Annotated in this window: 48 protein-coding genes and 1 pseudogene (1 of these 49 running past the window's edge); 21 read left to right on the plus strand and 28 right to left on the minus strand. The window is 44.2% G+C overall.

Translation table 11 applies throughout. From position 1 onward, the window contains the following. Positions 1 to 424: RusA family crossover junction endodeoxyribonuclease (locus tag H6F77_RS01300; protein WP_190484593.1), on the plus strand; the 424-nt coding region annotated here is incomplete at its 5' end. 205 nt (positions 425 to 629) lie between these two features. Here the strand turns inward: H6F77_RS01300 and H6F77_RS01305 are convergent. The 5 genes from H6F77_RS01305 to H6F77_RS01325 form a co-directional block, all read right to left on the minus strand. Beyond that, positions 630 to 1019, minus strand: coding sequence for an ester cyclase (locus tag H6F77_RS01305; RefSeq protein WP_199321124.1), 390 nt, complete (start codon positions 1017 to 1019; stop codon positions 630 to 632). 104 nt (positions 1020 to 1123) lie between these two features. After that, entirely contained in the window at positions 1124 to 2323 is a 1200-nt protein-coding gene (locus H6F77_RS01310) for an FAD-dependent monooxygenase (protein WP_190484595.1), read from the minus strand. Positions 2324 to 2454: 131 nt separating this feature from the next. Then, entirely contained in the window at positions 2455 to 3456 is a 1002-nt protein-coding gene (locus H6F77_RS01315) for a TolB family protein (RefSeq protein WP_206753436.1), read from the minus strand. Positions 3457 to 3832: 376 nt separating this feature from the next. Further along, a complete protein-coding gene (gene pnuC, locus H6F77_RS01320; RefSeq protein WP_190484599.1) occupies positions 3833 to 4438 on the minus strand; it encodes a nicotinamide riboside transporter PnuC in 606 nt (201 codons plus the stop codon). A 101-nt stretch (positions 4439 to 4539) separates the two neighbouring features. Further along, a complete protein-coding gene (locus tag H6F77_RS01325; protein WP_190484601.1) occupies positions 4540 to 5562 on the minus strand; it encodes an AAA family ATPase in 1023 nt (340 codons plus the stop codon). Positions 5563 to 5742: 180 nt separating this feature from the next. On the opposite strand from H6F77_RS01325, the gene H6F77_RS01330 reads away from it, so the two are divergent. Both H6F77_RS01330 and H6F77_RS01335 read left to right on the plus strand, forming a co-directional pair. Beyond that, on the plus strand, positions 5743 to 7107 hold the full coding sequence (locus H6F77_RS01330; RefSeq protein ID WP_190484603.1) for a pyridoxal phosphate-dependent decarboxylase family protein: 1365 nt from the start codon (positions 5743 to 5745) through the stop codon (positions 7105 to 7107). 1 nt (position 7108) lies between these two features. Next, positions 7109 to 7270: a hypothetical protein gene (locus tag H6F77_RS01335; protein WP_190484605.1), complete on the plus strand. Its 162-nt coding sequence runs from the start codon at positions 7109 to 7111 to the stop codon at positions 7268 to 7270. 47 nt (positions 7271 to 7317) lie between these two features. On the opposite strand, the gene H6F77_RS01340 is transcribed toward H6F77_RS01335, so the two are convergent. From H6F77_RS01340 to H6F77_RS01360, 5 genes are all read right to left on the minus strand, one after another. Next, positions 7318 to 8838 (minus strand): hypothetical protein, encoded by a 1521-nt coding sequence (locus H6F77_RS01340; protein ID WP_190484607.1) that lies wholly within the window; start codon positions 8836 to 8838, stop codon positions 7318 to 7320. Beyond that, positions 8826 to 11156 carry a protein argonaute gene (ago, locus tag H6F77_RS01345; protein ID WP_190484609.1) on the minus strand — a complete coding sequence of 777 codons (2331 nt, stop codon included), beginning with the start codon at positions 11154 to 11156 and terminating at the stop codon, positions 8826 to 8828. The genes H6F77_RS01340 and ago overlap by 13 nt, the downstream gene beginning before the upstream one ends. A 170-nt stretch (positions 11157 to 11326) precedes the next feature. After that, the gene (locus H6F77_RS01350; protein ID WP_190484611.1) at positions 11327 to 14287 is read right to left on the minus strand and encodes an ATP-dependent DNA ligase; all 2961 of its coding nucleotides are present in this window, start codon (positions 14285 to 14287) and stop codon (positions 11327 to 11329) included. Further along, complete coding sequence (locus tag H6F77_RS01355; protein ID WP_190484613.1) at positions 14284 to 15246, minus strand: DNA-formamidopyrimidine glycosylase family protein; 963 nt, start codon at positions 15244 to 15246, stop codon at positions 14284 to 14286. Before H6F77_RS01355 ends, H6F77_RS01350 begins: the two co-directional genes overlap by 4 nt. A 144-nt stretch (positions 15247 to 15390) precedes the next feature. Then, positions 15391 to 17958 carry a dsDNA nuclease domain-containing protein gene (locus tag H6F77_RS01360; RefSeq protein ID WP_190484615.1) on the minus strand — a complete coding sequence of 856 codons (2568 nt, stop codon included), beginning with the start codon at positions 17956 to 17958 and terminating at the stop codon, positions 15391 to 15393. Positions 17959 to 18098: 140 nt separating this feature from the next. On the opposite strand from H6F77_RS01360, the gene H6F77_RS01365 reads away from it, so the two are divergent. Together H6F77_RS01365 and H6F77_RS01370 are read left to right on the plus strand one after the other, a co-directional pair. Further along, the gene (locus tag H6F77_RS01365; protein WP_190484616.1) at positions 18099 to 18719 is read left to right on the plus strand and encodes a heme-binding protein; all 621 of its coding nucleotides are present in this window, start codon (positions 18099 to 18101) and stop codon (positions 18717 to 18719) included. 183 nt (positions 18720 to 18902) lie between these two features. Next, positions 18903 to 19937, plus strand: coding sequence for a tyrosine-type recombinase/integrase (locus H6F77_RS01370; protein WP_190484619.1), 1035 nt, complete (start codon positions 18903 to 18905; stop codon positions 19935 to 19937). 119 nt (positions 19938 to 20056) lie between these two features. Here H6F77_RS01370 and H6F77_RS01375 read toward each other — a convergent pair whose 3' ends face one another. From H6F77_RS01375 to H6F77_RS01390, 4 genes are all read right to left on the minus strand, one after another. Continuing rightward, positions 20057 to 21592, minus strand: coding sequence for an NACHT domain-containing protein (locus H6F77_RS01375; RefSeq protein WP_190484621.1), 1536 nt, complete (start codon positions 21590 to 21592; stop codon positions 20057 to 20059). A gap of 58 nt (positions 21593 to 21650) precedes the next feature. After that, positions 21651 to 22133, minus strand: a complete 483-nt coding sequence (locus H6F77_RS01380) for a hypothetical protein (RefSeq protein ID WP_190484623.1) — start codon at positions 22131 to 22133, stop codon at positions 21651 to 21653. A 196-nt stretch (positions 22134 to 22329) separates the two neighbouring features. Continuing rightward, positions 22330 to 23316 (minus strand): lipase family protein, encoded by a 987-nt coding sequence (locus tag H6F77_RS01385; protein WP_190484624.1) that lies wholly within the window; start codon positions 23314 to 23316, stop codon positions 22330 to 22332. 313 nt (positions 23317 to 23629) lie between these two features. Beyond that, positions 23630 to 25138, minus strand: a complete 1509-nt coding sequence (locus H6F77_RS01390; RefSeq protein WP_242021822.1) for a glycoside hydrolase family protein — start codon at positions 25136 to 25138, stop codon at positions 23630 to 23632. A gap of 367 nt (positions 25139 to 25505) precedes the next feature. On the opposite strand from H6F77_RS01390, the gene H6F77_RS01395 reads away from it, so the two are divergent. From H6F77_RS01395 to H6F77_RS01405, 3 genes are all read left to right on the plus strand, one after another. After that, a complete protein-coding gene (locus H6F77_RS01395) occupies positions 25506 to 29150 on the plus strand; it encodes a WD40 domain-containing protein (protein WP_199321125.1) in 3645 nt (1214 codons plus the stop codon). A 425-nt stretch (positions 29151 to 29575) separates the two neighbouring features. Next, positions 29576 to 30376: a ParA family protein gene (locus H6F77_RS01400; RefSeq protein WP_190484626.1), complete on the plus strand. Its 801-nt coding sequence runs from the start codon at positions 29576 to 29578 to the stop codon at positions 30374 to 30376. Then, on the plus strand, positions 30363 to 30809 hold the full coding sequence (locus tag H6F77_RS01405; protein WP_190484628.1) for a carboxysome distribution maintenance protein McdB: 447 nt from the start codon (positions 30363 to 30365) through the stop codon (positions 30807 to 30809). The genes H6F77_RS01400 and H6F77_RS01405 overlap by 14 nt, the downstream gene beginning before the upstream one ends. An 89-nt stretch (positions 30810 to 30898) precedes the next feature. Here the strand turns inward: H6F77_RS01405 and H6F77_RS01410 are convergent, their stop codons facing one another. From H6F77_RS01410 to H6F77_RS27310, 9 genes and pseudogenes are all read right to left on the minus strand, one after another. Then, a complete protein-coding gene (locus H6F77_RS01410) occupies positions 30899 to 31051 on the minus strand; it encodes a hypothetical protein (RefSeq protein ID WP_190484630.1) in 153 nt (50 codons plus the stop codon). Between the two features lie 96 nt (positions 31052 to 31147). Then, positions 31148 to 31450, minus strand: a complete 303-nt coding sequence (locus H6F77_RS01415) for a helix-turn-helix domain-containing protein (RefSeq protein WP_190484632.1) — start codon at positions 31448 to 31450, stop codon at positions 31148 to 31150. Continuing rightward, positions 31447 to 31656: a hypothetical protein gene (locus tag H6F77_RS01420; protein WP_242021823.1), complete on the minus strand. Its 210-nt coding sequence runs from the start codon at positions 31654 to 31656 to the stop codon at positions 31447 to 31449. Before H6F77_RS01420 ends, H6F77_RS01415 begins: the two co-directional genes overlap by 4 nt. Before the next feature lie 202 nt (positions 31657 to 31858). Next, on the minus strand, positions 31859 to 32146 hold the full coding sequence (locus tag H6F77_RS01425) for a hypothetical protein (protein WP_190484634.1): 288 nt from the start codon (positions 32144 to 32146) through the stop codon (positions 31859 to 31861). 232 nt (positions 32147 to 32378) lie between these two features. After that, positions 32379 to 32846, minus strand: a complete 468-nt coding sequence (locus H6F77_RS01430; protein WP_190484636.1) for a hypothetical protein — start codon at positions 32844 to 32846, stop codon at positions 32379 to 32381. An 81-nt stretch (positions 32847 to 32927) separates the two neighbouring features. Next, the gene (locus H6F77_RS01435; RefSeq protein ID WP_190484639.1) at positions 32928 to 34778 is read right to left on the minus strand and encodes a glycosyltransferase family 4 protein; all 1851 of its coding nucleotides are present in this window, start codon (positions 34776 to 34778) and stop codon (positions 32928 to 32930) included. Positions 34779 to 34792: 14 nt separating this feature from the next. Further along, on the minus strand, positions 34793 to 35530 hold the full coding sequence (locus tag H6F77_RS01440; RefSeq protein ID WP_190484641.1) for a hypothetical protein: 738 nt from the start codon (positions 35528 to 35530) through the stop codon (positions 34793 to 34795). A gap of 180 nt (positions 35531 to 35710) precedes the next feature. Next, positions 35711 to 35932: pseudogene (locus tag H6F77_RS01445) on the minus strand (M48 metallopeptidase family protein); the annotation flags it as partial. Between the two features lie 18 nt (positions 35933 to 35950). Beyond that, positions 35951 to 36127: a hypothetical protein gene (locus tag H6F77_RS27310; protein WP_199321126.1), complete on the minus strand. Its 177-nt coding sequence runs from the start codon at positions 36125 to 36127 to the stop codon at positions 35951 to 35953. Positions 36128 to 36367: 240 nt separating this feature from the next. On the opposite strand from H6F77_RS27310, the gene H6F77_RS01450 reads away from it, so the two are divergent. Genes H6F77_RS01450 through H6F77_RS28170 form a run of 3 tightly spaced genes read left to right on the plus strand, consistent with a single transcriptional unit; the run spans position 36368 to position 37138 of the window. Next, positions 36368 to 36577 (plus strand): hypothetical protein, encoded by a 210-nt coding sequence (locus H6F77_RS01450; RefSeq protein ID WP_190484643.1) that lies wholly within the window; start codon positions 36368 to 36370, stop codon positions 36575 to 36577. Next, positions 36578 to 36991: an HNH endonuclease gene (locus H6F77_RS01455; RefSeq protein WP_190484645.1), complete on the plus strand. Its 414-nt coding sequence runs from the start codon at positions 36578 to 36580 to the stop codon at positions 36989 to 36991. It abuts the gene before it with no gap. Positions 36992 to 37003: 12 nt separating this feature from the next. Further along, positions 37004 to 37138, plus strand: a complete 135-nt coding sequence (locus tag H6F77_RS28170; RefSeq protein ID WP_255515677.1) for a hypothetical protein — start codon at positions 37004 to 37006, stop codon at positions 37136 to 37138. A gap of 203 nt (positions 37139 to 37341) precedes the next feature. Here the strand turns inward: H6F77_RS28170 and H6F77_RS01460 are convergent, their stop codons facing one another. The 3 genes from H6F77_RS01460 to H6F77_RS27320 all read right to left on the minus strand — a co-directional run bounded on the left by H6F77_RS01460 (position 37342) and on the right by H6F77_RS27320 (position 40258). Next, on the minus strand, positions 37342 to 38334 hold the full coding sequence (locus H6F77_RS01460; protein WP_190484646.1) for an O-methyltransferase: 993 nt from the start codon (positions 38332 to 38334) through the stop codon (positions 37342 to 37344). Beyond that, positions 38331 to 39764: an ATP-binding protein gene (locus H6F77_RS01465; RefSeq protein WP_190484648.1), complete on the minus strand. Its 1434-nt coding sequence runs from the start codon at positions 39762 to 39764 to the stop codon at positions 38331 to 38333. Before H6F77_RS01465 ends, H6F77_RS01460 begins: the two co-directional genes overlap by 4 nt. Positions 39765 to 40117: 353 nt before the next feature. Continuing rightward, positions 40118 to 40258, minus strand: a complete 141-nt coding sequence (locus tag H6F77_RS27320; protein WP_199321127.1) for a hypothetical protein — start codon at positions 40256 to 40258, stop codon at positions 40118 to 40120. Between the two features lie 368 nt (positions 40259 to 40626). Between H6F77_RS27320 and H6F77_RS01475 the strand changes: the two genes are divergently transcribed. The 5 genes from H6F77_RS01475 to H6F77_RS01495 are packed head-to-tail and all read left to right on the plus strand — an operon-like array spanning position 40627 to position 48251. Then, a complete protein-coding gene (locus tag H6F77_RS01475) occupies positions 40627 to 43035 on the plus strand; it encodes a type I restriction-modification system subunit M (protein WP_190484650.1) in 2409 nt (802 codons plus the stop codon). Continuing rightward, positions 43035 to 44252, plus strand: coding sequence for a restriction endonuclease subunit S (locus H6F77_RS01480; RefSeq protein ID WP_190484652.1), 1218 nt, complete (start codon positions 43035 to 43037; stop codon positions 44250 to 44252). The genes H6F77_RS01475 and H6F77_RS01480 overlap by 1 nt, the downstream gene beginning before the upstream one ends. Beyond that, positions 44249 to 47299: a type I restriction endonuclease subunit R gene (locus H6F77_RS01485; RefSeq protein ID WP_190484654.1), complete on the plus strand. Its 3051-nt coding sequence runs from the start codon at positions 44249 to 44251 to the stop codon at positions 47297 to 47299. Before H6F77_RS01480 ends, H6F77_RS01485 begins: the two co-directional genes overlap by 4 nt. A 1-nt stretch (position 47300) precedes the next feature. Next, complete coding sequence (locus tag H6F77_RS01490; RefSeq protein ID WP_190484656.1) at positions 47301 to 48005, plus strand: M48 family metallopeptidase; 705 nt, start codon at positions 47301 to 47303, stop codon at positions 48003 to 48005. 48 nt (positions 48006 to 48053) lie between these two features. Then, entirely contained in the window at positions 48054 to 48251 is a 198-nt protein-coding gene (locus H6F77_RS01495) for a hypothetical protein (RefSeq protein ID WP_190484658.1), read from the plus strand. On the opposite strand, the gene H6F77_RS01500 is transcribed toward H6F77_RS01495, so the two are convergent. Then, a complete protein-coding gene (locus H6F77_RS01500; RefSeq protein ID WP_190484660.1) occupies positions 48244 to 48393 on the minus strand; it encodes a hypothetical protein in 150 nt (49 codons plus the stop codon). The genes H6F77_RS01495 and H6F77_RS01500 overlap by 8 nt on opposite strands. Positions 48394 to 48675: 282 nt before the next feature. Here H6F77_RS01500 and H6F77_RS01505 point away from each other — a divergent pair, with 282 nt between their 5' ends. From H6F77_RS01505 to H6F77_RS01520, 4 genes are all read left to right on the plus strand, one after another. Beyond that, positions 48676 to 49386, plus strand: coding sequence for a hypothetical protein (locus H6F77_RS01505; RefSeq protein ID WP_206753438.1), 711 nt, complete (start codon positions 48676 to 48678; stop codon positions 49384 to 49386). A 534-nt stretch (positions 49387 to 49920) separates the two neighbouring features. After that, positions 49921 to 51459: a fdxN element excision recombinase XisF gene (gene xisF / locus H6F77_RS01510; protein WP_190484663.1), complete on the plus strand. Its 1539-nt coding sequence runs from the start codon at positions 49921 to 49923 to the stop codon at positions 51457 to 51459. Positions 51460 to 51499: 40 nt separating this feature from the next. Further along, on the plus strand, positions 51500 to 52384 hold the full coding sequence (locus H6F77_RS01515; protein WP_190484665.1) for a COG3415 family protein: 885 nt from the start codon (positions 51500 to 51502) through the stop codon (positions 52382 to 52384). Between the two features lie 303 nt (positions 52385 to 52687). Next, the gene (locus H6F77_RS01520) at positions 52688 to 54547 is read left to right on the plus strand and encodes a helix-turn-helix domain-containing protein (protein WP_199321128.1); all 1860 of its coding nucleotides are present in this window, start codon (positions 52688 to 52690) and stop codon (positions 54545 to 54547) included. 1014 nt (positions 54548 to 55561) lie between these two features. Here H6F77_RS01520 and H6F77_RS28175 read toward each other — a convergent pair. Next, the gene (locus tag H6F77_RS28175; RefSeq protein WP_255515678.1) at positions 55562 to 55687 is read right to left on the minus strand and encodes a hypothetical protein; all 126 of its coding nucleotides are present in this window, start codon (positions 55685 to 55687) and stop codon (positions 55562 to 55564) included. On the opposite strand from H6F77_RS28175, the gene H6F77_RS01525 reads away from it, so the two are divergent. Then, positions 55681 to 57671, plus strand: the 5' portion of a protein-coding gene (locus H6F77_RS01525; protein WP_190484667.1) for a hypothetical protein. It continues 1504 nt past the right edge of the window; the window shows 1991 of its 3495 coding nt (coding positions 1-1991); it begins with the start codon at positions 55681 to 55683; its stop codon lies beyond the right edge, outside the window. The two genes, H6F77_RS28175 and H6F77_RS01525, sit on opposite strands and share 7 nt — an antisense overlap.

Below are 57671 nucleotides of genomic sequence, written 5' to 3' on the forward strand. Positions count from 1 at the left end.
AGGCGGTTGGCAAGCTTCGGCTAAAGAAAAGCGGGAGTGGACAGAACTAATTGCCTCTTACTGTAAAGGAGCGTATCAGTTTCAAGGAAAAATTTGGCTGGAGTATGTATGGCGAGTGAAGAATTTAGCTCGCGACAATAACAACATTGCTGCCGCAACGAAGTACATTGATGATGGCTTAGTTGAAGCTGGAGTGATGGCGGATGATTCACTCAAATACATCCAATCTCCAGTCTGCCATTGGTACGTTCAAAGTAATGAAGATATGGTTACTGTCAGGATAGCCAACGTGCCGATTTACAATGGAGAGCCATTAACAACACTTGGTGGTTCAAGCGAGTTCCTCACTGCTGTTTCAACCCAAGTACAATTGTCGAAAGCACCGTGGAATGTCCCACCAGCAAGGCTATCTACCCCAAGTTAAACAGTGGAGAATCCTTAAGAGCTGCTTTAATCAAAGTCGAACTCTATGTCCTATGCGCCATAAAACTAGATGACCAATCAGGATATGATGAGTGCGCTCAAAGCGCAAGGAATGGATACGTTCTAGTAACCTATGGCAACTGCAACGTTCAGCAGGTCTGTCCGGGTCAGAGTTAGAACAATCCGACTCATATTTGCTCTTTTCCTTACTTTGTTGATTTCCTAAAGAGCTTAGATGGAAGGCTTTTTAAGATGTGGGGAATAAGTGCAGGACCAGGCAGAAAAACAATACCCAACTGTTGCATTAATCCTAGTGCATCGCCCTGTCCACAATGCTCCGTAATTTTTCCATTTTCGACGCGATCAAGGTGCATAATTGACAACTGAATTGGCTTGCCTGTTGGAGGAATACCTTGGAACTCACCAAGATGCGTAGCTGTAAATGTTCCACAAGTGACAACTTTATCATCTGCAACAATCACTTCATCAAATGAATGCTGACTATTGGCAAAGGCTAAATAGAAGGTCATGCCAAACTGCTTAAAGCTTTCCCGGTTGAGCGGTTCAGGAATCCCAGTTAGGTGAGCAACTTTCATTGGGAGCGAGAAGTGCTAAGGCTTGGTCAATATTTCGATTATCAAAAGCTTTGTACAACTCGAGAACAGTAGCTTTATTTTGTTCGATTGACATCAGTGATACTTTACACATTTAACTGTATCTGCGTTACCCCTTGGCGTAACTGGCGTTGTCTAGCGAGCCAAGAGTGCCTCACGCGCTTGCCCAGCAGGGGTGCTAACTGACTTGCCCCCCAACGCAACAGTGCGCTTTTACGTAGTAGCTCAGCCTGAGCCGCTTCCTGACTTTGAAGCTGCTGTGCTCGAACAATCTCCGGCTCCCGCTCGGCTTGAATCTGTGGCAACACCGCATCAATTGCCGTATCTGTTGCCCCTTCACGCAACAGGGGAACTAGATGATTTGCCGCAACAATCACATCCCGCAAAGCCATATTGATGCCTTGGGCGCGAATCGGTGACATCGGGTGAACAGCATCGCCCAGCAGCAGTAATCCTGGTGCATACCAACGCGGACAACGCCCAACGACAACAGATAACAGCACAGGCCGTTCAATAGTTTCTGCATGAGTCCGGATATGCTCGGCTAACCACGGGGGTGATGCTTCTGCCAAAATTTTAGACCAATCGGCTTGCTTCCAGTCTATAGGGGCATCCTCATGGAGTGCCCAGCCTACCTGAAGATTCCCCTCAGAAGAGCGAAACAGCCCAAAGGCATAGCGATCGCGAACAATCGAATAAAATATATTCTCGGATTCAAAGCGCGAGCTATCCGCCAATTTAAACCAAAGAATATCAAAGCTTCCGGACTGTTGCTCTAGAGGTAAGTTGGATCGCTGCCGAACAACAGAATTGCGACCATCCGCCCCAATGACTAGATTGGCACAGATGGAGCGATCGTCACTCAGCTTCACACCCGAAACCCGGTGCTCGCTCCACAGCAAATCCTGCACGGGACTGCCGGGGATAAACTCAAAATTGGGATAAGTGTTTGCCTGGTCGATTAACGCTTCCAGGAAAGCTGGCTGTGAGACAAGGGTGCAGGGCTTACCACCCGGTTCGATTGGTTCATCAACTCGAAACAGAAACCTGTTCTCGATTAGGACTTCCCAGGCATCTAAAGAGCGATGGGGAATGCTCTCTAGCACAGACGACAATCCCATCTGTTCTAGAGCATCCAGCCCACTGGGCATCAGTCCCTCACCACGAAAAACTCTCCGGAAGTTACGGGAGGATTCAATCAGTTTGACGGCGATGCCACGTTTGACGAGAAGCAGTGCAAGCGTTGCACCAGCAGGTCCTGCCCCGACAATTACAACCTGAGTCATCACGTTAAAACTGCATTGATGACTTTAGAATACCAAACTTCTCTGTGCAGGTAATTGATGTTCACTGTCGCTAACTACGGTTGCAGCAGCAATTTACCTCTGAAGCACTCTGTTGGGACGGATAGTAATATTTATTGACGCTTCTGTTTCAGCCAAAGCAGCCTTGTAGCTGTGCCTTGTGGAATCTTCGTTACTTTGGTTGGCTTACTCCCATTAACATCAACCAGGTAAAGAAAATTAGTACACTCAGGATAACCTATTAGTAACAAAGGTCGATAACATTTACCGTCGTACCCAGCTGCAAATACAATCTTTTGCCCATCAGGTGACCAAGCGAAGTCTTGAATACCGCCAGCTGGACTTTTAGGAGGTGTAGGAAACAGTTCTCGCAACTTTTTAGTCTTTAGATCCAATACCCAGATTGTTTCACTGTTGAAGTTGAAGTTGTTATTAGTTTTGGCCCTAATGAGCAAAGCGAGATAGCGACCATCCGGCGACCACTTCATGGCTTCATCATTAGAAGATAGAGATGGGAATATCCGAATTGGTAAATCATTTTTGGCATCAAGAAGTACTTGCAGGTTACTTCCGTCAAAGTTGATTTGGTACAGCGTCTTCAAGGTTTTCTTCGTATCCCTGTGCCAGAAGACAAGAGCTTTGCTGTCTGGTGACCAAATCAGTTGGTAAACACTACCAGGGGCGAGTTTAGTAATACGCCGCGAACGCTGACTGGCAATATCGAACAGGTAAACATCTTCGACAATGCCAAAGGTTTTGTCAGTAAAACCGTCTGTATAAGCGACAGTTTTCCCATCTGGGGACAAGGTGTACTGATTACTACTGCCAAGACTTTTGTCCTTGATTTTTAAGACTTCTATAGAACCGTTAGGACTAATGGATTTTTTCGCGTATAGAAGTCGTTGAGTCTCAGGAGACCATGACACATACGATCTCCTCGTTTCCTCATTGAGAGCACTTGGGAGACTGTTGGGAAACTCCCACTTAGACATCTTCCAATCTGTTGGGTTTACTACATACCAACCCTGTTGCTTGTTAATCTCCGTGAGGTTGAGGATGACGTCGTGATCGCTTGGTAAGCTGGTAATGCTCTTGACAGGAGCAAGTATTGACACGCCACACCCACCCAAAAGCATACAGATTAGAAAGAAAAATCTTAGCGGTTTGAAAGAGGCTTTCATTTTTGAACAGCGGCGCTTAAGCCTTACAGGGATAGAGAGCATTGAATTTCTGCCCCTCCAGCCTAAGCGTGGAGGTGTGGCAGTTATGCAACCTCACATTCTGCTTTTCTAACTGTCACAGTCAGTCTCACCCAATATCGCCATTGGATAGATGTTGCTCCACTTCTGAAGTTCTACCCCTCGAATGACTACAAAAAGTTATGTTTCCAGCAATAGCAATAGACTCATACTTGAGTTAGCTGGTGATAGCCTGCCTTACTTCCTTATTGATCCAATCTCGAACTCCACAAGACTGGCGAGCGCACAGCACTTAACAAGCCAAATCTTCTGATGTTTTAGAAGTCTTATTCCACGAGATTAAGCCGTTTATTGCCATACCCAAAAGAACTACATAAAGCAGAGCAATAAATCGGACTCCTTTCACGTAATACAACCCAATTCCTATCACATCAACAGCAATCCAGTAGTACCAGCTTTCGATTCGCTTTTGAGCTAGTAGCCACATCGCTGTAAAACTTGCAATTGTTGTCAGGGCATCCAAATAGGGGAAAGAAGCTTTCTCAGGAAACAGGGTAGGAAACAGTATATGGACGCGGCTCATAAAAGCCCCGATAACAAAAGAAACGGCAATTGTAACAGCCAAAACCCTGATTAGACTGCGCTGCGAACTGTACCTGAAATCTCCGGCTTTGTCTGTACCTCGACGGGATGTACTCCACCGCCACCAACCATACACGCTTGCTCCCAAATAGTAGACCTGTTCGAGGGTATCTGAGTACAAGCGTATCTGGTAAAAAAGCGCCATATACAGCAGTACACTCACAATACCGACTGGCCAGGTCAGCATTTGCTTTCTGGCGATGAGCCACACCGACCACAAATAGAGTATCGTTCCTATGAATTCTATATAGCTCATAGGATATCCCAGGATTGTAAAGGCAATGTTGTTGACACTGAACAATTCAAGCATTGTGATGAATTACGCCATTTCTCTCTTCATCTTCTGTTTGCTCAATCTTATTGGCGCTGGACGAACAAGTCCAGCAAATTCTCATACTTTCGGTACTTATCCAAGACACCCTTCACGTACTTCACTCGTGTTTCCAGCTCACCTTGCACGAGGAAGAAGGGAATCTTGCGAACAATTAAATCGTTAACAATTTGCTTTTGAAAGATGCGTCGATTCACATCTCCAGAACGGTCCCAAGTGTCGTCATAAGGGATATCTACATCACAAACAAACACAAGGTCATAGCGTGAAGCTGCCCGATTCGCTAATTCGGCAAGTTGCCTCTCTGCCGTGTTGTGATAGTACAGTGAAAACATATAAGTGGTAATCGCATTAGTATCCGTAAATAAGTACCGATTTGCCTGGTATAGCAGTTCTTCTTCACGGTTCAAGTGTTCAGAAGCAATCTCAACCAATTGTTCGAGAGACAGCCGACGATTCACTTGATGCTTCTCCCAATATTCCCGCCCATATTCCGGCATCCAAACGGTATCGTATTCCTGTGCCAGTCGGGATGCAAGCGTTGTCTTGCCCGTAGATGGAGCGCCCAAGAAAACTACATTCGTTATCAAGTCGCGATAAACCCAAGGATGCAAATATTCGCGATAGGCAAAAGTATCTTTTCTGATTTGTGTGCCAGAGATGGGTACTGTTTGGCGATTATAATCCACGATTCGATTGACAGCTCCCAGGGCTAAACTCATATGTTCTCCATAAAATTCACTGGAATAAAAGTGCGTTATTCCCTGTAGCTTTAATCGATTTAAAATATAGTCTTCATGTTTTTTCTTGATTTCGGGTGTATCTCCGACTTCAGTCGGGCCATCCCAAGCTTCGATGACTTGTACATCCGGATATAGTTTCCTTATCCAGCCTGCTCGAATATTAAGAGGGACGGACGTTGTTTCTCTCGCCTCGTAAATGATTACAATTACCTCATCCATTTGAGATAATGCCGTCTCAATTAAAAACTGGTGTCCTTTGTGAAACGGCGCAAATTTTCCAACAGTAAGTCCACGTTGGCTATCCATGATTCATAATGCGACTGTGCGACAAGGGAAAAGAGTTGACTGCTACTCTTTATAAAGAAACCCGAACAGGTTTTATTCATAAGGTAATGCGAGACGCTCGCGGACTCGAAGAGAGCTGCGCTCCCATCGCACGGTAGCTTATGTGGGATAGTTTAGCCCTGTGCAGGGAAGGAAGAGGATATGCGAAAACTCTTGCAAACAACGGCCCAATACGCCATTCGCTATCTTGAAGGCTTAGACGCTCGTAATGTTGCACCAACTGAGGAAGCGATCGCTAATCTCATCCAGTTTGGTCAACCCCTCCCCAATGAGCCTGTCGATCCCGAACTTGTCTTGCAACAGCTTGATGAAATTGGCTCACCCGCATCAATGGCACAGGCAGGCTCCCGCTTCTTTGGATTTGTCACGGGTGGTTCCCTGCCTGCCGCCTTGGCAGCCAACTGGCTAGCCGCCGCGTGGGATCAAAATTGCGGACTCTATCGCATCACCCCAGCCACAGCCTTACTGGAGCAGGTAGCTCTGCGCTGGCTCCTCGACGTACTCCATCTCCCTGCCGACTGCGGTGGTGCTTTCGTTACGGGAGCAACCGTTGCTAACTTTACCGCATTAGCCGCCGCCCGCCACGCCGTACTCGAACGGGAAGGTTGGAATGTAGAAGCAGACGGGTTGTTTGGTGCGCCACCGATTACGGTTGCAGTTAGCGAGGAAGCGCACCCAAGCTTGTTGAAAGCGTTGGGATTGCTGGGATTAGGTCGAAGCCGAGTCGTGAAAGTCCCCGTCGATGGACAGGGGCGAATGCGTCCGGATGCCATTCCCACCCTGACTCGTCCTGCGATTATCTGTACCCAAGTGGGAAATGTGAACACAGGCGCGTGCGATCCAGTTGAAGAGATTTGCGATCGCGCAAAAGTTGTGGGAGCCTGGGTGCACGTAGACGGCGCATTCGGACTCTGGGCAGCCGCTGCTCCATCGTTGGCGCACCTCACGACTGGTATGGAAGAGGCAGACTCTTGGGCGACAGATGCTCACAAGTGGTTGAACGTGCCGTATGATAGCGGATTGGCGTTTGTTCGCGATGCCAAGGCGTTGCAAGCGGCAATGGCGATTACTGCGGAGTATTTACCCACCGTCAGCGACCAGCGCAACCCGTCAGACTATACTCCTGAATTATCGAGGCGTGCGCGTGGAGTTGAAGTGTGGGCAGCTATGCGATCGCTGGGTCGTTCTGGTTTGGTAGATTTAATTGAGCGTACCTGTCGCCATGCCAGACACTTTGCCAAGGAGTTGAAAGCGGCTGGTTACCCGATTCTTAATGATGTGGTGTTGAATCAAGCCTTAGTGTCCTTTGGGGATGCAGAAACGACTCATCGGGTGATTGCCGATATTCAAGCCGAGGGGACTTGTTGGTGTGGTAGTACGGTTTGGCAAGGGCAGACGGCGATGCGAATTAGCGTTTCGTCTTGGGCAACAACGGATGCTGACGTAGAGAAAAGTTTGGCAGCTATGCTGCGAGTAGCTGGGAAATATTGTTCTGGTGCATTTTAGGATGAGCGATCGCTTGACGATTGCAGATTGCGATCGCACGATAAAGCCTTCACCGTTTGCATCGGATACTGGCAAGATACCGGCTGTAGCCATGTCCTTATCTGAGAGCCTCTTGCTCACCAATTATAGTTGGCTCAACTTTGGAGAGGAATTGTGGGGCTAGGCGATCACCTTATCGCCTAATCAATGCGATCACCACTGGAGATACAGCTAGGGATTAGAGCGTTCGCTCGGCTGATTGGGCACTGATGGAGGTAATTGCTGGATTGATTGTGGCTGACTTAACTCGATTGGAACTCCTAATTTTTCACTAAGTTCCAAGACATTATTGCTAAAGTCAGCAGCTGCAACAAAAACACCTGCAATTGTGCCAACAATTACTACCAATCTCCGTAGACGAATTTTGAGCCTCTCTGGCTTTTGCTTCTCAGGCGTACTAATATCCTCTTGTAGGTTATCTAGCTCCATCAGAACTTCTTCTCGCTGAGCTTCTGGAAATTCCTGAGCCATCTCGCGTAGAGAACGGATTAGTCTGCTAATCTCATCATTATTCTGACCGATATTTTGGGAAAAGTTTGAAACAGTACCACTGCCGCTTTGAAGAAAGCCAATACTAGAATTCGGAGCGTTGATTTTCGTTTGGTTAGTGATAGATTTATCTTGATTTTGAGTCATATTGACATAGCCTCCTGTTATTAGAGTACCTTCGTTATTAACTATGTATAGCCTAGAGTGCATCCTGACTTGTTTAGAAATTTCGGCTTCTATGATGTTAGTATCAGAACGCAATCTAGGCAAAGCTTGTAAAAGCATCTGCATATCATGTATGTTGAGCGTTTCAATGTCAGATTGCCTACTCAGTTGAGATTGCAGGTACTGAGTGACAACGTTCATGTTGTCACAGATATTCTTCAGCCATTCAATAGATTTCTGAGGATTCTGATGAATTTGTTCGTATTCATCCCAGCTTGACTGAAAAGTTTGATTTACTGTTCTTTTTAGAGCAAAGTAGACAAGAGCTGCACGGGCGCTATCGTGTGCAGAAATTGATGATTCAATACAGTGTTCAAGTAAGGCTTTATCAATTGATGATTCTACTTGGATTAATCCGAATGTATGGGCAAAAGTTGGTTTGACGATGCAAAGCCATTTTGCTAATGCTAGTTCATCAACAGTCATTTCATAAACTAAGCGCAGACTTCTTGATCTCCAAGTTACTGAGAGGATGTGTGCAGCATAGGCACTCAACAGGAATGTCCAAAGATCGCTATGAGTTGATCGTTGTTCTCCTTCAACTAGGATATCCTGCAACCATTTTGATTGTTCGGGTTGACTCTTGTAGTGGTAACTAACGCCTAAAGCAATGCCCAGCAATTCTGTAGGACGATAGAAGAATGATGCACGGTGTGCAGGAAAAGCCTCCCTACCAGACAATCTAACTAATCCATTTGCCCAAGTTTCCAGAAAACCTTCACTAAATTGTCTACCGCAAGCAAGACCATAGCCTACTGCTGCAAGAGCAGGTGCTTCACTCAAGCGGTTTGGTTCTAGAGTAGCAATTTCTATATCATTGGCTACGTCAAAGGGGAGCTGGCTGTTTGTCTGCTGAAAAACATGGTGGGCAAAACCACTTTCTGGTGATTCTCTATGATAGTTCGCCTTTAAATACTCTGAAACGCTATCCAACTGATAACTGAAGCTTTTTTTAAAAGCATTTATCATAGGAACCATTTACTTGCACGAAGTTTTATATTGAGCATGGCAGGGGACCATCCGCGAACATTCTTGAGACGGGCAAGTAGCCCCGCAATTAGTTCGGAGTAATAGATAGTTACGGGATCAGATGCGGGAAATACCGATTTCCAGGACAGAGAGGTAAATTTTAGTACTTGTTCGCTGAGGTAAGTTAGGTCGTAGTAAGTTGATTGAGGATGGAGATGAATGAGTAACGGTGTTGGCAAGGGTGTACTGGGTCGCTTAATTAGCCTTGGGCTATTTGTACTGAGTAGGCGAGTATAACGTCCGAGTTGCAGAATCGTACCTCGTTCTGGAGCGTAGATTCCCTTGCGAACGCCATTTTTTACAACAATGCCCTGTTGAGATTTATCCAATACCGTAAATGGATGGTCATGCGAGACAGTTAAAAAAGCAAACTCAATATTTTGTTCGCTACCAACCTTAGCAACACACTGAGCAATAATTTCTGCAATATCGACATTTTTTAGTGGTCTTGCTGCATGGAACACCAAGCGTATGGTGTCACCTGGTCGCCAATTATTCTGATTTTTAATATCCTGCAAAATTGAGAGAGTAGAGTTCTTCAGTACATTTGGATACTCAGCGTAACTACACTCTTTGGAAAGATTTCCTAGTAGATAATTACCATCGGCTCGAAATACTGTAGTAATGCCCACAAACCTCTGCCGTTCTGTAAAACGGCTTCCTGATAACTCACATGTTCCAACACCAATAACGAGTTCGTCAGTGATAGTCTGATCGTGATCGACAGTCCAAGGTGTTCCATTCATTTTGGCATAGAGCGCAACTGTAAGGTTTTGCAAAATATATTGCAGATCCTTATGTGGTTGGTTGAGCTTCGATAATCGAATGTTTTGGGCTGGAATACCTGCCATTAAGAGAAGTGCTTTAGAGTTAAGATAGGGATTTGCGGATTCTGGTAGTTGTGCCTGATTATCAAGAATTACCACAATTGCAGCATCAGGCATAACCTCTCGGCTAGCTAAAGTCTGCTCAATTGCTTCCCTATAGATATCGGCTGGTGGCTTGTGTTTATTCTTAAACCAAGGAACGGATTGTAAGGTAAATTTAGGATTAACAAGACCGAATATTTTTGCAAATCCGCCAGTATACTTGGATGTTTCATTCCACTCTAAATTGTTATATTCATCCATCTCTTTCTTCTTAATGCTGATACCGTCACGTAATGCCCGGAGAAAGTTTTCCACCGCACCTTGTTCCGTATCCGGAAAGAAGACGATTACTTCTGGAGTCTTTTTAGAAAAATTTTCACGGCTGAAAGGCCCATATTTATCGATACCAAGCCAAGCGTAAGGCGACCTTTTAGTCCGTGCAGCATCAAAACAGTATTCAATTCGAGAAGCAGTGACTACAGACTGATATTCATTAGTATTAATAGCTTCAATGCGATCACCAATCATCCCCTGTAAATCTGGTGCGATCTGGAGGGGAAATTTCTTGACCAGAAACGTCTGCATCTCAGTGAGTGTGGTATCGAGAGCAGGCCCAATCAATAACTGGCTTTCTTGGTCAGTACGTGCGGCCTCAAAATCTTCGTACTGCTCGCCAAGTATTGCTTTTAAGCAACGACTAAATGAAGCTTTGGAACCTTCTAGCCAGACTTCTTCCTCAGCAATAGAATCTACTCGGTCAAAAGATTCAGAAAGATAAACGATTTGTTGTGAAAGACGATCAACGCGACCAACTAAGCGTCGTTGCCTAGGAGCAGGACAACGACGAACAACATACAAATCTTGAAGATCAACGCCCTCATTTTGAAGTGTGCTTAAGGATGTCTGAATTTGCCAATTAGTTTTGAGGCGAAGAAACAGTCCTATCCCAGATTTATCGTCCTGTAGTTCAACGATCTTAGGTTCGAGAATGTATTTGGGGAAGATTTTGAAGCTGGAAATAATGTCGGGTAAATTTTTGATAGTGCTAATAACTGCACTGATGAGTTCTTTTCTTTGAGCAAGGAAAGTGAAGGGTCTCCGCTTTAGCGGGTCATAGCTTGAAAAGATACCTGGCAACAAGTCACTAATACGACTGGTTAAAAGTTGTAAATGCTCATGCTCATTACAGTTTAGATCCTCCGGTTGACCGAAGGGCTTCTGGGGCGTGATGACCCTAGGAATTCCGTAAAGTTTGCCCTGTCGCCAGTGAAGAAACCACTCATCTCCCAGTGCTTGTCGGAGCGGTTCTACCTCCTGGTTATTCGGGATAGCTTGTACATGGGCTTTGAGGCTTTGAGCAGAGAGATCGACCTTGAAGCCGTTGAGGAAAATAGACATGGGGCGTCTTCTGGGGTAAGGCAAAAATCTGACCCTGAGTACCTATAACTAGTAGGCGCTGAGATAAGTACATAAGTACTGGTAACTCAATAATTAGATTAGCGCGATCGCACTGATAAATGTAGAGGATGAACAGTAGGAGCGATCGCTCTCTCTACTGAGTCATTCTTTTAAGTTTCAAACCCAAGGGAACTTAGCAACTCATTCCATCGCTCAACAGGCAAGCTGCCCCCAGATGCACTATCATGTCCGTGACCGTAGCTTCCCTCTCCTGGCGACAAATCCACGCTTTTTAGGAAATCCAGCACATTTATTCCCGACGCGGTTCTCACGCTGAAGTTAACGCGCCCAGAAATATATCCCTCATTGGCAACGATGACAATATACTTGGGCAACCTTGTACGCCAACTTTGGGCAATCAGTGGATGGATTTGACAAGGTGAGTTAACCCGCACCAAAGCAACATTTCCAGAAAAGACGGGTGCGGCTTTCTTGGCTTGTTCCATCGCTGCCTGTACTTCTTTGCGCGCCAGTCGTAGTTGTTCAACGTCTTCTGTGTTGGAATTGACGAGCGATCGCGGACTATCATGAGTCAGCAATGCTCTTACAGCTACTTCTGGATTGTACTGGGAAGCCCGCCGTGCTGCGTTAATTAGAGCAGATGCCTCTTTCAAATACTTGGCAGTGTACCGACTCTTTGCAACTGCCAGCATCTCAAACGGCGCTTTTTCACCTAAATCGCTAACTGTACCAATTGCGGCAATCCAGTCTAAATCTGATACATCTGTTAGGGACGAACACAACTCCCAAACGAGTAGTGATGTATTGGGGATGGGTTCCCAGGTGTAAGCACTAATCAAAGTATCACCGGACGGAACCCCTTCTGGACGATGGTGATCGATAAAGCAGGTGGGAACGCCAGCAATCACGGGTTCCGATTGACTGCCTAAATCGAGAACGAATAAACTATCGGGTGCAGATGCGATCGCTCGTTCTCGGTTGGCAGGTGTCCAAGCATTGCGTTGGCGATCGGGTGCAACAATCTTCACGTTCTCAAACCCAGCGCGTGACAACGCCAACTGCAACACAACTCCCGCCGTCACCCCATCGGCATCCGAGTCGTGCAGCACGACGACAGACTTATCGCGTTCGATACCATCCACAAACGCCCTAAATGCTTCACACGCCGCTTCAAGCGTTAGTGTCTGATGGATATCGTTTTCTAATTGAACAACATCAGATACCTCATTGCCCCTCTTGTTAAGGGAGGTTGAGACGTTCTCCAATGGTGCGGCAGAATCAACAAATGCTTCCGCCACCTTCGTTACTGATTCAGAAGACAGCGTTTCAGCCAAACGGCGTACCGTCTCCAGCGTATCAATCTCTTCTGGAGGTTTATCATTTCGCACGCGCACAATGCGAGGAAACCGCAGTGCATAACCACTATTGTGTCGCGAAGATGGTTGCACGCGATCGAACGTCACTTCCAGGACAATGCGCGGTTCCACGATACACACCTTACCATGCGCCAATTCTTGCAATGTATGGGCGCGAAACCACTCGGAAAGTTCAGCTACTTCCGCATCCGTTAATCCTGAATATGCCTTACCGATATTTAACAGCGTTGGCTCGGTTTCGCTCTGGCGGACGGCAAAGGTATAGTCTGAGAGGAAACGATGCCGTTTGCCATTTCCCACCTCGGCGGCTGTGACAACAACATCCAGGGTTGCCATTGCACGTTTAATTTTCAACCAATCGCGTCCCCTTCTACCGGGTTTGTAGGTTGAATTCAAATCTTTTACCATCAAGCCTTCATTTCCTCTTGCTCTCGCCGCGGTAAATTCTGCATCTAAGCCAGAAATATCGCTAACTTGTTGGGAAAGTCCGCAGCGTACTCTTTGAGTATCGAGGTGAATTGATTCAAGAAGACTTCGCCTTTTGGCAAAGGGTTCGTTAATCAGTATGCGTCCGAAAGCATACAAGACATCGTAAGCGATGAAGGCGACAGGAACAGCGGCAAGTAATTCGTATGAAACTTTCTTGCGTCCCAAGCGCTTTTGCAGTTCTTGAAAGGGGAGGATGCGTTCTCCTTGAATGGGGACAATCTCTCCATCTAAGATTAAATCGACTGCTTCATCGCTATCTTTTGAGGCTAGGTTGATAGCAGCAAGCGGTTCGATTAAATCGGGAAAAGTGGCGGTAATTTCATCGAGTGTTCGGGAGAAAATAGCAACACGCTTACCGTTGCAAACCGTGCCGTGGAGAATTGAGTTATCTTCGTTTAAGTAAGAGGCAATATGAATTTGGGCGCGAATTCCATCATATTTGTCTTCAACAGCGAATCCATCAGGCATTTGTTTGGCAACTTCCGTTAAATCATCGGCGGGGGTTGCCAACATAAATTTAATCGGGTGAAATAGCCGCATTTGGGCTTCGTCAAGTTTTCTGGTCCTTGCTAGTAAGGCAGTTTCGCCAATATCCCCAATTAGCATATTGACCCACTGTACCTTAGAGACATTTGTTTGAAAAAGACGGGCGATCGCATCTTCAACGGCACCTTCTTTCAGTCCAATACGCAAATCGCCTGCCAACAGCTTGACCATATACTTGGCTTCTAGAGGTGTTGCCATTTTCAACAACTCTATAACCAGTTCGGTTTTGCGTTTGGTTCCTGTTGTCGCTGCTAAGAGTTCGAGTTGGTTTGATAAGGAAGAAAGGGTGAGAATGGGTTGATGCTGTGAACGTTGGGGATTATTGGTAAATGCTTCCTCCGTTACGTCACCGGGGTCGCCAAGTTTTACTAATCGTTCTTGAAGGGCTGATTTTTCTTGTTCGCTTACGGCTGCGATCGCTGTTAGCAAAGCCGCTCCACCTATATTAATAGTACGCTGGTCTCGTAAGGGAAATATATAACCGGAAAAGTAGCGTGCAGCCAGCACTAAGTCGTTATCCGATAGTGAGGTGAAATAGCTACCCAGTAACGATGCTTTTGTCAAGCGCTTTGTTGTAGCTCCAACGTTCTCGGCTACGGAAGCAAAATCAATGAACGCTCCAGGATTTAACTCTGGATTTTGATTAAAACTGGTTTCAGATTCGACGTTTTGGCGTGTAAATTGGGGGTTTTTCGTCATGCCTGAACCTCAATAATGTTCTCCCCTGTGGCAACAACTTTTCGCTTGCTTTTTGATTTTTTCAGCTCTACGTTTGTTCCCTGGCAGGTAGGGCAAAAGTAAATAATTCGGGTTTTCTCTCCTTCTTCATCGGATTGGGTAACTTGACGAAGTTGGCGGATTGTGCTGCCACATTCTAAACAAGGCAGGTTGGTGCGGCGAAAAACGTAGTGCCTTGTGCCGTACTCGCTTCCAGGCGTGTAGACGAGGGAGGGGTCATTTTGCAGACGTGTACGCGCTTCATCTGACACGGTGAAGCCGCTTGTAGTGTAAGCGCGTTGAGCCATTAAGGGAATTGAATGAATTAGGCGTTCTAGTTCCGATGCTGTCAAATCGGCAACTTTTCGCCACGGATCGAGGCGACAATCAAATAGAATTTCTGCTCTCAGGTAGTTACCAATCCCGGCGAGAATCTGTTGATCGAGTAGGACTGCACCAATGGTGCGATCGCTATTTTCAGATGTCAGCAGCTTTTGTAGGAACACAGGCGCATTGAAGGGCTTTTCGTCTGGATAGGGTAGGATATTTGTACCGAGACTGCGTAAGTTTTCGACGATTTCAAAGGGATTGCCCGTGCCTAAATCGAAAATTGGGGCGGAGTAGAGAATGGCACAGGCATCGGGTACGACAATACGCGATCGCTCGCGGCGATCTATTTCTTGGGGTGGATTATCTAAAACTGCCCAGCTTCCCCACATCATCAGGTGAGAGTGGAAGTAGTAACCACCTTCAATTAAGCCAACTAGGTGCTTGCCGTGCGAGAGGACTCGTTCGATACGCTTGTTGAGTAAAACACCTGGATGCTCTTTTTCCCAAGATGAAGCGGCTTTTGTCCGTGCCTTGAGTGACACGATGGGTTTGCCCCCAAGTGCCTGATTTAAGGCATCGGCAAACTGTCTGACTTCTGGTCCTTCTGGCATGACTGGTGAGCGTGTGTTACTTTTTTTACTTTAAGGATGTGACTCCTGAGTCCACATCCTTCCTCATATAGAGGCTAGTAGATGACAGCGCGTTTGATTGAGTATGCTAGTCCGGGTTTATACAGAGAGATAGCGATCACCCTATCACCCCAATATACCCTCACGCTTCCTCCTCTCAATCTCCGCTACTGGGAGCAATAACGTCTCCTCAATTGCCTCTCTTACTTCTGGATTGACTTTGCAATCATCATTTAAACAATTCACCAGCAGCTTATTAGTATCGTAGTAATGTTTTAGTTTTTCCTTCTGTTCTTCTCTGAACTGCCGATCATGCCCAACGTTGCGATGCTCAATCATTACCTTTCTCAACTGCTCAGTCCAAGTTTGACCATTTGATTGCCACCAGTTCTCAAAATTATCCTGCCCTCTATCTATAGTAGGCAATTGTTCTTTTAGTTTTTTCAGTGATTCACGAAACTTCAGTTCAAAGATATGACTATAGGCGAACTCAAGGTTACTATCAAGAGCAGAATCAATAGCAAGATCATCAGCACCCACAATTCCAAGATCGGTAGCAAAGTGAAGGTAAGGTGCAAGACCAGGCTCGATAGCGCAAGAAAGCTCAAATTCACTGGTAAGGCGATGATCAGAAAGTCCACGAAGACCGAAGTTGTTAGAAAATTCAGCTTTGACTTTGTGATAGAGAGGAAGAGCAAGACCGCTATTGTGAACCAAAGCAAGGTCAAAATAGAAAGCACGAATAGCTGCTAGTTTGCATAAGATGTCAGGATAGAGAGAGCTAAAACGAATTCGTTTTAGTCTTCCATCTGGGTTGTAACTATTTTTGACTGAACCAGATTTTTGATTTACCCAGGTAAGGAAATGTTGCAATTCTGTGTCTGAACCTATGACTTCATCAACTCTCTGTTTAATTGATTGCAACAACTTATCTGTGCTACCGAGCTTGTCTTGAAAAAACTCTCGAATTAACGAGTGCAGTTGATACAAATCTTTGTCCTGAACCTGGAGTAAGTGTAAACTCTCTAATTCAACTCTGGCATCTTCCAGTTCTTCAAGCTCGGACTCGTTTGTTACACTTTTAATGAGTGACCAAGCTGTGTGGGTTGATGCACATAGGCTCAACGAATACCCTAATCGTTGTGCCGATTCACTCAATTCTTCCCAACTTAGTTCAAAGGCAGCTGCGACACCTCGCTCAATTCTAATGGTTTGAGTGCGATCATTTTGATCAACCTGCAAAGCTGGATGCCTCAGTCCCTTCCCCTCTAAGCGTTGCAACATTTCCATCAGCGTTACTCTGCGCTTCTTTATATATCGCCCGACTAAGTGTAGTGCCAGCGGTAAGTGCCCTAGCCTCGCACATAGTTCTGATGGCACATCCTCTTTAGTTGTGACATTACAAAAAATTTGTTCCGTCTTAACCCACTGCGCTAGCAATTCCAATGCCGCAACTTCTTTCAATTCATGCAGAGTCAGTGAAAACGGCAAATCATCAAATTTCCAGTGGGTAGTGATTAGTACTCTGAACCGCTCGTTCTGAGGCGGTAGGAAGGGTTCAATTTCTGTAAAATTATTGACATCATCCAGCAGCACTAGCACTCTTCCGGGTCGATTCCAGTATGTCCAACAGAAACCAACTTGAGCAGACAAATCTTGCTGATATGGAACATCCAGCTGGAGGCGTGATTTCGCAAACTGAATAATTTTAAGACGTATATCCTCTTTTGCATGTAACCAGCAGATACCGCCGGGATAGCTTCCTTTGTATTTCAGAGCATATTGCCGTGCTAGTTCTGTTTTACCCACACCTCGCATACCGATGATCGCAGACATTGCTCCATCCTCTTGAAGCTGCCGATGTAAGGTTTCTAATTCTTCCTCTCGACTCACAAACTGTCTTATTGCACTATGAGGTAAGTTTTCAGGAACGTCTGCAAGCTTTATGAGGGGTATTATCCAATCCAGAAATTTATTTCGCTTAAATTTCTTGGCGTCTAAATTAATTTCCCAGTTTGCTTCACCTGCCTCCTTAACCTTATAAAGTATCTTTTCATAAATTTCAGTCCATTGTTTAGCGGATAGAAAAACGCCAATACATTCACCAAAAGCCCTGATATTTGATAAATTTTTCTCCCTGATAGCCTCCTCTGAGTACCGAACATCCCATTCAGTTCGTGATAGCCCCGATGATGTATCACTTCCAATAGGTGATTTGTAGTTAGGTAATTTCTCAGAAACTTGCTGACACAAATGGGTAAATTTATTGTTAGGAGCAGTTCTGACAGGCGAATTGAGGGGAAGAGTTAGAACTTTTAGCTCGTTGTTAACATCACGGCAAGTCACTATTCGGAATCGACAAGGTTCTGCTCCTCGCTCATTGGCAAATAACTTTTCTAGGATTGAGGTTCCGGGATTTTTCTGATCTCGCTCACATAGCTTTGCAACTGACCAGAGTTGATCGAGTTTATTGCTCTTGACTTGAACAAACTCAAATTCTTCCTGACCTGCCTGATTACGAACTATAGTGATGTCATCCAAGAGTTCACACCAAACTTCTAGGATGCCTGCATTTAGGAGCATATCAATGCAGTACCCTGCTGCTACATGATCCTGAAAGGTAAAACCTTGGCGTGCCCTTTCACCTCCACTTTCGACTGGCGATATGTTCCGATAAGAGGGTCGGGGTAGCATTGGGGACAGTTTGTGCTGTGAACAAAGTTCTATTCAGAGATCAGTTTAGCGTTCTACAGGAATTCAGGAGAGTATGGATGAACGCTTGCCCCCGTGAAAAACTGCCAGACTTAGAATAGGATGAATTTCTGAGGTTCCCTGTGAAGCTAGAGAACATACTATTACCCGTAGGAATCCTGGCAGTAGTTGCGATCGCATTTTTCGCCTACAGTGCTACTGCTGCTCCCTTGCCAGAAGGATTTCCCTCTCCAACACCAGAAGGGCAAATTGAAGTCAAACAATATCCGGCATACCGTTCTGCCACAGTTCGCTATTCAGGAGAACTCTCAATGGCAGCCAATAGAGCGTTTGACCCTCTCTATCGCCACATCAGCTCTAACAATATCTCCATGACAGCTCCGGTAGAAACCCGTTATCCAGTTAGCACCCTGGAAGCCAGTGAGATAGGCGCACCCAATGAACGAGGTGAAGCGCTTGTTTCATTCCTCTATCGCAGCACTGACATCTACCCCTCTGAGATTGCACAAAACATTCAGGTAGAAGATATCGCACCCATGACAGTCGTCAGCCTTGGGCTAAAAGGCAGTTACGATTACGTAAGCTACCAAAAGAACATAGAGCGATTACGGGAGTGGTTAGCACAGCACCCGGACTGGGCTGTCGTCGGTTCACCTCGCCGCTTCTTCTACGATGCTCCCTATGTCCCCGAATCTGCCAAGCGCAGTGAAATTCAAATTCCGATTCGTCGGGTAGATGGCTAGCGAAAAGCAACGCCCTCATAGTGTTCCACTGTTCGATCGCGTAATTCATCGACACAAAAAGCCGCAGCCGCACTTTGATTCCATCAGAAAGATGGAGCAGCTTTCTCAGTTTACTTTTTTTGAGACTTAAGCATGTGGTAGAGTGAATGCAACCAAAGACCTTGTTTATTTGCATAGGAAGGAATGAGAGCCAAACAGAAGGCTCCCGATTGCTCTGCGCCGGATGGAGGCGTAGAAGACCAAGAGCTGTTGTGGATGTGGTTGCACGCCAAAAGCGATCGCACTCGCGCTGTCTATAGAGAGGAAGCGCAGAAGTTCCTAGTTTGGATAAATAAGCCTTTAAAAGCAGCCACTTTAGTAGACCTCTACAGGTATGTTGACAGTCGCGGGGACTTAGCACCCGCCACTAAAGCTCGGATTGTCAATACGTTGAAGTCTTTGTTTCGCTTTGCTCACGAAGCGGGCTATTGCCCCGTTAATGTGGCTTTGAAACTGAAGCCTCCTAAAGTTCGCAATCGCTTAGCCGAACGGTTACTTACCCAGCAGGACGTTGTGCGGTTAATCGAGAATGCTACAAGCTCTCGCAACAGAGTTTTGCTGCTGTTGGCTTATACAACGGGGTTAAGAGTTTCTGAGATTTGTGGCTTGAAATGGCGCGATCTGGTTGCCAAAGAGGGCGGGGGACAACTGGTGGTGCGGGGAAAAGGCGGGAAAACTCGCTACATTATGCTCCCGACTCCGGTATGGATGGCTGTGGAACGTTTAAGAGGAACGGCGAGTGCTAGTGACCCCGTGTTTACCTCGCGCAAAAAAGGGGGACATTTAAGTCGCTCGATGGTGATGCGGATTGTCCGAGCGGCGGCTCTAAAAGCCGGGATTGACGCGCCAGTTAGTCCGCATTGGTTGAGACACGCCCACGCAAGTCATGCTCTAGAGCGAGGAGCGCCACTACATTTGGTGCAGCACACCTTAGGACACTCGCAAATTCAATCTGTCGCTGTTTATCTCCACGTTCAGCCGATGGATAGTTCGGTGAGATTTTTGATAGGAGTTGTTTCTGATGAACAAATCAATCAGGTAGAGGGTAACGAGGTGACAGAAGCGATCGCTCCGATAACAGTGGAAGTTCTACCCTCAAGTCCGATTCCAAAGCTTCTCGAATCGAGGAGTGATCAGGACATAGAGTTCCTCAATCAAGGAATGTCGTTCTCCCTTTGACCAACTTAGTTGTTCAATCTGCTTATATTTTTCCACTCCTCTTATTGGATGAGTTAACGGCGCTGCGCCATCAGTGAGAAATATTAACCAAGTTGCTATTTGCTATAAAAACTAACATCCTAACAACTCATTCTGGAAAAATAATCTTCTAGTAACTTGTGAATAAACCTGTACCGTCTTCCAGCCCGTTGCAGAAAGAGACGCTCAGTGCAGTAGTCAAGGAAGCGGTTATAGTTCCAATGAATGTGCCTATCTGGGATGAAAATAAGGCGGGGAATGAAGTGGTGAACTTGCTTTCCAAGGGGTTTCAACCAATCATCTAACCAAGCACCAATCTGAAGATAACACCAGGCAATACACGAACTAATAACTATTCCAGTCTTTAAGAATTTTTCAACTAAATTACCTTCTAATAAAAGTATAAAATAAAGAATTATTCCAACTATCAACCAAAGAATTAGCTGAGGACTCATTTGAAAGATTAACCAAGAGATTATCCCAAAAGAAATAAAAGAAATTAGCCAAGTAATTAATAATACAAAAAAACTATATTCATAGGAATTTTTACCAGTTGGCACCCAATAAATTGGTGTTTTTCCTACTAAGAATTCTGTTCGGCATTCTTTCTGTAGTTGTTGCGCTAGGTATACTAGCCATCGTCTTGTTTGCTCAACACTAGGAGTCTTGTGTTTCCCGTACCACCTGTTCTGTATCTCTCGGTGCAGCATGTATTGCACATAGGCATCTAGCAAGTATTCTACGCGCTGCGCTCTTGAGGACAAGTGTTGCCATTGTGCTAGGGAAAGCAATTCGTAAGACATAGCTGTGATGTTCAACAGAAACGGAGTTCTTACTAATTCAAGCAGATTTGTATCCGGCTCTAACATCTGGCACAACTCCGTACAATCCACACTTATTAGATATTGTTGAATCTGTTCTTGAGTTAGAGGTTTTAGTTGAACAACTGCATTCAGAGATAGTTGCCAAATATCCGGCTGCGGACTATCCTGTATATCCCCCCACAGACTGCACACTATTAGATATAACGGTTGGGTTGTTCCTTGCAACCATGCGTTAAGTTCGCGTACACAAGATTCATGTAGGCTCGGCTCTACTTCATCCAAGCCATCTAGTAATGGTAGTAGTTGCTTGTTGTCAAGCAATTGCTTTCCAAGATTCTTTCTTACTCCATACTTCAACTTCAGTTCATCTACCAACCAATCTGTCATTGGTTGATGTGAGTTTTTCCAAGAGCAAAGGTCAAACAATACTGGAATAGGATAGTTTATATCTGCTTCCGCCCGTCGGATCATTTCCTTCGCCAAATTGAGCATTGTGGTAGTCTTACCAGAGCCTGTCTTTCCACGAATTAGCAGCTTACCTGCAACATCCATCCGCTCAAAAATCTCCAGAATACTCGTCTTTGATGTCACTAACTCAAACTGGGAACCACCTGTTTTGATCTCCACATCCCATAGACGCTCAATCCGCTCTAACTGCACCGGCTTACCCAGATTAATCAAAGCAACGTTGTGCAGTGAACTTTGTATGCGTACTTCCACTTCGTCCTTTACGGCTTGTAATAACACTTGCTCTCTACATGGACGATTTAAGTACCCTTTAAAATCGATAGATGTAGTTTTAGACTTATTCATGACATATTGGTTATGCTCTTGATTTGGGCTTTCATATTTTGGCACTTAACTCCATCCTTTATTGTTTTGAATTATCGCGATCAAGTTCTGCTTCGATTTCTCCCACTTTCTTGATTATGTTGTAATATTCTTCTCTTAATTTTTTTAATTCTGTTTCATCTGTATCCTTTCCCAAACTTGAGATACTAGACTCAATGATCATCAAATCCATTTCAGCCTGCTTATATTTTCCAGCCTTTCCTCTAACACGGAATTCTCTATGTGCCGATTGAGTAGCAACTGCTGCTGAGCCAGTTAGTGCTATTCCGAATTTGAGCCAATTTTTTAAAGATTCACTGTCAATCACCCCTAAAATTGTAGTAATTGCAGTAAGAGTGACACCAGTTACAGTTAAACCAATATTCCACCAATGATTGACATTTCGTAGCCTACACACCACAAGAGTCCGGAAATTACTTACTTCTGTCAAAAGAGCTTCTCTTCTTTTAGAAAAGTTCTCATTAGAATTGCTTTCAAACTCTAAAATATTTTTTTCCATCATTTGTTGATTTTAACTAAAAACTGTAAAGCTATATCTTTACTCAACTGATTTTGGTTGAGCGATAACTCCTGTTTACTCTTAGGAAACTATGAGCAATCGTTCTGTTCTATCGATTGCAACAGCAAGCCCAAAATTATCTTTTCATTAGAAGAAACTATCTTGCTAAATTACAGAATGAATAATCTAATTTTGCTACTTATCCATTTAATGCTTCTTGATAAACTGGAATTGTATGATTATCAGAAACACTTCCTTTTTGAGTCGTAAAGTAGAGGGGTTCACCAATATGTTGATAGTCCATTTTTGAAAGATGATTTTTCCAAAGCCCGGTAATGCCTGCTAGAGATGCTCTAAGAGTTAGAAGTTTAGTTGCTAAAGGAATGGTAGGAACAAGATCCTCACTATTAGCAATTCGATAGCATTCTAAGTTTTCAAATTGTTGAGCAAATCTTTGATCTCCTACTCTCGGACTAGCAAAAGTATAAAGAATGGGAGGATTAAAAGAATTCATTTTGCTGATATGCAGTGCAGCTATAGTTGCTAAAGCTCCACCTAAACTATGACCTGTTACGAATATTTGGGAATCTTGTGCAAGATTATTGAGAGTTGTTTCAACACTCTCTTTCATTGAGGGGCGATCATTAGCAGGAGTACCATCCAACAAACCTCCTCGATCCAAACGAGTATATGTTCTGTAAAATCCTCGATGAACTTCGCCTATATCTTGCGCTAAAATACCTAAATTAAATTTGTCATGCTCTTTCATTATTGAATCTGTATCCTCTAAAAATGGATCGTCATCATCATCCAAAGCTATCTGACGATTTAGAGGAAGTGATAGATCAAGAAATGGTTCCTGACAAGCTTTAAAATTAGAGATCCACTCAGCAGAATTCATTGTCCCACGAAACACTACAAAAATATTATTTTCTTGCTGGGCAATGAAACCAAATGGAACTCTCCTTCTAATTGCTAAAAAATACTGTGCAAAACCTAGATATTTGAGGACATTATATCTTTTACCATTAAGAATGATGGGTCTTCTATAATCTGTATCCCAATTCCATTCCGGTTCAGCTTTCGCTTGAGCGTAACGCTTATGAGCTTCTTCCACTAAATCTAGTAACTCGACTGCGCGTTCTAACTCGAATCTAGAGTTTTGGGAAACTTTAATTTTAGACATTGAACATTTCCTCTATTGATATTTAGCAAAAAACATTTAAATTGACCTTAATCAACCTTCAATTTGTTTTTGATAAAACTTGAACCAAGTCTGAAAAATTTTCATTGTCTGATGTTTTATTGAGCTTTATTAATTAGAGAAACAAAAACTTCCAAAGAAGGAGCAATAGGTTGAAGAATTGAGTTGTGGATGATTTCTCAGTGGAAGCGATCGCCCTACGCTTGTACTAAGGGAAGATGCGATCGCCGTAGCTGGTAAGGTGCGATAGGTTTATTGATAAGGCACCCTACTCAAATGGCTTTTGCAAAAGAGCTTATGAAGGCTCGGGACAAGTCCCAAGTCCCCAATCTACATAGAGGTCACGCGGATCTGTTTCCCTTAGCCAAGTGACCAGTCGCTTATAGTCAGTAACATTGCTCACTCCAATACAACCTACTGTTCCAGGACTCCCTTTTGTTTTATTCCAGTCAATGTGAATTTCAATAGCACTACGCCCTGTGGTACCAGGTTCTTTGTAAGATAATGGAACTGTGACTGGTCCTAGCCCCTTAACAGCAAAAAGTTTACCATGATAATTATCTTTGCCATCAGCCCATAGAATGTTGTGGATAAACCATTTACCCTCCGGAAGTGGTTCCATAGAACCTGATTTGCTGTTTTTTCCGGTACGAAAAACTTGTTTGTTGGGTTGCCCTGAACAAACTTCTAAACGATCATTGAGCTTTCCATCTTTGATATATTCAAGCTGTAAGATAAAACAACCATGTCCGTCTTTTCTCTTAGTTTTAGTTAAACGCAGATAGGTTTTTCCTTTGCGTGTTTCTGGTGTAATTTTTTGAGGTTTTCCCCATAAGTTACTCCATGTTATTTCACCTACTTTTCCATCTGCTTCTATAACACCAAAATAATCGGATTGAAAGGCTCTGACTGCCTCATCAGTTGTTATATCAAAAAGTCCATGAACTGTTTCAAGATAATAACTAAGTTCCCTCAAGCGTTCTTGAAGTATCTTGACATCTTCACCTTCAGCACCTCGAACTAATAGGCGACCAGGAAATGGTATTGGTGTGCTGGGGCTGATAATTGGTTGTGCTTTTCCAGAAAATGAAATACGTTCTCCTTTAGGAATATCATTTTCTTTAGGCGCAAGACGAAAATCGATTGCATTGGGATATTGCTGTAAGACAGCTATTAAATCTTCTTTATTGGGTCGCTCCAAAGTTACGATCTCAATAACTTCACTAGTAGTACCACCCTTCCACGCAACAATTACATTTTTGTCGCCATCTCGATAACCCTCAAGCCAAGTGACCTGTTCCTGTGGAGAAGGCGTTGTATCAACCTCAATGGGAGTTCCACCAATTTCAGTAGATTCAAAAAGTGCTTTTTCCTCAGCCCTGCGCTTAACTAAACCATTAAGAACTTGTAATTTCCCCTTAACAGTTGCTTTATTCCATCTGGGAAACTCATTCGCAGCCCCTAAATAATTGGCTTTATTCAGCTCTTTTAAGAGGGTACTCTGTCCTAATGCTCCATCCCCTAAGTTGTAACAGAATGAAACCAGCGCATCAAATTGGTTTTGGTTTAAAGAAGCTGTAACTAATTTTTCTACTTTTTGAGCAAACTTACTACACTCATCGAGCAAATAAGCTTCTGCTTGCTGTTCTGTAATTTCATTTCCTAGCTTAACTTTCTGTCCATTGGGATAGCGAATTGTTCCATAGCCAATTGTTGGTATCCCCGCAGGATCTAAATAAGCTGTGAGGTATAATCCCTCAAATTTTTTAATTAAATCCAAACCTTTTTGTGAAATCTGCATCATACTCTCTACTATTCTCCCTTTTTGACTTTAGAAGAAGGAATTATCTTCCTGAATTCCCCTATCAAAACCCACACCCGATCGCACTGTCGGTGAGAAAAGGTGAGTTCTTCCCATAGAGGGATGTAAAGTTTATGCAAGCTTGCTGACAGAATCCGGAAGACGAGCAAATTTAATCTTTAGGTCAAAATCACTAAGGATCGCGGGAGAGAACACTGGACGCTACCGAAAACACACTGCCGATCGCGAAACACAGCTCATTTAGTAAGTGAGAAAAAGCAATTTCATTCCGGAGAGAGAATTAAATTTCCTGTAGCTTGGCTCATTAGCAGCCGAAAACTCAGTAAATTTAACCCATACATCAAGGTTGATGGCGATGACAGGACAAGAAGCGCTTACCCTGGTTGATACGCTGCTACACTCTGCCAATCAACATCAAGGACTCAATGATGTTCAATCGGAAGTCTTTCTGCAAACTTGGGCGGGACGTTCCTACAAGGAGATTGCCGATCAGTTAGGTTATCAACTCGACTACATCAAACAAGTTGGTTCGCAGTTGTGGCGAAGTCTCTCCCAAATCCTCGGCGAACCTGTCTCAAAGCGCAATCTTCAAGCCGTTTTGCGTCGCTACCAACAGTCGCAACAAGCTGCAAACGCATTACCTGTTATTCAAGGCAAGCAAGATTGGGGTGAAGCGCCTGACGTTTCCCGATTTTATGGGCGGCAAGGGGAACTGCAAACCTTAGAAACTTGGATTCTTGAGGACTGCTGCCGTGCAATTGGAATCTTTGGACTCGGTGGGATGGGCAAAACTGCCCTCTCGGTGAAACTCGCTCAACAAGTACAATCCCAATTTGACTGTGTGGTTTGGCGCAGTTTGCAGCAAGCACCGCCCTTAGAACTCATCCTCAGCGAAATTTTGCCCATTTTTGCGGGTACAGAAGTCGTCAGTGACTGCTCAATTAATACCTTAATGAAACAGCTGCACACCAAACACTGTTTGTTAGTACTCGATAACGTCGAGTCCATCTTGCAAGACGGAAATCGCAGCGGACAATATCAACCGGGTTACGAACCTTACCGCCAGCTATTCGATCGCATCTGTGACGAACCCCACCAAAGTTGCCTGATTTTAACCGGACGAGACAAACCCAGCGGATTTACTATACGGGAAGGAAAAAACCTCCCGGTGCGATCGCTACAACTGCAAGGACTCCCAGGAGAAGATGGTCAGCAAATCCTCATCGCCAAAGGCTTAGACGCAACTGATTCACAACGAGTAGCCCTTGTCAAGTACTTCGGTGGAAATCCCCTAGCTCTCAAAATTGCAGCAACAACCATTCAAACCCTGTTTGGCGGCAATAGTCAGGCATTTTTAGCCCAAGGTCGAGCTGTTTTTAGTGATTTGTGGGACTTACTCGAACAACAGTTTGAGCGCTTATCTCCCCTACAACAACAAATTATGTACTGGCTGGCGATTAACCGAGAAGGGGTAATAGTAGCAAAGTTACAGGAAGAAATCCTGTACAAAGTACCTTGGCGAGAGTTACTAGAAGCGCTAGAGGCACTTCAGGCGCGATCGCTCATCCAAGAAGCGCATATTGAAACAGGAAACGGGAACCTAACGCAACAACCCGTGATTATGGAGTATGTCACGGAACGATTCATCCAAACCATTGAGCAAGAAATTACGACGGGCAACCTGAATCTATTTAGAACCCATGCCTTAATAGAAGCCCAGACTCAAGACTACTTGCGCGATGCCCAAATTCAACTGATTTTACACCCCTTAACCGAGCGACTTTTAACCCACTTTGCAACACCAGCTCAACTTGAGAAGCACCTCTGCCAGATTTTAGCCTCATTGCAACATCAAGCAGTGACACAGACAGGTTATGCAGGGGGCAATCTGCTCAATTTATTCTGTTACCTGAAGACAGAACTCAAAGGCTTTGATTTTTCTCATCTGGTGATTCGTCAAGCTTACTTAGCCAATGCCGTACTGCACGACGTTGATTTTACCAATACTCAAATTAGCCAAACAGTCTTTGCTGAAACCTTTGGCGGCATAGTCGGTGTAACATTTAGCCCAGATGGCAAGCATTTAGCCACCAGCGACACCAAAGGCGAAATTCAAATTTGGGATACTTGCACCGGAGAGCAACTCATTCGCTGTCGAGGACACCAACATTGGACGTGGGCAGTTGCCTTTAGTCCAGACGGACGGTATCTTGCTAGTGCCAGTGATGATTATCTGGTCAAATTATGGGAGGTTGAAACTGGGCTATGTCTGCAAACATACAAAGGGCATACCTACTCAGTTAATGCCGTTGCCTTTAGTCCAGATGGGCAAATCATCGCCAGTTGTGGGCAAGATGCAACCATTCGTCTGTGGTCAGTTGCCCATGTAGAGGCGAGTTTAGCCGATAAATTTGAGAACAACCCATCAATTACGAATCAAAACCCGCCTTTGCCAGAAATTCAGACCTTAATGGGTCATCAAGGTCGAGTTTGGTCAATTGCTTTTAGTCCAGATGGTCAAACCCTAGCCAGCGGCGGAGAAGATTGTACGATTCGACTGTGGGATGTCGCTACAGGAATTTGCCACAGCGTTTGGCAAGCGCACAGTCGCTGGGTGCGGTCAGTAGCATTTAGTACCGACGGTCAAACCCTTGCCAGTAGCAGCTATGACCAGACGATTAAACTGTGGGATGTCAAAACCCAAAACTGCCTCAAAATCTTGCGCGGACATCGACAGGCAGTAAGTGCGATCGCATTTAGTCCTGACAGTCAGCAATTGGCAAGTAGCAGTTTTGACCGCACCGTGAAATTGTGGGACGTGCAGACTGGAGAATGCCTGAAAACCTTTCTAGGACACACTAACAGAGTTTGGACAGTTGCGTATCATCCCAACGGGCAACAACTTGCTAGTGGCGGCGACGACCATGCGACCAAATTCTGGAACCTTAAAACAGGACGTTGTACGAAAACCTTTAAAGGACATACCAATGCCGTGCTATCCCTTGCCTTGAGTCCCGATCGTAGCTATCTAGCCAGTGGTCACGAAGACCAGACCGTAAGATTGTGGAACATTAAAAGCGGTACTCTGGTAGAAACATTACGGGAGCATACCAACCGAGTTTGGTCGGTGGCGTTTCAACCTGCCAGTCAACACCCAATACTTGCTAGTGGCAGCGCTGACTATACCATCAAATTATGGGACTGGGAGTTAGGTAACTGCTTGCAAACCTTATACGGTCATACCAGTTGGGTGTGGAGCATTGCCTTTAATCCTAATGGAACCCAACTGGCAAGTGGCAGCTATGACCAAACTGTTAAACTATGGAACATTAGCACGGGTGAATGTCTCAAAACCCTCCAAGAACATACCAGTCCAGTTGTTTGTGTTGCCTATAGTCCTGACGGAAAACTGCTAGTAAGCAGCGAGTTTGATGGAATTATCAAGCTGTGGGACACTCATACTGGGGAATGCTGCCAAACCCTCAGAGGACACGCCAACAGTGTGTGGTCAGTGACGTTTAGTCCTAATGGAGAGTGGTTACTTAGTGCTAGCTTTGACCAAACCGTTAAACTGTGGTCAGTCTCGACAGGAGAATGTCTTCAGACTTTTACTGGACATGAGATGGCTGTTATGGCTGCTCAATTTACCCCAGACGGTCAGTTCATTGTGAGTGGAGGTTTAGATCGCTCCCTTAAACTTTGGGATATCCGCACAGGACAATGCTATCGAACGTTGGCGGGTCACTCTGATCTGATCTATACATTGCTCGTTGCCTCTGTTCAACTTGGAGATGAAGCTTCTGCAAGATTCACAGCTATTAGTGGCAGCTTAGATGAAAGTATCAAATTCTGGGATTTGCAAGCTCACAAGTGCTGGCAAACCTTAAGAACACCTCGCCGCTATGAAGGTATGAAGATCGGAGGCATTCAGGGGCTAACAGACGCTCAGTGGGAAACATTGAAGGTGTTAGGTGCTGCGTCCCTAGTCAGCTAAAGTACATCGAGACAAGACCTTTATCCGAACACTTCACTTCACCCAATGAGTTGCTGCCTGAGCTGGCAACAACAATCAAATCCATTCATTGTTTAGTAGACCGACCTCATAGGGGGAAAAGTAACGAAGACACTGTCGGCGAATTCGGAAAACGCCTAGGCAAGGTCAGTAGACCGAAAAGTTTGGCGATAGCGAAGCGCTGCTGCTTACAGCAGATGTCAGCTCCATCATTCTCCATTGCCGTACCAAGAGCTAACCGTCTGCGTGATCGGTCTGCAAAACTGCATTTGTTCAAAAGTGCAGTTTTATATTTAGTCATTTTAAAGGTTTTGTACTTTTTCAGTTCTGAATATTTGCAAAAATTCAACTCTTCAATATACACTTACTGAATATCTGCCTAATCTCACCGCGTTACTTGTTCAACGATGCAGACAGTCAGCTCCATATCCTTGGCTGGAGGTCAGGGGAAGACGACAATGGTTTTGTTCGTGGCTCGTCTGTTAGCCGTGAAAGGACATACAGTTTTGGCAATCGATGCCGACCCTCAGAGCAGCTTGACGACTTTCCTGGGTTTCACTGTGGAACCCGATAGCCCCACTCTGCTCGAAGTTCTCAAAAAGCAGGTCGATACTAAGGATGGAATTTACGAGACGAGGTACGACAATCTGTTTTTGATTCCCTCTGATGATGCTCTAGACACGGTGCAAGATTATCTGGCAGGTAGCGGCACGGGTGCTTTGACACTGGGGCGACGGCTCAAAAGTGTTGCCAAGCTCTTTGATTATTGCCTGATCGATGCACCGCCACAGCGATCGCAAATTTCCCTAACGGTAATTGGTGCGTCTGATGGGTTGATGATTCCGGTTGAAGCTTCGGTAAAAGGCTTACAGTCATTGATTCGCACCCTGGAGTTGATTAACGAACTCAACGAAGAGGATGAAACGTTTGGGGGGAGGGTTTTGGGTGTAGTTCCGTTTCGCGATCGCTGGGTAGGCTTGCGCCGCACGACGGAAAGTGAGAGCAACATTGAGTCGATGAAGCAAATTACTATGCAATGGTTTGAACAGGATTTGGTGCTGCCGTCGATTCGGGAGTCGGAGAAGTTCAAGCAAGCGATTAACCAAGGATTAACGCTGCACGAAATGGGCCAGGGGGATTTGGCTTATCCAATTGAGGTTCTAGTAGACAAGATTTATTCGTTGGAGAGTAGGCATGACAAATCCTGACATTCGTTCGTTGATTACATCCAAGTCGCGCCCTAAGGTAACTCCCCGCGATGCCTCACTCTCACTTAATCGCTCTAAAGAGGTGGAGGAAGCTTCTGCACTTACTGAAATTAGTGATGCCGACGATTCTGCCCAAACTAATGTTGAGCCTCAAGAGTTACAGCGGCTACAGGCGGAGTTAGAAAACCTGCCACAGGTGGGGAAGCGGTTGGCTGTTCATTTAGAGCAAGGAATCAGAGCTGATTTACTGCGAGTGTGTGAGTCACAGGAGATTACGCCAGAAACGTTTATTGAAGCAGCAATAGCCTTGTTGCAGTCCAAACCAGAACTGAAAGAGGAAGTAGTAGCGGATGCCAAAGTGCGGTTGCGTGAACGTAAACGAGCTGGATTAGTAAAGAGGACAATGGCACTGGTTCAAAAGTACAGCGGTTAAGCTTTAATAAGAAACTTCAGTTGCTCATTGAGGTTTGACTTTACTAAGCTTACGTAGGACTGCAATCTGCTCCCGGCTCAGCATAGAGGTCAATCCTCATCGTCGGTTATCGGCAACGCTGGAGCGTATTGCAAGCCGCGTCGTTTGAGTGCAGCGCGGATAACTGCAATTTCTTGGGCGATACGCCGTCCTAAAGCCCTGCGGTTGTTGGCTTTGCTCTGGTTCGCTTTGATTGTTCTCAAGCTTTGTAGATCGCTCTAAACAACTAAAGCCACCCTATTAGTAGGATGGCTAGCGAGATAATTTCAAATGGGTATTTACATGGGGTGATGGGATTGTTAAGGGTTGTGCTTAGGACAGCACACCGCGTTTAAGAGTTGTTCGGGAATGTCCTGATAATGCTCCAATAGGAAATCCATCAAAGCGAGATGGCGTAAATCGGCAGGTTGCGGACGGCGGTAGTTTTTACCCCTTCTAAACCAGCGTCGAACGGTAGACATGGAACGAGAGCAGATGAAGGCGATCGCTTCGTGATTCACTTGCCATTTGGCGTAGAATTGCTGCGGTGTCATTCCGAGTTGGCAGTATCCGTAGAGGTCGATTAGGGTTTGCTCTTCTTTGGTGAGAGGAAGGGGTTTCATGCAGCGTCCTCCAGGGGTTCGAGGTCGTTTTCCCAGGCGATATCGGCAACTGTCCAAAGGGAACTAGGGGAGAGTTTATCGAACCAGATCAGGTAGCACCACGTCCAAGCGCAGTGGTGGGGAGCAAAGCTGTAGAATCTTCCAATTGCAACACCCCAGTCTGTCTTATCCCTGTCAGGAACCCAGTGCAGTTTGTCGCCGTACAAGTAGCGAGGGGTCTGAACATTGGGGAAGTTGGCAGGCAGGTCAATGGATGGGGGCGTGAATACTCGGTGAACTAACCCTCTTTTGTCACTCTGGGTGATTGCAAACGCTGAAACCCTGATATGGCAAGAGTTCTCGCAATAGGTCTACATTTTTGAGTTTCTGATAGAAACTCACGCCTCGAATCCTTACGTCTGGAAGCTTTCAGAGTTTAGCTTCGAGCGTGATTTTCCGAGAGTGACAAAAGAGGGTTAAGCTGGGGGATATATCAGTGCTACCGTGACGCAAGGCCTTCAAGTAGCCAGCGATCGCTTTTCCTTTCAGGTTGGCGGTAAAGTCTTGGATGAGGATGGCGGTTAGGCTTTCGAGTTCGAGTTGGGTTAGGTTCATCCACGCTGCATCGAAGTCAGGGTCGGAGTAGGTTTTTAGGCGGGTGAGAAAAGGCGCGATCGCAAAATCCTCTAAGGCTTGCTGATAGCCTCTCTGATACATACAGGGGCTGTCACTTCGATAACTTGGTTTGACTATTGTTAGAGTCTCCTTGTATTAGGGAGCCAAGAGCCAGCGTCGGCTGTAGGAAGGTTAGGCGCTGGCTTTGACTTTTTGGGAGTTTTATTTAAATACGGCTATTCATAATCCTTTGAGTTTGTTGTCAACGTGCCTTAGGTATAGAGCAAAATTTTAGCATTTGTCACGGACATTCAATTTTAATTATTAATTTAATTTACTGAGCTTGTTCTAAGTTTGGGTAGCATCTATTCTCTAGGGCTTCCTCCAATCGTTCAGCAAAATCACGAATATATTCCCTAAGTTCTAGACGCAAACTATCCAATTCCACCTCTTCTTCTATGTCTCCAATCTTTGTTTCCCACTTACGTAAACGACGAACGAAAACCGAGTATTTTGCTACTACATCTTCTTCTTTAAACTCGCCTTCAATCTCAATAATTGTGTTATGCAATTGTTGACAATTCTCACCATCTGTATTAAGTTTTTGTCTCAGCTTTTTAAGGTTTTTAACAAATCCGGTAAGGGGTTCACTCATTGCATTCATAAACATCTTTGAGTCTGGCAAATCCTCTCCTGCACCTTTGAGTTGTTTAGTATAATTCTGTAGATCTTCAATGCGTTGGCGCAGTTCCTTAATAGAAAGGCTTTCATCTCCATTAGGAACAATTGCAACCTGCCCCATTGGCTATACTCATATCAGTAAAATACTTAAACTAATCATAAATTTGAGTTTCTAAAAACTGTTATTTAAAAAATAAAATCTCTAGTAAATATCTTGAAAGACAGCTTCTTCAAGATGAGAAACTAAAGTTGATAGCTGTTGCTCAATTTGGTCAAATAGCTGCTTAACATTATCTATTTTTTTCGTATATAAACTAGATTTCCTTGACGAGGCTTTCTTCAAAATTAGAATTTCTTGAAAGCATATATCAAGTAGTCTGTTAGCTCGATTTGCTAGATCATAAGCTTCACTTAGTAGAACAGATTGGCTGCTGTTGCTATACTGCTCACTGAGTTCTCTAATGGTAGTTAAGGTATCTCTAATGAAAGTGGGTTTAATTATTCCGTCAAACATTGCAGGATATGGCAAATCTCGCTCTAGTATTCTTTTTAGCTCGGATTTGTCTAAAGATTTTAAGTGATATTTTATATGTTGTATTAAGTTGATTATTTCCTTCTTAAATTTTGGAACTTCTGGTTTTGGACGCACTGGATGGTTAGCAACTATTTTAAGATTAGGCATATCCTGTTTTAATGTGTCAGGTAGTTGATTCTCCCCTTCACTATTTTTTTGTTCTGCCAGAACTATCTCAGAATTAGTTTGAGTAGATTCACTTCTAGTTTCAATCGTAGATTTATTCTGTAGTAATGTATCAGAATCGGAAATATCTGCTGAGTTATTTCCCTCATAACCGAGTCCCTTAAGAAGTTTGCGAGCTGTGTTTTCCCATGTCCATAATTCAGATAATTGTTTTTTCAGCGATTTAGCATTTTCTTTTTCTTCTGCTTTGTGCTTGGCTATTTTAAGAAGAACTTTTGCAACGTCCTCAACACTTTTATCGTTATATTCTTGTCCTTGAGGAGGGCGACGAACCTCAACTGGATGTAAACATCCAATTCCCGCTCCTCCAAGAGTATTTTTTACGGCAACGTATAAGCCAGTATTCATTGAAAGAATGAGCGGAACTTCAGCGCTTATTGCCTCCAGACCAGTTAGACCAAAGCCGTCATGAATAGAGAGCATCATGCAAACAGTCTGACGGCGAAGATGCTCAAACAGTTTTGCTCGATTTTGGTTGTACTGCCAAGGGTGAAGTGGTATGTGTATATCTGTGTATTTTTCCACAATTGAGTTGAGTAATTGATACTCCTCGTCTTCTTCACCTTTAAATCCAATCACGGTAAGTTCAGCATCGGCATTAAGCGAGTTTCCAGGGGTTCCTACTGCTTGTGCAAAACTAGCTACAGCTAGGCTTGTCTGCTTAAGTAAATTGTTCTCTTGTTCAAGCCGTCCAAAAGTGATTGCTGAGAAGCGGGACGGCGTTATCCACGCTTCTATATCTGCCAGACCAGGCAGAACTTCTATGACTGAGATTTTCTCCCCAACTATGTCACGGGCAAGCTCTTTCAATTTAGGGCCAACAGCGAACACAGTATGAGCCGCTGATAAGATTTCTCTTTGAGACACAACGTAATGCTCATCGTTTTTAACTTGGAGGGATTTATATGATGCATAATCCATATGATGAAACACGGCGACTGAAACCTGATAATATTTCGATAACTCAATAGCTCTCAGTCCAGTCTTCACGTCATGCCCTATCACCCACTTAGGTTTCATTTCGGACATTAAAAGTCGGCCACGAATATTATCTATATGTGAGTCAAGATCATCTGATGGAGAAACAATGAGAAGTTCTACACCTGATTCCTGAGCATCTTGACCCTCATTGGCTTTTTTTCCTTCATCAACAATGCAAACGACTTTTAAGTCAGAATGGCCTAATTTAGCCAATAGTTTAGCCAAAGCTTTACAGAGATCGTAGTTGAAAGAATTGATTCCTCCGTGGCGCGTTCCCCAAGCTGTTGCGAGAAATACGAGGCATTCACTCATAGCCTTGAAATTTATTAGTAAAATGGAATAAATGCTGTGTCTGTCAGATCTTTCTCTAGTCTTGCAGATTTGTATCCATATGTTGAAGGTGACTGTAAGGTAACAATTAGACAAAACTGTTTTTTATTTCCAAATTTCTTTCTCAAAAAATTATCATAATTTTGAATTAAATAGTGAATAGCTCCCTGATTACTTCTTGCTGTCTGTCCACAAATTAAAATCACAGGATGAGAAGTAGAACTAGGATAAAGTCTTGCCAAAACAGCGTGTTCGGTATTGTTTTTCTCATATCTAAATTTCTCGTCTTTGGTAACAATCGCAATATTATCGGAGTCACCTGGTGCGTAAGGTTTCAGATGAATCCCCTTGAGAAAATTTTCTAAATGTACTTTGGTTCTCTGATTGGAGTCCGGACCACCTATACAAAATTCAGTCGTACCTCCAGCAGGTTCCAGTATTTCGTCGAAGGGAGCAATAAATAATTGGGAGCCAATTTCATCTACAAGCCTAACAACTTGAATCAACGTCTGTACGTCTGAATGAGACATTGTATTCGGGCTTTTAGGATTATGATTCATCACGGCAAGGCATCTTTCTTTTGGTAAAAGGCCAAAAAAGGCAGCCCTCCGATTTAGAATTCTGGATTTGCGTAGCTTTTCCCATAGCCAAACAGCAAGGGCTGTTATAATGCTTGTTAAAATACCAACTACAAAGTTTTCAATAACTGATGGAGACATTGAACCTGAAGCCAATAGGGTTGTAGTGGAATTCAGTGCAGTCGTCTGACGATTTCGCTCACTCGTACAGCATTAATGCCAACAACATCATAATCTAGTAGATGAATTGTCAGACTGACTCATCTACCACTTAAAGGTTCTGAGGTTCTCTCGCAAGCGTTGATGAATGCGAGAGAACCCACGTCTCACCCATCCCTAAAGGTTATAACTCACTCCATTCTGAGCTAGCCACTGCTTACGTTGGCGAAGCCCGCCGTAGGCATCGCACCAATCACTCACAACCCGCTCCACCCTAGCCCAGAATGCAGTAGTATGATGCGGTTCAATCAAATGCACCAACTCATGAACCACCACATACTCAATCATGGTTCGCGGCAGCATTGCCACTCGCCAATGAAAATATAAGTCTCCCTTGTGTCCGCAGGAACCCCGGCGCTAGCCTAACTCGCGTACCTGAACCGACCGAGGAGAAGCTTCAACACGATTGACAAAAGCAGCAATCTGCATATCTAAAATCTGACGAAGGCGATCGCATCCAGCAGTTACAGCAGCAGGTTGAGGCGTGGCAAGTGTTGTTGGAAAAGTTGGGAGGGAATGAATAAGTGATCGCACTTCCCCTCATCCAAAACGTGATCGCATTCAGCAATTACAGCAGCAGATTGAGGCGTGGCAAGCGTTGCTGGAAACGTTGGGAGGGAATGAATGAGTGATAAGCTTTCTTCGGCATACTTTGCTATCGCACTATCCCTTCCGTTCGCACCAAGGCAGTGTTTGATTGCGACACATAGGCCCTTGGGATGCTTTCGCCTACAATGAGGCTACAGCAAAGTGGCTAATTAAACTAACTGCTCTATGTCAGAAATCGTAGAGATTCCTATCGAACTAACCCGATTCCAGCTTCCCCAAGCGGTTCACGCACGCTTACAATTTTTGTTGGATCGTCAGGACGAGGGCTATACACTGTCTCAGGCAGAACGACAGGAAGCAGAAGGACTGGTTGAACTGGTGGAATTTTTATCTCTACTGCGTTTGCGATCAACACGGGTGATGAAGCAAGTATAGATGGTAACGATTCCAGCTTCCCTCCGTCGATTAGTCATTCAAAGAGCAGATAACCGTTGTGAATATTGCGGGATATCACAAATTGGTCAAGTAGCAACTTTCCATATCGACCACATTCTTCCTGTCGTAGCAGGTGGCGAGACGATTGCTGAAAACTTGGCTCTTGCTTGTGTCTCCTGCTCACTTCGCAAGGGTGCACGGCAAAATCTGGAGGATTCGGAGACGGGTGAAGTTGTCTCCATTTTTAATCCTCGCCAACAGGTATGGAAAGAACACTTTGATTGGAACGGTGTGCAAGTTGTCGGGTTGACAGCTACAGGTCGAGCAACGATGCAAGCACTTGATTTGAATCGAGCAACAATGTTAGCGATTAGGGCAGAAGAGGAATTGCTAGGTCGTCATCCACCACCCTAAACTTGTCTACAGTTGGCAGGCAATGAAAGAGTGATCGCTTCTCCTCATCCTGCCAAACGCGATCGCATTGGGCAATTACAGCAGCAGATTCAGGCGTGGCAGGCGTTGCTGGAAAAGTTGGGGGGATTGATGGTGAATGAGCGCTAATTTGGTAAAAAGTGTTGAATTTGAAGCGAATGTCTGAGCGGAGGAAGGTGTTATCACCACCAGTTACGCTAATGAGCAGAATGCTCAGATTGACGAGCAAGATATCTGGTTTTAGTTATTAGCTCAAGAGAGCTTGTTAGTGATATTTTACAAGCTTTATAGAGCTAGTAGAATTTAGACGTTTGTTTAATTTATTTGCTTTACTAAACAAGTATCCTTGAAAAGTATGGTGATTGGCGATAAAACATAGTATAAGTTTCCAACATTTCAATCGATACACTTTCCTTGGAATCAAATAAAAATCCTAACTCATCTTGAATTGCCTTTGCTTGAGAGTTTGGCAAACGCGAATCAATGTACAATCGCTCCTTAATTGTTAAATCCGGCACGTTAATTCGTCGCGGATCTTTCCAGTTTATATTACTAAGTTCCCATTTATCTATATTTGTTTGATTGAAAAATTCTTGATTTTTAGTGTTCTCAAGTAGGATGCCTGTCACTGTAAGCATTTGTTGACCATCTGCATATGAAAAAGCAGTTAGAGATTGAAAGTAAATATCAGATTGTCCTACCATTGCTAAATTAGCAGCATATTTTAAAACCAGACAAAGCGCTTCTGGAAATCTCTTCTCGGTCATCATATCTACTGTCACGTCAGCAGAAGGAAAAATATCTCCTAGCATCGTGTTCAATTTTTCAATTCTGGCATTTTTAAGCGTAAAAGAATCCATTCCTGTGCCAGATGGTACATAAGATGCTGGATGAGAATTGACAGTAATTTTAACAATATCGAGTGGCTCTAGCTTGCTGATAGTAGCCTGGAATTCCTCAATCTGCTTTCTAAGGTCAGACGGTTTAACGTAATCTAACCAAATTATAGTTGGGTCTGTCCTTTGAAATTCGTTGATAAAATTATCGCTAGATTGGTGAAGACAATCAATACAATTATGAGGCTGGTTAAATTTTTGTCTATTATAGACTTCTGCATCCTCTTCAATAGAAATCATATTGCATATTCCAAATCGAGAATGAATATATTTAAAGTCCTCCAATGAATGACCACCAAAACCCACATATTTATACTGAGAAATATCGCAATCTCTATATCTATCCACTTTTGATAGTAACTCTATAAATGCATATCTATCAATTGCTTTGTTAGGTCTTAAATGATAAGGAATTGATGCTCCACTCATTGCCTAGCCTCTCTCAAAACTTTTTCAAAGCATTCATTACCAACTTCTGAAGGTTCACGATCAGAGTCTTCAAATAAATACTCAGCAACTATTTTAATCTCTTGATCAGGTCTAGAGAATTTTATATTTTTTTTACGGTATTGACCATTTTGGGTCTCTGGCATAGGTAGAGAAGGAATATACTTTCTTTCATTGTTTTTATTTCTGACTTTTATCCAATTTTGAGATGGAATCTCTTGAAAAAGTTTATTTGGATCAACAAGCTGGGCTTTCTCTACTCTCCTCTTTTCCTCAACAATATTTGTTTTCCATTTGTTAGTGTATGACGTAAATATTTTCAGCCCTTCTCTCATGAAATCTTTAATATACAAGTAGATATCAGAAGATGCATCTATACCCCTTTTGGTTGTCGTGATGGGTAATTTTCTTGCATCTTTACTGCGAAAGTATACAACTCCTGAAATTGCAATAAATTGAGGATGATAGCTAGGAACTCTCTCCTCTCCCCAGCCAGTCAAACGGGTTTTATCGCAATACAGCACTACACGATCATTGCAGACAATAGTCCAACCTGCGGCTTCGCTACTCCTCCTATTACCTGCCATCTCATCATCCACCTCCTCCTCACTAGCGGTAGGTCTATAAAAACCAATTGCCAGTTTAATATCAACTCCATTTTTCTCTGATTCATAAAGGTATGGAGCAATAATACTTGGCTTGTCCATTTGCTCAACACCATCCCAGAGAAGATTCAAAGGCTTTGGAGCAATTTTTTTTTCATTAATCCAGACGGTAAAACCTTTGTAAAGGATATAGCTGTAATGATGAGAAATTTTATTTACAAGAGAGTTAACTAGGATGGATTGCTGTGACGAAAATGCATTGATAATACCAGAATATAAGTCAGCTATTTTAATCAATGTTCCATTTTCCTTCAAAGCAGGCTCAATAATTTCAAATGGTAAGTTCCAATTCTTATCATCGGTTAGCCACTCAGGATGAATAGTAACTTTAAAAGAATCAGTTTCTGTTTGTGATATTACTTCGCTTGATCGACCCATTTTGAAGATGGATCTTTTCATTCCAATACCATAAGTCCCAATTGTATAAACATCATTATCGACGTTATTATTAGGCCTTCCCATTCTAAAAGCATAGCTTTGAGCTACATCTATTGGTATCCCACCGCAATTATCCTTAATTGTGAAATTTTCATTCGAGAAAGTTAATTTCGCCCAAAAAGCTTCATAAGGCTTCTCGTCGGAAGTATAATTATCTTTATCTTTGATAATTCGTTGTATTCCATCAATACAATTATCTAAAAGATCAAGAATTGCATCTTCAAGTTCAATATCGCGAGTAAGCATTTCTACAAAAAAGCTTTTTGTAGGTGATGCGTTTAGTTCACTCGGTAGCTTTTGTTCGCTCATAACTTGCTCCATTTTTAGGTAACAACTACCTGTAATTGCTCTCATCTCTCCCTATAAAGTGAGCGCTATTGCTAACTGTCCTCAATTAAGGTGATAACACTGATCTGCCTTTATGAGCCACTTTTTGCTGAATCGTCAAACAGACTCATCTACCGCTCAAAGCTTCTGAGGTTCTCTCGCAAGCGTTGATGAATGCGATCGCTCCACCTCTCCATAAAAAGTGAGCGCTCCCACTTCTCATTCATCCCTAAAAGTTATAACTCACTCCATTCCCCGCTAGCCACTGTTTGCGATCGCACCAATCACTCAAAATCCGCTCTACCCTATGCCAAAACGCATGAGTATGGTGCGGTTCAATTCAGATGCACCAACTCGTCAACCACCACATACTCATCATCGTTCGCGGTAGCATAGCCACACGGAGCGTGATAAATATAAATCTCTTTGTGTCGGCAGGAACCCCGACAGTCGCCTAACTCGCGTACCTGAACCAACCGAGGATAAGCTCCAACACGATTGACAAAAGCAGTAATTTGTAAATCTAAAATCGGGCGAAGGCAATCGCGCTTTTAGAAAAGTTTGGGTTCCAGCGATTTCGGAGTGCGATCGCTATCAGTTACGCTTACTGTCCGGAGGACTCTGGCATTGAGGTCACTAGGTAGAATCGGTGAGTTGATAGTTGCAGTCTCTAGCTTTGGCCGCCCACACCCGCCTCAGTAAGCTGAGATGTTTGTAGATTTGGATGTTGTGAAATATTACTGGCTCTTTGCTGGCTGCTTGTGGTTCGAGCTAGAATCATTGACTGCGTTCTAGGGCTGTCTAGCAGAGAGAACCTAGCACGCGCTATTGTAGGCAGCACAAAATGGCATTAAAAAAAAGCGAACTCTACAGTTCAATATGGAAAAGCTGTGATGAGTTGCGGGGTGGTATGGATGCCTCGCAATACAAAGACTATGTACTGGCGTTATTGTTCATTAAATATGTTTCTGACCGCTACGCAGGGGTAAAGGATGCCCTGATTGAAGTCCCGGATGGGGGAAGCTTTCAGGATATTGTGACGCTCAAAGGCGACAAAGAAATTGGGGACAAAATCAATAAAATTATTGCCAAACTTGCGGAAGCCAATGACCTGAAGGGCATTATTGATGTTGCGGATTTTAATGATGCTGACAAGTTGGGCAAAGGTAAGGAGATGCAGGATCGCCTTTCCAACCTCGTAGCCATCTTTAATGACCCGAACCTGAATTTTAGTAAAAATCGGGCCGATGGGGACGATCTGTTAGGGGATGCCTACGAGTACCTGATGCGGAACTTTGCTACCCAGTCGGGGAAAAGCAAAGGGCAGTTCTACACTCCAGCGGAAGTGTCTCGGATTATTTCTAAGGTAATTGGGGTCAATACTGCCGAAAGCCAGGAGCAATCTATCTATGACCCGACTTGTGGCAGCGGTTCGTTGTTGCTGAAGGCGGCGGATGAAGCAGAACGGGGGTTAAGCATCTATGGTCAAGAGATGGATAACGCTACCCACGCTTTAGCACACATGAACATGATTCTGCACGGGCATCCTACGCGAGTCATTCAGCAAGGGAACACCTTGGCAAACCCACTGTTTAGAGAAGCAGATGGGAGCCTGAAACAATTTGATTTTGCTGTTGCTAATCCGCCTTTTTCTTCAAAAGCTTGGAGCAATGGGTTTAATCCGGTTGAAGACGAATTTAAGCGCTTTGAGGATGGCATCCCTCCGGCGAAAAATGGCGACTATGCCTTTTTGTTGCATCTGCTCAGATCACTCAAAAGTAAGGGTAAAGGCGCGATTATTCTGCCTCACGGAGTTCTATTTCGGGGCAATGCCGAAGCCGAGATCCGCAAGAACCTGATTTGCAAGGGTGTGATTAAGGGCATTATTGGCTTGCCGCCTAACCTGTTTTTTGGAACGGGGATTCCTGCTTGCATCATCGTGCTGGATAAGGAAAATGCTGAGGAGCGCCAAGGCATTTTTATGATTGATGCCAGCAAGGGCTTTGTCAAAGATGGCAATAAGAACCGATTGCGGGATCAGGATATTCACAAAATTGTTGATGTGTTTAATCGGCAGCTAGAGATTCCGAAGTATTCCCGCTTCGTGCCATTTGAAGAACTTGCAGATCCCAAAAACGGTTACAACCTGAATATTCCTCGCTACATCGACAGCCAGGAAGAGGAAGATATTCAGGATATTGAGGCGCATCTGTTGGGGGGAATCCCGAAGGGAGATATTGAGGCGTTGAGTGAGTATTGGCAGGTGTATCCGACGTTAAAGCAGAAGCTATTTGAAGTTGCAAATCGACCTGGATATTTAAAACTAAAAATCTCCATAGAGGAGGTCAAAGCCTGCATTTTTGACTATCCCGAATTTATTAGCTATGGGCAAGAAATTCAGGCGGTTTTTGCAGCATGGCAAGCAAAAAATACACCTTTGCTGAAAGCCATCCAACCGGGAAATCATCCTAAAGATATTATTTACAGTCTTTCAGAAGATTTGTTGCAAGCTTTTACTGGGAAAAGGCTGATAGATAAATACGATGTCTATCAGCACCTAATGACTTATTGGGTGGAGAGTATGAAGGATGATGTCTATATTCTGGTTGAGGATGGGTGGAAAGCAGAACTGAAAGAGGTGATAAATAAAAAAGGTGCAGTTACAGATTTGATCTGCGAACTAATTCCCAAGGAATTGATGATTAACCGCTATTTTAAAGCTGAACAGGCGGAGATTGAAAAACTGGAAGCGAAAAGAGATGAAATTGTTCGCCAGGAGGAGGAACTGGAAGAAGAACACGGTGGCGAGGAGGGTTTGCTGGAGGAAGCCACCAATGATAATGGCAAAATTACGAAAGCAAATGTGAACGAGCGCATTAAGATAATCAAAAATAATGCAACATTTGCCGATGAGTTAAAGGTGTTAAAGGCTTATTTAAAACTGATTGAGCAAGAGGCAGAAGTTACTAAAGAAATTAAAGTATTGGCTCAATTTTTAGATAAATATGTGTTAACGAAATACGGTGATTTAACCCAGGATGAGATTAAAACACTGGTAGTAGATGATAAGTGGATGGTGACGCTGCAACAAGCAATAAATTCAGAGATGGAGCGGATTTCGCAACGGTTGACGCAACGGATTAAGGAGTTGGCAGAACGTTATGAGACACCTTTGCCAGAGTTGACAAGTCGGGTGGACGAGTTGACGAGTCGGGTAGAGGCTCATTTGAAGAAGATGGGGATGGTGTGGTGATGGAGATAGAAATACCAGAAGGATATAAAAAAACTCAAGTAGGAGTAATTCCTGTTGATTGGGAAATTCAATCAGTTAGTCAAGCTTTTGAAATTTTCAACAACTTGCGCTATCCAATTAGCGAAGAAGTTAGGAAAAAGCAGGCTGGGGATTATCCGTATTACGGCCCTACAAAGGTACAAGGATATATCAATGAATATAGGGTCGAGGGTGAGTATGCCTTAATTGGAGAAGATGGAGACCACTTTCTTAAATGGCGTGAATCACCAATGACATTATTGGTAAAAGGAAAATTCAATGTTAATAATCACGCTCATATAGTTAAAGGAACTAAAAACCTAACTCAGTGGTTCTATTATTATTTCTATCATAGAGACATCACGCCACACTTAACACGCCAAGGAGCTGGAAGATATAAGTTAACAAAAAATTCCTTGCTCCAAATTTTGTGCGCTATTCCTCCAACGACGAAAGAACAAGAAGCGATCGCGCAAGCTCTCAGTGATGTCGATGCCGCGATCGCAGAACTCGATCGCCTCATCACCAAAAAGCGCAACATCAAGCAAGGCGCAACACAGCAACTCCTCACAGGTAAAAAACGCCTACCCAGTTTTAGTGGCGAGTGGGGGGTTCAAAAGTTAGGGAGTTGCTTAATTAAAAACCCAGAATATGGCATTAATGCTCCGGCTGTTCCATATTCTGATAACTTACCTGTTTATATCAGAATTACGGACATTTCAGAGGATGGAAGATTTTTACCTGAAAAAAAAGTATCTGTAAATCATCCTCTATCTGCTAATTACGTTTTGGAAGCTAATGATTTGGTACTAGCAAGAACTGGGGCAAGTACGGGAAAAAGTTATTTGTCTAATTCCAAAGATGGAGAATTAGTTTTTGCTGGCTTCTTGATTAGAGTCAAGGTAAACCCTGAAAAGTTAGATGCTCAGTACCTCAAAGGTTTTTTACAGACTAAAGCTTATTGGAACTGGGTAGGTGCAATGTCTATGAGAAGTGGACAACCAGGTATTAATGGAAATGAGTATGCTCAGTTGCCTATTCCGCTTCCTCCTACACTAGAAGAACAAAAAGCGATCGCACAAGTTCTCAGTGACATGGACGCAGAAATCGAAGCCTTAGAGCAAAAGCGCAATAAATACAAAGCCATCAAACAGGGAATGATGCAGGAACTCCTCACCGGGAGAACTCGACTGGTATGAGTCAAGTCGGGCAACGGGAACGCTTAACCCAAAATCGTGTTGTGCAACTGTTTCAGCAGCAATTGGGCTATGGCTATTTGGGCAACTGGCAAGACCGACCCAATAATAGCCATATCGAAACCGACCTCCTCACCAACTTTTTGCGCCGCAAACAACACTACAGCGACAGCCTGATTAACAAAGCTTTGTATGAACTCAAAAAAGTCGCAGACGACCAGAGTAAAAGCCTTTACGACATCAACAAAGCCGTCTACAGCCTGTTACGCTATGGGGTCAAAGTCCGGGAAGAAGTGGGCGAAAACACCCAAACCGTTTGGCTAATTAATTGGGAAAACCCCTTAGAAAACGACTTTGCGATTGCCGAAGAGGTCACAGTCAAAGGCGAAAATACTAAACGCCCGGATGTGGTGCTGTATGTCAACGGTATCGCCTTGGGTGTATTAGAACTCAAACGCAGCACCGTCTCCGTTTCCGAAGGCATCCGCCAAAACCTCGATAACCAAACCTCAAGATTTATCAGATCCTTCTTTGCCACTATGCAATTCGTCATGGCAGGCAATGACACCGAAGGACTCCGCTATGGCACGATTGAAACCCCGGAAAAGAATTATCTAGCTTGGAAAGAAGACAGTTCCGTTGAGAACCGTTTAGACCGACACCTGCTGCCACTCTGTCAAAGAGAGCGATTCCTCGAACTGATCCACGACTTCATTGTCTTTGATCGCGGCATCAAAAAAGTCTGCCGCCATAACCAGTATTTCGGCGTAAAAGCAGCTCAAACCTCTCTGCAACAACGTAGAGGCGGCATCATCTGGCACACCCAAGGCAGTGGTAAGAGCCTGACAATGGTGTGGCTGACCAAATGGATGCGGGAAAATCTCACCGATGCCCGCGTCCTAATCGTGACCGACCGGGACGAACTTGACAAACAGATTGAGAATGTTTTCAAAGGCGTCAATGAAGACATCTACCGCACCAAAAACGGCAACGACCTGCTCGACAAACTCGATCGCACTACCCCCTGGCTACTCTGCTCCCTGATCCACAAATTTGGCAAGAAAGACAAAGATGAGGTTAGCGACGCGGACTACAACAGCTACATCGAAGACCTCAAGCGCAGCCTCCCAAAAGACTTCACTGCCAAAGGCAACCTCTATGTGTTTGTGGATGAGTGCCACCGTACCCAATCAGGCAAACTGCACGATGCCATGAAAGAAATTCTGCCCAATACCCTGTTCGTCGGCTTCACGGGTACCCCTCTACTCAAGAAGGACAAGCACAATAGTATTGAGGTCTTTGGCGATTACATTCACACCTACAAATTCAACGAGGCTGTAGCCGATAAAGTCGTCCTCGATCTACGCTACGAAGCCCGCAACGTCGATCAGTTCATCACCTCCCAGACCAAAATCGACCAGTGGTTTGAAGCTAAGACCAAAGGCTTAACTGATCGCGCCAAAACCCAACTGAAACAACGCTGGGGTACCCTACAAAAGGTCTTAAGTTCAGCATCCAGGCTAGAGAAGATTGTCGGCGATATCCTACTAGACTTTGAAACCAAAGACCGTCTACAAAGCGGTCGGGGCAATGCCCTGCTGGTGGCAGGCAGCATCTACGAAGCCTGTAAGTATTACGAGTTGTTCCAGAATCAAGGATTCAAACGATGTGCGATCGTCACGTCTTACGATGGCTCCCTCCAAAGCATCAAAGGCGAAAGCACTGGCGAAGACGAATACACCGAAAAGCTGCGACAGTATGAGATTTACCAAAAAATGCTGAATGGTAAAACCCCCGAAGCCTTTGAGGAAGAAGTCAAAAAGAAATTTGTTGATGAACCCGCCCAGATGAAGCTACTGATTGTGGTGGACAAGCTGCTGACTGGTTTCGATGCGCCCCCCACCACCTATCTCTACATAGATAAAACCATGCGAGATCATGGTTTGTTTCAGGCGATTTGCCGCGTTAATCGACTGGATGGCGACGATAAAGAATATGGCTACATCATCGATTACAAGGACCTGTTCAAGAGCCTAGAAAAATCCGTTCACCACTATACGGTTGAAGCCTTTGATGGCTACGACCCAGGCGATGTAAATGGGTTACTGAGCGATCGCCTGGAAAAAGGAGTAGAGCGTCTAGAAACTGCCAGGGAGAGTATCAAAGCCCTGTGCGAACCTGTAGAACCGCCGAAAGATAGCCTTGCCTACATCCGCTATTTCTGTGGCCCCAATACGGAAGACCTAGACCTAGTAAAAGAACACGAACAAAAGCGAGTTACCCTCTACAAGCTTACCGCTTCTCTGGTTCGAGCTTACGCTAACCTTGCAAACGATATGCCAGAAGCTGGCTATCCTTCCACCGGAATTGAAACCATCAAGCAGGAGGTCAAATATTACGAACAAATTCGCGCCGAAGTAAAACTTGCCAGCGGAGATGCCATTGATTTGAAAGCCTACGAACCGGCTATGCGCCACCTGATCGATACTTACATCGGCGCAGAAGAGAGCAAAGTGCTTTCCAGTTTTGATGACATGACGCTGATTCAGTTGATTGTGGAACGCGGTAAGGATGCAGTGGACACCCTACCCAAGAGTATTAGACAAAACAAAGAAGCTGTTGCCGAAACCATTGAGAACAACTTACGCAAAGTTATCATTGACCAGCGCCCCACCAACCCTAAATATTTCGGCAAAATGTCCGCACTCCTGGATGAACTGATTCAAGAGCGAAAAACAGCCGCTCAGGAATATGAGGACTACCTGAACAAAATTGTGACTTTGAGCCGACAAGTTACCCAGCCTGCAACCTCAACCCAGTACCCCCCATCCCTGGATTCCTCTGCCAAACGAGCGTTGTACGATAACCTAGACCAAAATGAGGCACTGGCACTGGCGATCGACAATGAAATTCGCCAAACCAAAAAAGATGCTTGGCGCGGCAATAAAATTAAGGAGCGTGAAGTAAAAAATGCAATAAAAAAATACCTTGACTCATCTGAAAAAGTAGATATCATTTTTGACATCGTGAAGAATCAAAGCGACTATTAGGATGCATCAGATAAGGGTTAGTGATTTAGTCATTGATGTTGATAGAAAAGATATTAAAAACATCCATTTAGGGGTTTATCCACCCGATGGACGAGTGCGTATTGCCGCCCCTCTCAGAGTAGATGATGAGGCAGTGCGGCTATTTGCTATCTCAAAAATCTCTTGGATTAAAAAGCACCAAGCCAATTTTGAGGCACAAGAACGCCAATCAAAAAGAGAATATGTATCTGGTGAAAGCCATTATTTCCAAGGAAAACGCTATTTACTGAATGTTATTTACCACAAAGGTAGCCCTAAAGTAAAAGTCAGAAACAATACCTATATCGACCTCTACGTCAGGGAAGGAAGCGACGAAGCCCAACGCCAAAAAGTCATGATGAATTGGTATCGGCAACAATTAAAACAAGAAATTCCACTATTAATCGAAAAGTGGGCAGGAGTTCTAGGCGTTCGGGTAAACGATTGGGGAATTAAGCTGATGAAAACGAAATGGGGCACCTGCAACATTGAAGCGAAACGCATCTGGCTGAACCTTGAACTAGCTAAGAAAGATCCTCACTGTCTGGAATACGTTGTCGTTCATGAAATGACGCATCTTTTAGAACGGCATCACAACGAGCAATTCACAACCTTAATGAACCGATTCCTTCCTAATTGGCGTTTCTATAAAGATGAGTTGAACCGCGCTCCACTTGAAAGCTATTGAGATTAAGCTGACACCAGCGACTTCTTTTTGTCTTCCCAGCAACCGCCAATGAATTTATTTCCAGATCAAGCAACGATAAGGCTGATTGAATGCAACAATGCTGCGATCGCTCTATCCTACCAAGCTCTCGGCTACCTGCTGATAAATTTTATCAACCACACGGGAATTACAGGCTCACCTGCTTGTAAAGATGCGATCGCTATCTCCAGCTCGAACTCCATCAGTTCGAGCGATCGCTCTACTTAGCTAACCTCTTCGCTACCCGCTGATGAATCCGATCTAGCCACACAGGAATCACAAGCTCACCTTCTTTGATTAATGCGATCGCAACATAAAGCTCGAACTCCACCAGTTCCAGCGATCGCTCATTAGCATTCCACCACAACATAAACCTGCTTTACCTTTCCGGGTTCGTAAAGGTGAAAAATAGCCGCTCCCGATAAGTTGATTACAATTTTTGGCTTAAGTTTTTTTTGCAGACATGGGCTAAATCCTCATGTCTTGGCTATTATCTCTAGGATACTTTGCCTAAGTTCCAATAAGTATTAGTATCGAAACTTTTTTACAGGAAGAGTAGTGGCGTTTAAGGCTAAAAAGGACTTAAACCAGGGAAAATTAGGTAAGGTGTCAACTCCAGAAACCTAAACTCAATCGGAGTAAGAGTTAAATAGTGCTGAAAATAATGCCGCGACTACCGACAGATGGAATTCCTCATCCTTGGGATTTGACAATGCATTGGCTCGATGAGCCTTTGCCTATCTCACCGCTCTTACAACCAGCCATACAACAACACATGGATTTGGCTGCGGGCGACTGGCGGATTACTCTTTATTGGGTTGTGAAAAAGAAGTGGAATCACAAACTCAAAATTCCTGTCAACCGCAAGTACGCCATGTTACTTAAACCCAGAGGAGAGCTATTTTTCAGGGCGCTTGAACTGTGCATCGCAGGTTACAACTCTTCACACCCCGACAGTAAAGACTACCACAATGCATCCGACTGGTATCTTCAACTGATGCAGGAAACCAGAAATCTAGACAATCAAGAAATTCAGGCGAACGAAGCAAGTGGGAAAAAGCCCTTCGTTCAAGACTTGTACCAAATTATCAAAACTCTCAAAAATCAGAAAAACCCGGCTACTCCATCTACATCACTTCATTTTTATAGATTGATGGAAGTAGCACTGTCACTGGAGAAGCAAGATCAATTCAATAATGATTACTGGAAGCCTTTTTTAAGTGCTTTAAGTGGATGGATTCAAGCGATAGATAGTCCGGATTGTCACGAATGCTACGTTGACGGCGACAGAATTGTCTGCCAAATGGGACGGGGGAAAGGGAAAATGACGCTCCTGAGACTCCCTTCCAAAAATATTTTTTGAAACCTTTACTGTGTAAGGCTTAGAAGCTTTAATGCGAAATCGCCGAATTGAAGGCTATCCGTGGCAATCTAGGTAGAAGTAAGCCAGTGATTAGCCAAAAAGTTTTGGCTCTATATGGATTCCAGGGAGTTTTCCGGAAGGAAAGCGATGAAACCATTGCCGCTATAGCGTTGAGAGAGGAAGGTCTCAGAATGTCCAAAACACTTGTAGCCAGAGTCTTCTAGCCTCCTTCTTGGCTCGCTCTCCCTAAAACGCCTATTGAGCCAAAGTTTTTTGGCTTAAATTCTCATCACTAGGAAAACTTACTGCCTCTAACTTTCTCAAATTAGTCAAGCATCATGTTCAGAAAAATTGGAATTTTTCCGTTTGTCTCAGTTGAGATTTTCCACAATTTTTCCATAGAGATACGCTATAAATTTTTTCTAAAAAACCTAGTCCTTATTAATTTTTCGAGGCTTAATTTGTGCATGTGTCAGCTGAATTACACATGCACAAAAATCAGCTATTATATCTCTATCTTCAGGAGGATGATTTATGGGACAAATTGTTGGGTATGAACGAGTATCAAGCAACGAACAAGCTATCAACCAAAATGCTTTAAAGCAACAAGATCACCGAATTCAGGAGTATGGAGTAGATATGGTTATACAAGATATTGAATCAGGAGCCGATCCAGATAGAGAGGGTTTTAATCATCTCTTAGATTTAGTTAGTCAGGGAAAGGTGGATGAGATTGTTAGCACTCGATGGGACAGATTAACTAGAAACGAATTAGTGTATTTGCAGTTCAAAGCGATACTGAAAGCCTCTAATGTAAAATTGACACTACTGGACCAAGGAGAAGTTGACCTCAGCACAGCTTTTGGAGAGCTGAGTGCGGATATGCAGGCTATGTTTGCCGTCCACGAGCGGCGTATGCTCAAGGAAAGAGTCCAGCGTGGATGTGAATACCGTAGATTTAATAAGGTGGCTTGGACAAGAGCGCCTTGGGGTTATGGCATAAAAAATGATAAATACGTGCTTGACACTGAACCTATTATTTGCATACTGGAAGATAGACCACAAAATTTTCTAGAGCTGTACGATGAACCTGATACCTCGCCCCTCCTTCTTAGTATTAGCAAATCTCAAATAGCTAGGGAGGCAGTAGATGTTTTTCTTCAAACCAGGAGAACCCGAAAAGTCCTGAGGTACCTTTACCTCAAATATGGTGTTGAACGAAAAAAAGGTACAGGGGAGACAGGAAATGGTCAAGAAGGTGATAAAAAGCGAACTAAGGGAACCAACCTAGTTCTTAGTAAAGAATTGCTGTTCTGGTCGGCGGGAGGAAACTTAAAAGAGTGGCTAGAGAATCCTGTGCTGCGAGGTCACACGGCTTACAAGAAGTATAAAAAAAGAGGCTCCAAGAAAGACCCAAAAGACTGGGAGATGCACTATGACACACACCCGGATCAGCGATTAATTAGTGATGAAGAATTTCAGGAAATTCAGGAAATTCTCAAGTCGAATGCTAGACAGATTGGAACCCCTGGAAAGACTTTCTATCTTACAGGACTTGTTATTTGCGAACGATGTGGTCACAAGTGTGTCCTCAAGCGTAATGCTGATTATCAGTACTACGGCTGTAGGAACTCGACAATTGGCTGTAGCAATCGCAAATGTATCAGAATTGAGAAAATTGACGAGGCTATCATCAACCAGTTATTTAATCGAGCTAATGAAATTGCATTAGCCCCAGATGGTCTTCAGGAAGAGGCGTTGGAAACTTCAGAGCTGTCAATCCTTAAACAACAGCTTCAGGAGCTAGAAAAAATCTTAGAAATGAATCCTACGCACATTCTAAAAAAGACTCAATACGATCTTCAAAAGGAGATTGAGTCACAAAGTAATCAAGCAAACAATGACAATTTTGTTCAAGCCACAGCTATGCAGCTTATCCGTCGTCCTGAGGCGAGAAAAAAAACCTTCTGGTACACGTTGACTCTGGAGGAACGAGACATCATCTATGACAAGCTCGTTAGGAAAATAGCAATTTTAGATGGAGAAGTTGTTTCGGTTGATTTAACGATTTGAGTTCAGGATCTCATTTCCCGTAAAATCAGAGAGGATTTCAATGAAATCAAAACTAACAATTAATATTTTTGAGCAAGCAGTAGAGCGATTTACGGCGGCTGAAACGGAAGTTCTTAAGGATTGGTGTTTACCCTGTAATTGTCCGGCTCCTGGAGAGAGGTCTAATTGCCAGAACTGCCCATACTTTAGGGAACTGGTACAACGCATTCAAGAAAACCTGCATTCAGATCCCGCTGAAGTTTTTCCGGTGATGCTGCCACCAGAGATTAACCCTCCCTATCCAGATGAAGTAAGGAAACAGTGCTTAGAGCTATATCGACAGAAATATTCCTTTGAAAAGATTCAAGAGCTGACTGGTGTAACTAATTGCAAAACTCTTAGGCAGTGGATTCGTCAGGCAGGACAGTTAAAAGAAGGATCTGACTACTCCCAGGTAGAGAGACAGCACTACGTGAATCTATATGTTGAGGGCATGAGTGCTAGCCAAATTGAGTCGTTGACTGGAGTACCTGTTAATTTTATCTATAAATGGGCAAAGGCAGCAGGTGTGTCCAGGCCACGGAAATTCTATTCCGATGAGCAAAAGGAGCAAGCTCTTGCATTGTACAAAGAGGGTCGAGATGTTAAGGAAATCGAGGTACTGACAGGGATCTATGCTACATCCGTTCAGTCAATGGCAAAGAAAGCTAATTTATATAGACCTAGGAAATATAGAGGCGGTCGGCCTCCAGTACATTCACTAGAAGTCAAACAATCTTGCCAAAAACTTCTTCAGGAGGGCAAAAGCTCATCTCAAATTGAAGAATTACTTTGCGTGAGTGCTGATACAGTTCGCAGGTGGAAAAAGGAGTGGGAACAGACAACCAATGTAGTTTCTCCTATCGATAAACCCAATACCCTGGATGAAGCTAGCAAACCGGGTTGAGTTCCTCATGGAGAAGATGTAGCCGTTAGTATGGCTCTATTTACCCCTGCCAATATATAGGGGCCTGAATTTACCGGCATAGAGCCATTAGTCAGTGTTGTCAGCAATTTTTCCGAAAAATTATTTTCCCTATCTGCTAGGGCAATAGATATTTCTACTTCACTTTCTGATGGAAATAATTTTTTAGAGGAAAACCACTACTTTCACTACTCAGTTGAGTTCAAAGTATTCGATGGTTAAATACCAAGATGGCGCTTTTGACGTATCTGTTAGCTGAACTTTCCTCCCACAATACACACAGTTATGACTCCCGATGAATACGCTTCACGCATCCAGAAGTACGCAAAACAGCTACGCGAAGAGAAAGATTTTAAAACCCAAACAGCTCAGTATATCGCCACCAATATCCATCGCCATCTAACGCGACTTAAGCCAGAGTTAGCAAACAAATCTTTTAACCTCACTAAGGCTGTTATCCATCTCAAAAATCTATTAGAAAATATTTTTCAGGATCAAGAATTTTGGGAGCAAAAAGCCACTTGGATACTATCCCATCTTGATGCCTGGAGCCAAGAAGGAATAGAACCCGACTCGGCAACTCGTTTAATTAACAGGATGCTCGGACTTTATTCAAAAAAAGAGGATAAAGAATTCTATATCATCAGTTTTTGTGCCTTTGAAACAGCGGAAGAATTCTTACAGAAAGAGAATCTGTATAGCCGTTCTTTAGAAACCCTACAAAGCATGCTAGGAATGGAGCCACAAGAATCCATTCCAGCGACACAGGCTCCTCTATTTCAAACTTACGACGATACTCCAGTCATGACATCCCTACCCTATTTAACTGGAGTACAAGCTTGTTTTGGGGCGGAACTTTGGGAGGACGTTGATGGAATTCCCGGCTTCCGACGCATTTTTGGTAAAGGTTTTATCGAACACAATATTATTCAACACCATCCAGAAACGAATAGATTAGAGCTAGTAGCGGGAAATGCGGCTTGGGAAATTATCAATCAATTGGGTATTGAAACCACTTATATGTTCTTACTTTTTGCTTCCTACGCTACTGATATGGAAAAGCCTTGGGAAGGAACGTTTAGCTTTAAGGCTACAGACGTTATTAGCATGGGACTCTTTAATTGGAATAAGAGAAGCGATTTAAGCCTTGGCCAAAAGCTAAAAAAATTGGGAGAATTAGCTCAACAAGTAGCCAGCCTGAGTATAGCTATCAACAACTTAGACCTGAAGCTGATGACGTATACAGCGGAAATCCAACCCATGTGGCTGCTTAAGCTTCAATATCTCGGTCAGCTCAGCTGGACTATGGATTCTAGCCAACCTAATAAGGTTTCCTACGAGCCAGAAGAACCTACCGAGTTAATTATTACGGCAGGGCCAAACGATTGGGTCAAACCCTTTCAAGATTCAGAAAAATTTTTTTGTCTATATGAATATGGCTTCCTCGCTAAAAGTACCCTCTTAATTAATCCCTACAGACAACCATTGGCTGCTGCACTGGCGGTATTTTTGACAATAATGAGCCGAATTAACACCAGTGGCAAGTATAAGATCAAAACCTTGCTAAATCGGCTGGGATACCTTTCAAAAGAATCACATTTACAGACGATACAGAACAATCGTCATAAACGCAATGAACTGATTGAAAAATGGGATAATGCCCTGCTTACTCTACACGAACTAGGCTGGCAGATTGAGTTCGACCCGGATACCTATCTCGAATCAATTGAGCCCTCTTGGAAGTTGGAAGAATCTAAACACATAGAGGGCAAAAGGCGACCGCGGAATTGGCTGGAACTCTGGCTGGAAGCTTACGTGATTATAAAACCTACATCAAAGATTCAGGCCAAGCTAGAAGGCATTAATAATGGTAAGGCACTACCAGCGAAGCGGGTAAAGCAGCGAAACTCCAAAAAGTCCAGTAAGGATACAAATCGAAGACAAATTCCGGGTTGGGTTTTAGAAAAGGCGCTGAAACTCAAAGGTTGGAGTTTCGCTTACCTGGCAGAACAGCTTGAAGTACACAAATCACTTCCGGGTAAGTGGATACGGGGCGATCGCAAGATTCAGCCAATGCATCTACAGTTAATTTGGAAATGGTTAGATTCAGAGCTACACCAGGTACTGGGTAGCCAATCAATCTAGATTCCTCCGACAAATTGTCTATCCCGCCAGAGCTACCCCAAGTACTAGCTAGCTAATCAATCTAGAATCCTCCGACAAAGCGTCTACTCTTTCAGAGCTACCCAGGCATTAGGTAGCCAGTCCGCCTAGAATCTGCCGACAAAGCGTCTACTCTTCCAGAGTTACCCCAGGCATTAGCTAATCAGGACTTACACAGTTAATTAGTGAATGTCTGATTCTGTCGTAGGGGCATGGCAATGCCATGCCCTTACAGCGTGTTGACGTGCGTAAGCCCTACTAATCTTTCCAGCCAAGTATCCAACGGGATTTCTGCTAAGCCTCACTATATACAGAGTTGACCGCCGAACGTAAACGGTACGTAGTGTTTGAGAACTCAAATTCCCAAGCATTAGGGTAGCTCCTTGCTCTAGAATCCCCTGACATTTGTTACCCCTAGCCGCAAGCTCTAGAAACCGCTCAGTTCTTCGATTGTGGCGTTTTGCAGGTAAAACGAAAACGGGCAGCTAAAAAATTTGTCTACCCCTTTTTTTAGCCTAAAAATAGCCTGAAAACTAGACTATGTAAAGCTTTGGATGGGTAGACAGAAGCTCTAGAATCCCCTGACAAAACCTCTAGAATCCCCTGACAAAACCTCTAGAATCCCCTGACAAACTTTTTTTCAAATCCATGATTTACAAGGGTTTTAGGGGGGTAGACAAAACTAATTAAGTTAATTAAGTTAAGTGGATGCGTTTTTGTCTACCCCAAAAATGCCTGTGGTATTAAATTAGAAGCTTAGTTTTCGGTGAAAGCGCAGGAACCGAAAGCAAAGACAAAAATAGGAACGCCGAGCGATCGTCAGTGATGTTCGCTCTCGTCATAAAAATGCCAACAGCCGGGTTTCTCGTCTCGCGAACGTCCCCCTAGCTGACTGGCGGTGAGCTTTCGGTGAAGGCATACCCGAATGTCAAGCGTATGTCTCTGCCTTAAATTACCTGCCAGTTAGTAGACAGCTGGTGCTCGTTTTCTGTGCGTTCAATCGCCGCACGAGCGCAGTGTGTTGGGTTTACTCACGCGATCGCCACTTGCCGTGGTTTTAGATCGCAAGGATGCTTCGTGTGTTGTTGTACCCGGCTCCTCATAGGAGCCTCTGGATGCCATCTACATTCCGCCCTCTTAAAAGAAATTGTCCGATTTGCTCCGGCGCTCGTCGCGATTGTCGAGAGAATACCCAGAATCATCTCATCCACTGCCGCCATGACCTTGGGGAAGTCGCTGGCTACAAGTTTGTCAGAGAAGATAAACACGGCTTCTTCATGTGGGCTGTTGATGATGGTTGCGATCGCTCACTAGAAGAATTAGAACTCAAAAAACGCGAAAGAGAAGCTTTAAAGCAACGACGGCTCCAACAAGAACAAGATAGGCTGTCGCAGCTACTTCCTTGTTCACAGCGAGATATCCAAATCAGAAAGGTTCTATCTCAACTGGGATTAAAGGCTGCCCATAGAGCCGACTTGCACCGACGTGGCTTAACCGACTCTCAAATCGAAGCTGGACTATTTCGTTCTGTCGAACCCTGGCAGAAGCTCGATGAGGAAGTTAGCCACAGGCTAGCTGGTGTTAATATTACGGGTCGTGGACTAACTAACTCCCACTCCGGTTATCTGTGCCCGATTTGGAACCCTCAAGGGCTCTTAATTGGATGGCAATTGCGCTTAGACAAAACTGAAGACGGCGGCAAGTACCGCTGGGCCACGAGTGCAAGTAAAAAGCGACCTCAGGGACCGAGAGCCCATTTAACCAATGGCGAGTTACCGCTTACCTGTTGCCGTCCCCTTGAGGGAAAACCCCAAATCCAGACAATTGGACTTATTGAAGGCGTCGGACCCAAACCGTTCATCACCGCTCAGTTGCGATCGCAAATTATCATCGGGGCGGCTGGGGGAAACTTCGCTGTCAGTCAAGAAACACTAAAAGCTTACCTCGATGCCTTATCAGCCGAACTGGGGACACGGCAGCTCACCCTCTATCCCGATGCTGGTGCCATCAGTAACAGCCATGTCATGCGACAATATCGGCGGCTTAAACAGCTGGTTACTCGCTGGGGCTACACGCTCCGCGTGGCATGGTGGAATCAAGTCTATAAAAATGCAGATTTAGATGCCGACGAACTGCTGGCAGCAGGCAGAGGAGAGGAGATTGAAGAAATTACCTGGTCTCAGTTCGAGCAGATCGCCTATAACCCTAATCGAATTTACCAGGAAATCCTCAATCTTTTCCAAACCGCGAAGGTATTCATCAAGCGCAGCGTTGTTGGCTTTGGCAAAGTCCCGCGCAAGGGATTGCAACCCTTACAAAAACCTACTTCGGTTAATAGAAATCAGCCAGTTCAATCCAAGACTCCCGAACCAAAAACAGGCACTGTCAGCTATGTTCCCGGTCAGCTACCGACGCTTCAAGAGTATCAGGACATGGATTATCCCAAGATAATTTTCAAAGATGGGCAGCGCCTGCTCCTCTGGCAAGAAGCCGTAACGAAAGGTTGGAAGCATATCTTAGATAAGTCAGCACCGGGGCTGGGTAAATCGCACGGCGCAGGGATTGCCTTACCTGATGCCTTTGCAGTGGAAAAGCTGTGGTATTTTGCCCTAGACCACCGGAATCCCACCACTGGTGTCATTGAGCAGAACTACACGGATTTGCCCGTGCGAAATGCTGGCATGAAGATTGACCCTAGCCGTAAAACACCGCTAGGAAACAACGTTGTGGTATGGCCCAAGCCAGGTGAGGAACCCGACACCCAAGGGAACTGCCATAGAGCACCGTTGTTTGCACTGATGCGAGACAACAATATCAAAGGGGCTGAGAGTTCGCAAGAGTCACCTATATGTACTGGTTGCAAGCTGAACAATCTTTGCAAGGGTTCATCTGGAGCGGGGTACGGATTTAGGAACCAACGCAAAAATGCGCTCTCATCATCTCGCAATCGCGCTCACCCCGACTCAGCACCCACGCCGATTGAGTTCCCTTATGAGAAAAGTGGGGCTTTCTGGGATGAAGCCGGAACGCTGATTCAGCCGATGGAAAGCGTCACGGCTACCCTTGCGGATTTTGAACGGGTAATGGGGGAACTGGAACGCAAAGC

The sequence above is a fragment of the Microcoleus sp. FACHB-831 genome (genome assembly GCF_014695585.1).
GTDB lineage: Bacteria > Cyanobacteriota > Cyanobacteriia > Cyanobacteriales > FACHB-T130 > FACHB-831.

Coding starts and splice junctions, on each gene's coding strand:
- H6F77_RS01305 (WP_199321124.1), bottom strand. CDS start 1,019: ATGAAAGTTGCTCACCTAACTGGGATTCCTGAACCGCTCAACCGGGAA.
- H6F77_RS01310 (WP_190484595.1), bottom strand. CDS start 2,323: ATGACTCAGGTTGTAATTGTCGGGGCAGGACCTGCTGGTGCAACGCTT.
- pnuC (WP_190484599.1), bottom strand. CDS start 4,438: ATGAGCTATATAGAATTCATAGGAACGATACTCTATTTGTGGTCGGTG.
- H6F77_RS01325 (WP_190484601.1), bottom strand. CDS start 5,562: ATGGATAGCCAACGTGGACTTACTGTTGGAAAATTTGCGCCGTTTCAC.
- H6F77_RS01330 (WP_190484603.1), top strand. CDS start 5,743: ATGCGAAAACTCTTGCAAACAACGGCCCAATACGCCATTCGCTATCTT.
- H6F77_RS01335 (WP_190484605.1), top strand. CDS start 7,109: ATGAGCGATCGCTTGACGATTGCAGATTGCGATCGCACGATAAAGCCT.
- H6F77_RS01340 (WP_190484607.1), bottom strand. CDS start 8,838: ATGGTTCCTATGATAAATGCTTTTAAAAAAAGCTTCAGTTATCAGTTG.
- ago (WP_190484609.1), bottom strand. CDS start 11,156: ATGTCTATTTTCCTCAACGGCTTCAAGGTCGATCTCTCTGCTCAAAGC.
- H6F77_RS01350 (WP_190484611.1), bottom strand. CDS start 14,287: ATGACGAAAAACCCCCAATTTACACGCCAAAACGTCGAATCTGAAACC.
- H6F77_RS01355 (WP_190484613.1), bottom strand. CDS start 15,246: ATGCCAGAAGGACCAGAAGTCAGACAGTTTGCCGATGCCTTAAATCAG.
- H6F77_RS01360 (WP_190484615.1), bottom strand. CDS start 17,958: ATGCTACCCCGACCCTCTTATCGGAACATATCGCCAGTCGAAAGTGGA.
- H6F77_RS01370 (WP_190484619.1), top strand. CDS start 18,903: ATGAGAGCCAAACAGAAGGCTCCCGATTGCTCTGCGCCGGATGGAGGC.
- H6F77_RS01375 (WP_190484621.1), bottom strand. CDS start 21,592: ATGAATAAGTCTAAAACTACATCTATCGATTTTAAAGGGTACTTAAAT.
- H6F77_RS01380 (WP_190484623.1), bottom strand. CDS start 22,133: ATGATGGAAAAAAATATTTTAGAGTTTGAAAGCAATTCTAATGAGAAC.
- H6F77_RS01385 (WP_190484624.1), bottom strand. CDS start 23,316: ATGTCTAAAATTAAAGTTTCCCAAAACTCTAGATTCGAGTTAGAACGC.
- H6F77_RS01390 (WP_242021822.1), bottom strand. CDS start 25,138: ATGATGCAGATTTCACAAAAAGGTTTGGATTTAATTAAAAAATTTGAG.
- H6F77_RS01395 (WP_199321125.1), top strand. CDS start 25,506: ATGGCGATGACAGGACAAGAAGCGCTTACCCTGGTTGATACGCTGCTA.
- H6F77_RS01400 (WP_190484626.1), top strand. CDS start 29,576: ATGCAGACAGTCAGCTCCATATCCTTGGCTGGAGGTCAGGGGAAGACG.
- H6F77_RS01405 (WP_190484628.1), top strand. CDS start 30,363: ATGACAAATCCTGACATTCGTTCGTTGATTACATCCAAGTCGCGCCCT.
- H6F77_RS01415 (WP_190484632.1), bottom strand. CDS start 31,450: ATGAAACCCCTTCCTCTCACCAAAGAAGAGCAAACCCTAATCGACCTC.
- H6F77_RS01425 (WP_190484634.1), bottom strand. CDS start 32,146: ATGTATCAGAGAGGCTATCAGCAAGCCTTAGAGGATTTTGCGATCGCG.
- H6F77_RS01430 (WP_190484636.1), bottom strand. CDS start 32,846: ATGGGGCAGGTTGCAATTGTTCCTAATGGAGATGAAAGCCTTTCTATT.
- H6F77_RS01435 (WP_190484639.1), bottom strand. CDS start 34,778: ATGAGTGAATGCCTCGTATTTCTCGCAACAGCTTGGGGAACGCGCCAC.
- H6F77_RS01450 (WP_190484643.1), top strand. CDS start 36,368: ATGTCAGAAATCGTAGAGATTCCTATCGAACTAACCCGATTCCAGCTT.
- H6F77_RS01455 (WP_190484645.1), top strand. CDS start 36,578: ATGGTAACGATTCCAGCTTCCCTCCGTCGATTAGTCATTCAAAGAGCA.
- H6F77_RS01460 (WP_190484646.1), bottom strand. CDS start 38,334: ATGAGTGGAGCATCAATTCCTTATCATTTAAGACCTAACAAAGCAATT.
- H6F77_RS01465 (WP_190484648.1), bottom strand. CDS start 39,764: ATGAGCGAACAAAAGCTACCGAGTGAACTAAACGCATCACCTACAAAA.
- H6F77_RS01475 (WP_190484650.1), top strand. CDS start 40,627: ATGGCATTAAAAAAAAGCGAACTCTACAGTTCAATATGGAAAAGCTGT.
- H6F77_RS01480 (WP_190484652.1), top strand. CDS start 43,035: ATGGAGATAGAAATACCAGAAGGATATAAAAAAACTCAAGTAGGAGTA.
- H6F77_RS01485 (WP_190484654.1), top strand. CDS start 44,249: ATGAGTCAAGTCGGGCAACGGGAACGCTTAACCCAAAATCGTGTTGTG.
- H6F77_RS01490 (WP_190484656.1), top strand. CDS start 47,301: ATGCATCAGATAAGGGTTAGTGATTTAGTCATTGATGTTGATAGAAAA.
- H6F77_RS01495 (WP_190484658.1), top strand. CDS start 48,054: ATGAATTTATTTCCAGATCAAGCAACGATAAGGCTGATTGAATGCAAC.
- H6F77_RS01500 (WP_190484660.1), bottom strand. CDS start 48,393: ATGTTGTGGTGGAATGCTAATGAGCGATCGCTGGAACTGGTGGAGTTC.
- xisF (WP_190484663.1), top strand. CDS start 49,921: ATGGGACAAATTGTTGGGTATGAACGAGTATCAAGCAACGAACAAGCT.
- H6F77_RS01515 (WP_190484665.1), top strand. CDS start 51,500: ATGAAATCAAAACTAACAATTAATATTTTTGAGCAAGCAGTAGAGCGA.
- H6F77_RS01520 (WP_199321128.1), top strand. CDS start 52,688: ATGACTCCCGATGAATACGCTTCACGCATCCAGAAGTACGCAAAACAG.
- H6F77_RS28175 (WP_255515678.1), bottom strand. CDS start 55,687: ATGGCATCCAGAGGCTCCTATGAGGAGCCGGGTACAACAACACACGAA.